The sequence below is a fragment of the Acinetobacter sp. GSS19 genome, from assembly GCF_028621895.1.
In the GTDB taxonomy this organism is placed as follows: Bacteria; Pseudomonadota; Gammaproteobacteria; order Pseudomonadales; family Moraxellaceae; genus Acinetobacter.
Map to the genome: position 1 here is coordinate 980,416 of NZ_CP117520.1, position 57,399 is coordinate 1,037,814.

A 57,399-nucleotide genomic window follows, 5' to 3' on the forward strand; every position below is an offset into this window, starting at 1 on the left:
ATCAACCTTACGTTTCTTGCTTTCGCCACGTTCTGCGTATGTATCTGGACAGGTGATTCGGGTGACAGTAGCAGAAGCTGTAGAACTGGACTGGGCCAAACCGCTCGCAGGTAAAACGGCTATTGTAACAGGTGCGAGCCGGGGGATTGGCGAAGCGATTGCCCATGTGCTGGCACGCGATGGCGCGCATGTGATCTGCCTGGATGTTCCGGTACAGCAGGCTGACCTGGACCGGGTGGCGAATGAGATTGGTGGATCGACCTTGGCACTGGACATTACTGCAGGCGATGCAGGTGAAAAAATTCAGGCGGCTGCTGCAAGTCATGGTGGGCTGGACATTCTGGTACACAATGCCGGTATTACTCGAGATAAACTGTTGGCCAATATGCAGTCTGAACAATGGGATCTGGTGTTAAACATCAATCTCGCTGCAGCTGAGCGGATTAATGATTATTTGCTAAATCATACCGGATTCAACGCCAATGCTCGGATTGTCTGTGTGTCTTCCATTTCTGGGATTGCTGGCAATATTGGTCAAACCAATTATGCCACGTCAAAAGCCGGCGTCATTGGGTTGGTTAAATATACTGCGCCTGTGTTGACCAATGGCATCACCATTAACGCTGTTGCACCTGGATTTATTGAAACCCAGATGACCGCCGCCATTCCATTTGCTACGCGTGAAATTGGACGTCGCATGAATTCGATGAACCAAGGGGGATTGCCGGTGGATGTGGCCGAAACTATCGCCTGGCTTGCCTGTCCGGCCTCAGGTGGCGTGAACGGTAACATTGTCCGGGTATGTGGGCAAAGTCTGCTGGGTGCATAAGCCTGAAAAAAACAGACAGAAAAGACAGCGAGGCATTGAGGTTTCGCTGCTATCACTTTGAAAATTAAAAAACAGGACAAGTATGAATATTCGCCATTTTGACCAATTGCCTAAACCTTATCTGGCCTATCCAAAAATTATCCAAGGCTTGATCCGTAAAAAAAAGTCAGCACAGCTGGCACTGCCTGAGCTGCAATATGTGGTCGAAAGTTTGCAGATTGATCCGCAACACTTGCAGGATTACCAGGAAATTTGTGGTTTTGCTCAGGATGAATCCGTGCCAGCGATTTACCTGGCGGTTTTGGCGCAAAGCTTGCAGATGCACATGATGACCCAGGAAGATTTTCCATTTGCGGTGTTAGGTCTGGTGCACATTCGCAATCAGGTCAGCCAGAAGCGTAAAATCAATGTGCATGAAAGCTTGAGTTTGTCCTGCGAATTTGCCGAATCCCGTCTGCATGAAAAAGGCATCGAGTTTGACTTTAAAATTACAGCGAAAGTGGCAGATGAAATTGTGATGCAGGGTGTAAGTACCTATTTGTCACGACAAAAACAGCATGCTACAGGGGCAATGCAAAAGAAAGCCGATGCTGTGCAACTCGATTATGTGCTGCAAGAACAATGGTCAGTTGCGGAAAATACCGGACGCCGTTATGCGATGATCTCAGGAGATTTCAACCTGATTCATTTACATGCGTTTACCGCGAAAGCCTTTGGTTTTAAACGTGCCATTGCACATGGTATGTGGAGTAAAGCGCGTGCATTGGCCAGCCTTGCTTTACCGGATGCCTATCAGGTGGAAGTTACTTTTAAATTGCCGTTGTATTTACCGTCAACAGTTGAGTTTATGACCTGCCAGCAAGGGCAACAAACGGACTTTTTAATCCGTAATGCTCAATCGAAAAAGCCGCATATGACCGGTGTATTGCAAGCCTTGTGATCTGTATTGTACCGAATGCCCTGACAGCTGGTCGGGGCTTTTTTCATCCAACTCTAAAGCTTGATGGTCAATGCTTCGGGGTGAAAACGGGGAGGATTTAACATCTGTCTGCTCCCCATCACGGCCGGATCTGAGTAAATCCATCGGTGTGAGGCATCCTCATTCAATTTGCTGACAATAAAAGACAAAGCATTCACTCCACACCTAAAACACAGTATGCTTAGGCCTGTAAAAAGGAGCATCCATGTATCAGGTACTTGCGCGAAAATATCGCCCTCGCAATTTCAATGAACTTGTCGGACAAAATCACGTTTCACGTGCATTGACCAGTGCCTTGGAGCGAGGACGTTTGCATCATGCTTACCTGTTTACCGGGACGCGTGGCGTCGGAAAAACCACTATTGCCCGTATCTTGGCCAAATGCCTGAACTGCGAAACCGGAGTTACCTCAACGCCTTGTGAAGTCTGCTCGACCTGTCGGGCCGTGAACGAAGGCCGTTTTATTGACCTGATCGAGATTGACGCTGCCTCAAGAACCAAAGTCGAAGACACCCGCGAGCTGCTCGACAATGTGCCTTATGCCCCGACGCAAGGTCGTTTCAAAGTCTACTTGATCGACGAAGTGCACATGCTGTCTACGCATTCTTTTAATGCGTTACTGAAAACGCTGGAAGAACCGCCGGAACATGTAAAATTCCTCTTTGCGACGACAGATCCGCAAAAATTGCCGATTACCGTGATTTCGCGCTGTCTGCAATTTACTTTGCGTCCGTTGGCGGTGGATGAAATTACTGAGCACTTGACCCAGATTCTGGCCAAAGAGCAGATTGTGGCTGATCAAGATGCGATCTGGCAGATTGCCGAATCGGCGCAAGGTTCCTTGCGTGATGCGTTGTCGCTGACCGATCAGGCGATTGCCTATGGTCAGGGTGAAGTTCATCATCAGGACGTGAAAGAAATGCTCGGCCTGATTGATCGCAGCATTATTTATGACCTGATTTTGGCGATTCATCAGAACCAGCAGCAGCGGGTTAGCCAGTTGCTCATGCAATTCCGTCAACAAGCGCTCGATGTGTCACTGGTTTTGGATCAGCTGATTTCGACCTTGCATGAGCTGGCTCTTATGCAGTATTTGCCGGATCTCAGTCTGAAATACAGTGAAGAAATCAATAAAAAAATCCGTCAGTTGGCACAGCTGATCTCGGCACAGGATTTACAGCTTTACTACCAGATTGCCTGTAAGGGACGTAGCGAACTGCAACTCGCTGTAACCCAGGAACAGGGTTTTGAAATGTGTGTGCTGCGTTTGCTGGCATTCCGACCTTTGCAACCCAATGAAATGCTGGTGACTGAGCAGAGCACTCAAGCTCTAGTTCAAACCGAAACGGTAACTGCTGAGACAGCACCGGCCCCAGACTCAACAGGCGAAGTAGAGCAAATTGAAGCACCGATCAAGAGTGATGAAAATTTTGCTGATTCCATTCCGTCAACCGTTGCTGAGGAAGTATCCACTCCAGATCAAGCCTCGGCAAATGTGGTTAGTTTTGATCCGACGGCACCAGATGGCTTGATCGATTTTGATTCACTGCCATCAGTTCAGAATCATGCGCCACTGTCAGAAAGTCCTGCAGCAGATGAGGATTTCTGGTTGGCTCCGGAAGCCTTGCAGCCGATTGGACATTCTGAGTCTGCACCTTTGGAGCAGCAAGTACCGCAAGATTTTTCCCTTGTTCAATCTCTAGAAGATCAATATTCGGCTGTTGAACCTGTCGCTGATTTATTTGCTGCCACACCGATTGTCGTTGAAGCAGAGTTGCCGAATATTCATCAGGTAGATCAGCAGCCAAAAACACAGACACAGATTTTAGCTCCAGAAGATGTTGCAGAAGCTGGTGGTTTACTACCACAACAGATCCTGCAACTCCCTCCGCAAGAACTTTCGGGTGAATGGACGGTGGAGAAGTGGGAATACTGGTTTAGAAACAGTGACCTGTCACCGGCCTTGCAAGAACTGGCACAACAGGGTGTAATGAGCGGTGAAATTAATGGAGTATCAGTGTTTCATATCCCACAGGAATATGAAAACCTGTTGTCACAGCAGCAGCAAAGTCTGCAAGATGCCTTAGCCAGCGAATGGCCGGAAACCCGTTTCAATGTGCAGTACGGTACTTTGGAACAAACGACGCCGTATATGATGCAAAATGTGCGTAAAGAGAAAGCCTACCAACGTGCCGCCGAACTATTGCAACAGGAACCTGCAGTACAGAAGTTGATCGAACTTTTTGATGCTGAAATCCAGAATATTCAACTCAAACCATAAACGCGTGATCCGCTAAGTTTATAGGTAATCAAATCCGTTATGCCCAGCATGCACAAAGGCAGTAATATTGGGTTTGCAAGGGTTTCTGGTGATTTACATAATCTTTACAGATGTTGATTGTGCAGGATAAATTGAAGATTATTCTATGAGCGGTCTATAGGATTCATGTTCTAAATCACTTAACATACAGATCTTTCATCATAAACACGTGCTGAGGTTGTTATGTCATCCGCAACGCCCTACAAGGTGTTATGTGTCTGTTTAGGCAATATTTGCCGTTCTCCCACGGCAGAAGTGATCTTGCGACACTACTGCGATGTACATCAACTGAATGTGTTGGTCGATTCAGCCGGAACCAGTAATTACCATCCGAATAAAGCTCCTGATCCACGCAGTCAGCATCATGCACAAAAACGTGGCTATGATCTCTCCGCCTTGCGAGCACGCCAAATCCAGCTCAACGATTTTGTCGAATTTGACCTGATTTTAGCGATGGATGAACAAAACTTGCTGGATATACAAGCCTTGTTGCAACGTGCCTTGGTGGAATTTGGACATGCACAGGTGCGTGCCCAGATTGCCTTGATGAGCGAACATGATCCGTACTATCCACAACATGCCTTACCCGATCCGTATTATGGTGGGGAAGACGGCTTTGAGCGGGTACTCGACCAGTGTGAGTCGAGTAGTCTGGCTTGGGTCAATGTTTTAAAATTACACATGCAGCAGCGTAGCTAAAGGTTTTTCACGTGATAAAAATCCAACAAAACGTCCAACTTCAAGCATTTAATACCTTAAATCTGCCTGCTCTCGCATCACACTATTGTCAAATTCACCAGCCTGAAGAGCTGATTCCAGCCCTTACATTCGCCCAGCAACATGATCTGAATGTGTTGGTGCTCTCTGGCGGCAGCAATATGCTGTTGCCAGAAAAAATTCAGGCATTGGTCTTGCATATGGCGATTCATGGCATTGAAGTGACGGCTGAAGATGCACAGACCAAAACCTTGACAGTAGGAGCGGGTGAGGTCTGGCATGATTTCGTCTTGTTTACGACCACACAGCAGTTGTATGGTCTGCAAAATCTGGCCCTGATTCCCGGATTAGTCGGAGCTTCTCCGGTACAAAATATTGGCGCCTATGGCGTAGAAGCGGGCGAATTTATTGAGCATGTTTCGGTGTATGATCGAAATGAGCAGTGTTTTAAACAGATTGCTGCCGCAGATTGTCATTTCAGCTATCGGCATAGTATTTTTAAAGATGAACCGAACCGTTATATCATCACCCAGGTTAGCTTTAAATTATTAAAAAACCCAAGCTTTAAACTGAATTATGGCGATTTAAAACAGGCCGTTGGAGAAAATCTCAGCGCAGAGAATCTGCAACAGCAGGTGATCCAAATTCGTCAAAGCAAATTGCCGGATCCTAAAGAATATCCGAATGTCGGCAGTTTCTTTAAAAATCCGGTAATTACTGCGGTAGCGTATGAACGTTTGGCTTGCCAATTTCCGAATCTGCCTCATTATCCACAGCCGAATGGCGATGTGAAAATTGCAGCAGGCTGGTTGATTGATCAGGCGGGCTGGAAAGGAAAACGTTTAGGAGCAGTGGGCATGTTCCATAAACAGGCCTTGGTTTTAGTCAATTATGCGCAGGCTACCTTGGTGGATGTACAAGCGACCTATCATGCGGTTCAGCAGGACGTGCTACAGAAATTTAACATTCACCTCGAGCCTGAGCCCGTACTCTTTAATCAGATGGGTTTAATTCAGTCGCATACGGGATAAACGCAATGTCAAAAGCGCCGAGAATGGTTCGATTGGTCCGAATGGTTGCCGTATTGTTCGGGCTCTTGGGCGTATTGATGCTGTTTATCTATTCTCCGTTTTATTCGCAACTTGTGGTAAAACTGCTCAATAGTTTTGTACCCGTTGAAGTCGACCAAGTGGCCGCAAAAAGCCAACAGATGGCCGCTCTAAGCGAGCATGATACGCTGGAACCTGGTTCAAATTTATGGATTGCCCGACAAGCTTATCTGGAGCTGATGGAGCAAGCCATGCAGAGCGAAAAAGCGGAAGATCTGATGGTGCTACAGCAGCGTTACAAAGCCTTGCAACAGATCATTCAGGAACAGCAAGCCGAACGTAACGATGAAGATGAGCCCAATATTCCGCTGTTGCAAGACAAGAACCAAGAAGAGGCTTCGTCAGCAGAAAATGATCCTGCACAGGCTATGCGTGAACTGATGCAGCTCGACAGTCGTGAAAATCAGGCCTTGATGAAACGTTACCTGAAATTTTTACGTACGCATCCTGTTGAAGCTGCTTCTGAACCGGTCGTCGATCCGGAACTGCAACAGGAAATTGCACTGCTACAGAATCAGAATAGTCAGAAGCAGGAAAAACCGGTTCTGTCACAACCTTATGCAATTGTGGTTTTGGGTGGTGGCTTAACACTGGCAGCAAACCAGAAAGATATCGTGGTGAATAACTATACCCGCTTACGTCTGGAAAAAACCCTGGAAGTGGAACGGCAAAACCAGCTGCCGATAGTATTGAGTGGTGTGGAAGCACCTTTTATGCAGGCCTGGCTGAAAGAGCGTCATGTGGATGCCAAACTGCTGGAAAACCGCAGCATGAACACCTGTGAAAATAGCCGGTTTAGTTCGCTATTGTTACAAAAAAAAGGTGGAGCACCGACAGTCATCTTAATTACTGATCGCTATCATATGCCACGTACACGCCGTTTGTTTGCCTTGAATGGCATTGAAACAATTCCTGTGGAAGCACCAATGCCAACTCAATTGACACGCTGGCGTCCAAGTGAGCAGAATTATGATCATAGCCGTCGTGCCAATTATGAATTACTGGCCACGATTCGGGATGTGCTGTTTGGCTCAAGTGATTGCCGGGAGGTACCTTAAATGTCGGATATTCCATTTTTAAATCCGAGTGTCCTCAAACAGCTCGATTTACCTATTCCAAGCCGTGAAATTACCTCCCAGCTTTTGGAGCCGCTAAATTTGAACCGGCCTTATCAGCCTTCGGTGGAAATTCAGGCCTATCGCCATCTGTATGGTTTGCAGTTGCTGGACTGCGAACATTGGCAAGGTTATGTGCAAATGCCGTTGTTTCGGTTGCACGTACAAGTATTTCAGCCGAAAATAGAAAAAATTTCAGGTACAGTTTGTTTATTGCATGGCTATTTGGAGCATAGTGGTATCTATCAGCCGATGATTCAGGAGTTACTGGAGCAGGGCTTTAGTGTTCTTACCTATGATCTGCCTGGGCATGGTTTGAGTGACGGTTCACCTGCCAGTATCCAAAGCTTTGATCACTATCAGCAGGTGCTACAGGCAGTTCATCATTATGTGAAACATGCCGATCAGTTACCTCAACCTTGGCTGGGCATCGGACAGAGTACCGGCGGAGCGATCTGGATGCATCATTTGCTGGAGTATGCCGAGAAACGCCAGAATCCAATTGTCGGACGTGTGTTGCTGCTTTCACCATTGATTCGTCCGGCCAAAACTGCCTGGTGGCATAACTCGATTGGTTTGGGCATTATCCGTCGTATCCGGCGTCAGGTACCACGGCATTTTCGCCGTAATAATCACAATCCGGAATTTTTACGTTTTATTCGTCTGAAAGATCCATTACAGCCGCGCATGATGGGCATGGATTGGATTTTGGCCATGTCAAAATGGATGTTGGAAATGGAGCGCCGGCCCGCGTGCCGCATCCCGGTCTGGATGGCACAAGGCGCCTTGGATGAAACGGTGGATTGGCGTTACAACATTGAATTTATCCGCACCAAGTTCCGTCTGCAGACCTTATTGATGCTCGAAGAAGGCTCGCACCAGCTTATCAATGAACGTGCTGATATTCGTGCGGCACTGACGGGACTGATTCCGGCATTTTTACATGCCAAACAGTATGGCAATTATTATTAATTAAGGCCGGGTTGATCGGGCTTCAAAAAATCCCGAAGCTTGCTTCGGGATTTTTTGATTGAGAAAAATTATTCTTCGTCAGGTGGTAATAGCATCAAGATCGAATCACTGAGTAGCTGGGCCACATCTTCTAGTTCGGTTTCACTGAAACTTGCATCGAGGCTTAAGGTTTCACCATCTGCCAGACGTTTTAGGCGTTCTTCAAACTCGACATCAATACAAATGCCTTCACCATTTGCCCAAAACAGTAACTGTTCGTCTTCAAAGCTGTAAAGTAGTCTTGAAGCTGGCTCTAGCATAAGCTTGTAGCCTTGATCCAGAATTTCCGCCAGATCACCTGCAGCAATCTCATCCGCTTCCGGAATATTATCCGGATACTTCGGTTCAGACATCAGGCTCATGATGGCGTCATCAATTTCCGGCGCATTGTTCAGATAGTTAAGTAGGGTGGTTTTTAAATAATCCAGTTCTGTACGGGTCATTTCACCGATCGGTGTGGCCTGATTGCGCAGAATATCGCTCAGCGGATTTTTCAGTAGGGCATTGTCGGCAAATTTATCGCTGACCCGATCCATCATCGTCGCGACATTCGGCATGCGGAAACCAAAAGAGAAGGTTAGACAGTCATTTTCTGCGACACCATAGTGTGCCAGACCTGGAGGTACATACAGTAAATCACCTGGATTCAGTACTTCATCAAAATGAACGTCCATCTCGGGCAGCAGCTTCAATGGCTGTTTTGGTACAAAGTCGGTGTCTGCATCGCACATCTGGCCGAGCTGCCAGCGACGTTGGCCATAGCCTTGTACCAGAAAAACATCATAAAAGTCGAAATGCTTGCCGACTGAACCGCCTTTTGGTGCATAAGACACCATGATGTCATCGCGGCGCCATTGTGGAATAAACGGGAATTTTTTCCATAATTCAGCAAGGTCTAAAGAATAATGATCTACCGCTTGAACCAACAGGGTCCACAGTTTTGGCAGTTTCTGGAAATCGCCTTTGATCAGAGGAGAGGATTTTACCGACCACTGGTTTGGATCTTTGTCTTTTTGTCTGATTAAACGTGCGCTGACATGTTCTTCAAGTGCCAGTTCCATCACATCGGCCGGTTCAAGAATTCCAGCGATTTCAGGCATGGCATTACGGACCAGTAACGGTTTTTTCTGCCAATATTCAGCCAGAAACTGTTCAGCTGTGACACCGCCCAGAACATCAAGAGGTTGTGACATGGATATTCCCTATAGAGTTTATGAATTACGGAATTTGGAGGTCAAGCTGGCGCAAAATGTTGCACAGTTGAATCATCGGCAGACCCATCAATGTGGTCTGATCGGCTCCGTTCATCTGTTGAAACAAGCTGATGCCGAGACTTTCACATTTAAAACTTCCCGCACAGTGTAACGGTTGATCCAGTGCTACATATCGTTCAATTTCAGCTCGTGAAAGAGCACGGAATTGTACTGAAAAATGTTCGACCAGAGTTTGTGTAAATCCACTGGACTGTTGCTGCACACTTAGTGCCGTACTGAAATACACCGTCTTGCCAGAATTGGCCTCTAGCTGCGCAATTGCGTTGGCAACGCTCAGTGGTTTGCCAATAAATACATCGGGTTGATGTTCACGCCAAGCCACCTGATCAGATCCGATGACAATCGCCTCAGGATGAGTATGAGCAATCACTTGCGCCTTTTGAAAGGCCAGACGTTTAGCCAGATCATCCGCATGATTTTCACCCTGAGCAGACTCATCAATTTCGGGAGCAACGCAACGGTAAGGCAATTGCAAACGATCCATCAATGCCCGGCGTGTGCTGCTACTGGAGGCCAGAATAATTTCGTGCATCAGACAGCAAAATCCATCAGGACATCGAGCGGAACATAGCTTAGGACCGTCTGATGGCAGGCCTGGATTTTAACGGGGGGGGCAACACCGGCCTGATAGGCTTCAACCCAGCGTTTGACGCAGATGCACCAGAAATCTCCAGGAGCTAGACCCGGAAAATCAATCTCCGGTAATGGCGTAATCAGATCATTGCCGGCCTTTTGCGAGAAGTTCAGGAATTCAGACGTCATCTGCGCACAAACGGTGTGCTGGCCGAGATCGGTCGGTGCAGTATGGCAAAAACCGTTGCGGAAATAGCCGGTAATCGGGTCAAAACAACAGCTTGCGAGAGGTTCACCAAGTACGTTGAGACGGTTCAATTCTGGTTTTGGATGAATAGACATAAATTCGTATACAAGTCTTTTTGGCTATCATAATCAAATCTTCTACTTTAGGCAGCTTTTTGCAAAAGAAACTAACCTTTTTTAGGAGAATCATTTAAAATCGGGCCGTTTTCAAATCTATAAAGAGAGCATTACATGAACTTTCAGCGTATGACTGACCTTGATTTGGCTGGTAAGCGTGTCCTTATTCGTGAAGACCTTAACGTGCCAGTTAAAAATGGTGTGATTACCAGTGATGCACGTTTACGTGCCGCTTTACCCACCATCAAAGCAGCATTGGCACAAGGCGCTGCAGTGATGGTGTTCTCACACTTGGGTCGTCCAGTTGAAGGTGAACCAAAACCTGAACAATCACTTGCACCTGTTGCTGCTTACTTGACTGAAGCCTTGGGTCAGGACGTGAAATTGTTTACAGACTATCTTAATGGTGTAGACGTTCAGCCGGGTCAAGTCGTGTTGTTGGAAAACGTGCGTTTCAACCCAGGTGAAAAGAAAAACAACCCTGAATTGGCACAAAAATATGCAGCACTGTGCGACGTGTTTGTGATGGATGCGTTTGGTACTGCTCACCGTGCTGAAGCGTCAACTGAAGGCGTGGCTCGTTTTGCCAAAGTCGCAGCAGCAGGTCCATTGCTTGCAGCTGAGCTAGATGCCCTCGGCCGTGCTTTGAAAACACCAGAAAAACCAATGGTGGCGATTGTGGCGGGTTCTAAAGTGTCGACCAAACTCGATGTTTTGACCTCACTTTCAACTATTTGTGACCAGCTGATTGTGGGTGGTGGTATCGCCAATACCTTCCTTGCAGCGGCGGGTTACAATGTCGGTAAATCTTTATACGAAGCTGATCTGGTCGACACAGCAAAACAAATTGCAGCGAAAGTTTCTGTACCATTACCAACAGATGTTGTGGTTGCAGATGCCGCTGAAATCAATTTTGAAGATTTCTTGGGCTCATTGGCGAATGCCAAAGCCGTTATCAAAAACGTGGCCGATGTGTCTGAAAATGACATGATTCTGGATGTAGGTCCAGAAACTGCACAAGCTTTTGCAGAAATTTTGAAAACTTCAAAAACTATTTTGTGGAATGGCCCAGTAGGTGTCTTTGAAGTGGATCAATTCGGTGACGGAACCAAAGCACTTTCTCTCGCGATTGCTGAATCAGAAGGTTTCTCAATAGCAGGGGGTGGCGATACTTTAGCTGCGATTGATAAATATGACGTGGCTAACAAGATTGGCTATATCTCTACCGGTGGTGGAGCTTTCCTTGAGTTTGTCGAAGGTAAAACTCTTCCGGCTGTAGCCGTTTTGCTTGAACGCGCTTAATTGCTCTAAGCGATTGAAAATAGGCTGATTTGAATCAGCCTATTTTTTTATGATCTGGTCACAAAACTGTCATATGTATGAAATACAATTGTCATCAATAAATCACCTGTTGTGGGAAAATGTGATGAAGTTAAAACTTACACTAGCAGCTTTATTGATCGCGCCATTGGCTTTAACTGCTTGTTCTAAGAAAGAAGAAGCGCCTGCGGCTGAACAAACTCAAACAGCTGCACCAGCTGATGAAAAAGTGACCCCAGAGCAACAAGCGGCAATCGATGCGATCGATAAGCCAGTGATGGATGAAAAAAATACTGACTTGACTGCTGAAGAAGCCAATGCACCAGCAGAAGTTGCGACTCCAGCTGATGAAAAAGATGCTGCTGCAATTAGCGCCATCAAATAAACCTCAATAATTGTTTGAGTTTTATTAAAAAACCCCGCAACTGCGGGGTTTTTTAATAAATCCTGTGATTTGTTGCTGAATTGAAATAAATGACAAGGTAGAATATGCCGCATTACCTGGGAGGATATTATGGCTCTTATCTCAATGCGCCAGCTCTTGGATCACGCTGCAGAACATCACTACGGCGTACCAGCTTTTAACGTAAACAACTTAGAACAAATGCGCGCAATCATGTTAGCTGCGGATGCAACTAACTCACCTGTTATTGTTCAAGCATCAGCAGGTGCCCGTAAATACGCAGGTGCTCCATTCTTACGCCACTTGATTGAAGCGGCAATTGAAGAATGGCCACATATTCCAGTGGTGATGCATCAAGACCACGGTACTAGCCCTGACGTATGTCAACGTTCGATCCAGTTGGGCTTTAGCTCAGTCATGATGGATGGTTCTTTGGGTGAAGATGGTAAGACACCAACCTCTTATGAATACAATGTCGATGTGACTCGCCGTGTCGTACAAATGGCACATGCGTGTGGCGTATCTGTAGAAGGTGAGATCGGTTGCCTAGGTTCTCTTGAAACAGGTATGGCCGGTGAAGAAGATGGTGTGGGTGCAGAAGGCGTACTTGACCATTCTCAACTTTTGACTTCTGTTGAAGAAGCACGTAGCTTCGTGGCAGATACCAATGTCGATGCTTTGGCGATTGCGGTAGGCACTTCACACGGTGCGTACAAGTTTACTCGTCCACCTACAGGCGATATCTTGGCGATTGACCGCATTAAAGAAATTCACGCAGCACTCCCAAATACCCATCTTGTGATGCACGGTTCAAGCTCAGTGCCACAAGAATGGCTGGCTGTGATTAACCAGTACGGTGGCGAAATCAAGGAAACTTATGGTGTTCCGGTTGAGCAACTGGTCGAAGCGATCAAGCACGGTGTACGTAAAATCAATATCGACACTGACTTGCGTTTAGCTTCTACAGGTGCAATGCGCCGCTTTATGGCAGAGAATCCAAGCGAATTTGATCCACGTAAATTCTTTGCGAAAACTGTCGATGCAATGAAGCAAATCTGTATTGACCGTTATGAAGCATTTGGTACAGCCGGCAATGCCGACAAGATTCGTCCAATCTCTCTTGAGAAAATGGTCGAACGCTACAAGTAATGTACTTGTAAGCCATTGCGAAAAATGTGAAAGCCCACCCTGAGTGGGCTTTTTCTATGTTTTTGATTTAAAAGAAGCACATCGTTTTATGGAACTCATCTTTGCTGCTGCACTGTGTAGTGTACTGGTCTCAATTTTGCTCAAAGTCTGTAAAACACGGGGTTTCGATACCCTACAGATGATTGCCTGTAACTATATCTCCGCCAGTCTATTGGCTTATTTCTGGTTTGAACCCGACTTCCAGCATTTATCCGTCATCGAGACACCATGGTGGTTGATTGTGGCTTTGGGTTTATTATTGCCAGGTGTTTTTGTGGCCTTATCACAAGCATTGCAGAACGCGGGGATTCTGAAGACCGAAATTGCCCAGCGCTTATCAGTCGTGTGGTCATTGTTGGCGGCTTTCCTGATTTTTCAGGAGCAGTTCAACCTGTTCAAACTACTCGGTATTGCTTTAGGAATCGCAGGTGTCTTATTGATTCTGTTGGGTAAAACGACACAAGTCATAGATCATGAGGCGAAATATGCAGCGATCCGGCCGTTATTAGTGGTCTGGTTGGGATATGCACTGATTGATGTTCTATTGAAATATACCACCAGTTTAGGACTGCAATTTAGTTTGGCATTGAACTTGATTTTTATCTGTGCCTGGCTGTTTGCGAGCACTTATATTAGCCTAAGCAAAAAGCATCAATGGAACCATCAAAGTATTCTGGCCGGGTTGGGTTTAGGTATCGTGAATTTTGCCAATATCGCCTTGTATGTCAAAGCCCATATGTTGTTTAAAGCCACTCCTGCACTGGTCTTTGCCGGGATGAATCTACTGGTGGTTTTATTAGGTGTTGGTGCGGGACTGGTATTTTTTAAAGAACGTTTAAGTCTGACGAGTACATTTGGCTTGATCCTGGGGGTGGCAGCGATATTTTGCCTAACCTTTGCCATGTCATTGCCTGCCTGACTACAGATTTACACCAAGTAGGTTTTTAAAAACGCTTTGGGATAGCGAAACAGATCAAGTCGGCTAGATAATCCTAAAAGTTTGCCCGGTTTGGTACATAAAGGACAGGCAGGGTAGAACACCACATCATTTTTAAATCTAAATAGATAAATACGCTGACACAGTGGACAGATAAATTTCATTGGGAATTTTGTGTTTAATGCCATTTTAAAATGCTCCTTATTTTTAGAGTTACGATAGAGCAGTATTATGAAAATAATAAGTCAGCACAAAGGGCGATCCGCCCTTTGCGGTAAGGACATGTTACAGGTGTGTAAAAATTTGTTCTGCAGGCAAACGTGATTTAGGCAGCTGGGCATTAAAATCATTGTCACTGCGATAGCCTAAGGTCATGATGACAGAGCTTTTTAAGCCCTTGCTGGCCAGATCAAACTCAGTATTCAGGATGTTTTCATCAAAGCCACCAATCGGCGTTGCATCAATCCCTTCAATCCCTGCCGCCAGGAGCAGATGACCAAGGGCAATAAAGGTTTGGTTTTCCATCCAGCCTTGCAAATCGCCTTTTTCGTCACGGTAGAAATTCACATAACCGATACGGCTGTCTTTTTGTCCTTGCTTGGCTTTTTCATCTTTAAAACGACCGCTCTGCTCATCATTTTGTAACAGGGTATCGAGATAGTCTTCGCTGATATCTGTACGAGTACAGAACACAATGGTATGTGATGAATCTAGTACTTTAGGTGCATTGTAGGCATAACGGCCTACCAGTGATTTTGCAATACGCTGTTTCGCGGCATCATTGTCTGCCACTAAAAAATGCCACGGCTGGATATTGATAGACGACGGCGTAAAACGGAGGACTTCGAGTAAAGCTTCAAATTGTTGTTGAGGAATTTTTTTCTCTGGATTGTACGCTTTAGTCGTATAACGGGTTTGTGCGATATTGAGTAGATCCATGATTTTTTACCTAATCATCAGGAGAATAATAAAACATGTGTGATAACCAGCCGTGTGTCAGCTGATTTCGATGAACAGTCTTTCACTTGGAGGATGATAATGCGAATATCGAGTAAAGTTGAACAATTTCTTGTGTTTTGAAACGACGTGCTTATCAATAAAATCGCTTAAGTCATTGAATCTATCTATTGGTGTTTGGCCTTAAAAAGACGTATAGATAAATCATGCTACGACCGACCCGAAAAGACGATATTTGAGAGGGATTTTTGCTTGGATCATACCAATTATTTTAAGAAAAAATTAAAAACCCAACAGCAGATTGGCTTGTGGGTGGGATTGGCGGATGCCTATGGCACCGAAATCGCCGCGAATGCGGGATTTGACTGGCTATTGATCGATGGTGAACATGCACCTAGTGATCTTAGAACCACCTTGTCACAATTGCAAAGTATTGCAGCGTATCCGTCTCAAGCAGTGGTACGTCCACCGATTGGCAGCGTACAGTTGATCAAGCAGCTTTTAGATATTGGTGCACAAACACTGTTGATTCCGATGGTGGAAACCGTGGAACAGGCCGAATTAATGGTCAAAGCAGTGCGTTACCCGCCAGAAGGTATCCGTGGTGTTGGAGCTGCATTGGCACGTGCAACCCGTTGGAACAGTATTCCGGACTATTATGCCATTGCGCATGAAAATATCTGTTTGCTGATTCAGATTGAATCGGTCACCGGATTGCAAAATCTGGATGATATTTTAAAAGTTGATGGCATCGATGGTGTTTTTATTGGTGCAGTGGATTTGTCGGCAACGATGGGTTTTCAGGGTGATCCTAACCATCCGGAAGTACAAAAAGCAGTCGTGGATGCCATTCAACGGATTCGTGCAGCGGGTAAGGCGGCAGGAATTCTGTCTACCTCGCATGAGATCACACAAAAATATATTGAACTCGGCACAGAATTTGTCGCGGTGGGTGTTGATACCAGTGTGCTGATGCAATCCTTACGTCAGTTATTGGCCAAATACAAAGAAAATGAGCAAGTTCCACAGCCACAAGGTGGTTATTAATTCTGCTGGATATCATCAGTTTTTAGCTAAGGTCATACTGATATTAGTATGACCATTTTTTTAACTGTAATGCTGCGGGTTGTTCTGGACTGATCTCCAGAATTTGTGCGTCATGCTCGCGCCAATCTCCGAGCACAATACGCTGTTTGTTGCCCAGGGTATGAATCGCGGGACGATGGGTATGGCCGTGAATCAGGATATCCACATTGGCCAAGGCCTGTTCAACCGCTTGTGGATTGACATCCATCACCTCATAACTTTTGAATTGTTGTGCTGCATGGCTTTTTTTGCGGAAACCGCTGGCCAGTTGGAGACGGAAGCTTAACGGAGTTTTGCGTAACAGGGCAAGTAACAGGGGATTACGGATAATTTTACGAAAGCGCTGATAGGACACATCATCGGTACAGAGTAAATCACCGTGTTCAAGACGTATCGTTTGACCAGCAATGTTTAAGGTGGTGATTTCGGGCAACAGTTGCCCCTGAAATTTGTTTAAAAACACGTGATGTAAAGCGAAATCACGGTTACCGACCAAGAAAAATACCTGATTACCCGCTTGAGTAAATCGTTGTAAAGCCACAATGATTTCATCGAGCCAGGGTGCAGAATAGTCATCGCCAATCCAGGCATTAAACCAGTCACCCAGAATATACAGATTGGTTTGTTGGTGCTGATAGTGTGTCAATAAATCTAAAAACCCTCGAACAAGTCGAGGGTGTTCAGGTGACAAATGTAGATCTGAGATAAACAGATAGGTCACAAAATCACTCGGTATGGATTACTCAGAGATGATTTTAGCAGATTCGATCACCACATTTTCTAGTGGAACATCTGCGTGGTAGCCACGGTTACCAGTACGCACGCCTTTGATTTCATTCACGACGTCCATACCTTCAACGACTTTACCAAATACGGCATAGCCCCAACCTTGAGCAGTTTTGCCTGTATGGTTCAAGAAGCTGTTGTTTTTCACGTTAATGAAGAACTGAGCAGAAGCTGAGTGTGGTGCTTGGGTACGTGCCATTGCGATCGTGCCGACATCGTTGCTCAAACCGTTATCCGCTTCGTTTTCGATTGAATCGCGGGTTGCTTTTTCTTTAAAGTTTTCGTCCATGCCACCGCCTTGGATCATGAAGCCATCAATCACACGGTGGAAAATGACGCCGTCATAAAAACCATCACGCACGTATTGCAGGAAGTTCTCAGCAGTTTTTGGTGCTTTTTCAGTGTTCAGTTCAAGAACAATACGACCTTTATTGGTGTTTAATTCGACTTGAGGAAAACTCATTAGACAATCTCCTAAACATGGACAGTAAAGCCATGGGTTTTTTGGTTGAGAGAAGCATAAGCAAACTGTAAACTACAAGGCAAGTAGAAACGTGAATTTCTTTGTGAAAAATCAAAGTTTGCGTTTTAATTATTCCAAATTTTATTGAAGAAGTGATCAATCGATTATGAAGCCGAATGATGTTGTTTCATCCCTGCCAACGAACCCGACACTAGATAACAATGCCTCTGTCGATGCTGCGCAGCAAGAACAACAGGCTGGCTTAGACTTTATTCGTCAGGTGATTACCGATGATTTGGCTGCGGGCCGTACTGAAAAAGTCATTACCCGTTTCCCGCCAGAGCCGAATGGCTATTTGCACATTGGTCACGTCAAAGCGATTTGTTTGAACTTCGGTATTGCTGAAGAATTCAAGGGCTTATGCAACCTGCGTTTTGATGATACCAACCCGGATGCAGAAGAACAGGAATATGTTGATGGTATTGCCAATGATGTAAAATGGCTGGGTTTTCAGTGGGATGGCGAGCCACGTTACGCCTCCAGCTATTTTGACCAGTTGTATGCCTGGGCGATCCAGTTGATTGAACAGGGGGATGCTTATGTGGATTTGCAAAGCCCGGAAGACATCAAACTGAACCGTGGTAACTTTGTAGAGCCGGGTAAAAACTCACCGTACCGTGACACAAGCGTTGAGGAAAACCTCGCGCGTTTTGAACAAATGCGTAACGGTGAGCTAGGTGAAGGTAAAGCCGTCTTGCGTGCCAAGATTGATATGGCATCACCAAATGTGCACATGCGTGATCCGATTCTGTATCGTGTCTTACATTCGACTCACCATCAGACAGGCGACAAGTGGAAAATCTACCCGATGTACGATTATGCCCATCCATTGTCGGATGCGATTGAAGGCATTACTCACTCTTTATGTACGCTGGAATTCCAGGATCACCGTCCATTCTATGACTGGGTGGTGGCAAAGGTAAAATCAGCAGCAGTACCACACCAGTACGAATCTAGCCGTCTCAATGTCGACTACACCATTACCTCGAAGCGTAAATTACGTAAGCTGGTTGAAGGTGGTCATGTGCAAGGTTGGGATGACCCACGTATGCCAACCGTGGTGGGTATGCGCCGTCGCGGTTTTACCCCGGAAGGTCTGCGTGATTTCTGTAAGCGTGTAGGCGTGTCGAAAACCGATGGTATTGTCGATGTCGCGATGCTGGAGTTCTGTATCCGTCAATCACTGGAAAATACCGCGTCGCGTGGTATGGCCGTATTGAATCCGTTAAAAGTGACTCTGACCAATTTACCGGAAGAGATGGACTTGACCCATGCCCGTCATCCAAACGTGGAGATGGGTGAACGTTTGATTCCGCTGACACGTGAAATTTACATCGACCGTAAAGACTTTGAAGAAGAGCCACCAAAAGGCTTTAAACGCCTGATTCCGGGTGGGGAAGTGCGTTTGCGTCATGCCTACGTGATCAAGTGCGATGAAATTCTGAAGGATGAAAATGGTGAAATTGTTGAGCTGAAATGTTCAATCGACCCAGAAACTTTAGGTAAAAATCCGGAAGGCCGTAAGGTCAAAGGCGTGATTCACTGGGTATCGGCAAGCAAAGGCATTCCTGCTGAAGTCCGCATTTATGACCGTCTGTTTAATGAAGCAGATCCAGAAACAGGGGATGACTTCCTGGCGAATCTAAACCCTGATTCATTAAAGATCGTTCAGGCAGTGGTTGAGCCAGCCTTGGCTGAAGCAGTCCCAGAACAGCGCTTCCAATTTGAACGTGAAGGTTATTTTGTTGCAGACCGTTATGATCACAGCATAGAAAAACCAGTGTTTAACCGTATTCTGGACTTAAAAGACAGCTTTAAACCGGGCAAGTAATTGCTTGGATTCTTTATAAAAAAACCCAACTGCTGTTGGGTTTTTTTATGGTTGATTCAGTTGATCAGTAGATCAATCCATGCAGGGCTTTTGGCTCAAAATTTCCTGTTTGGCATCTGCAGCCCATTGCTGCATTTCTGGCAAGGCGATCATGCGCTCCATCCATTGTTGGCTAGCTTGGGAAAAGGGTAAGTGATAGCTTTTTGCCCGAAAAGCCACTGGCGCAAAGTAGGCATCTACCGCGGTAAAATCTGGCCCAGCCAGATAAGGACCGCCAAAACGCTCCAGACCTTGTTGCCACAAAGCATCCATACGTTCTAGGTCATTTTTCAGTGCAGATGAAAGTTCAGTGAAGGGTTGATCCAGGGTGCAGTTCATTGGGCAGTCTTGGCGTAAATGGGGAAATCCGGCGTGCATCTCGGCGATGGCACAACGAGACCAGCAACGCGCCTGTGCAGAGGCTGGAAATACATGTGGATAGTGCTCAGCCAGAGTTTCGATAATCGCCAAAGATTCCCAGATCACCGTATTGCCGTCATGCAAGCATGGGACTTTGCCCGTTGGGGAAAAGCTGAGGTAACGTTGTGTACGGGTATCCAGCGGGCTAAAAGTACACATCTGTTCCTGAAAAGGAATTTGTTTGACCCGCATCAGCAGCCAGACACGTAACGACCAGGAAGAAAAATTTTTATCACCAATCCAGAGTTGATACATTGGCTGCTCCTGAGTTTATTTTTTCGGATGTTGTTCTTTTAACAAGAGGTGTGTTGGTATTTGCATCTTGGCTTTATCGCGCAATTTTTTCTTGATATAGAGCACCAAGGCAAAACAGGTGGTGGTCACGGTGAGTATCGCGCTGTTCATAAAGGACATCAGTGAACTGACATAACCAATCGTTGTTAACCTGTGCATCATTTTGACCACCTGAGTGCTACTTTCTACTCCGGTAATGGCCCAAGAACACAAGTGTTCACAGTTGTTGATGATTAGATGATAGTTGTTTTCATGCATGCGAGAACGCATACGCCGAATGACTGTACGACCTTTATATTTCGGCTGATCATAGTTACGTACCAGAATTTTTTTGCCGTGGGAAAATTTTTGCAGACTGGTGATTTCAATCGGATGCTTTTTGAAGAGATGGGCAAAACCGGAATAATGGATGACACGGCCACGCCCAGCATAAATGCCATGATGTGAATAGCCCAAATGTTTGACGATGAGATGAGCTCCGAGAGGAAAGCGTTTTGCTCGCTGTTGCATATTCCGGCTGATCCAATAAAGTCTACATGTGTATTTTATTGACGTTGAAATTATAACGAAGAACTTGGTTTTTGGATGGTCACAAAGAGAGAAATAGTCGAAATATTTGCCCATAATTGCGTATTTATTATGGTGTTTTTCAATAGGTCACTCTCAAGGTCTATAGAAAATCATGAAAGCAAAAGTAAAAAAGCAAAGCTTGAATATCTGGAAAAAGCAAGATGGAGAATTATGAGGGTTAATTATCCATCTCAGTCTATTGTCATTCATGAGCTAATTTGAGGAGCACAAAGTAGCGAGCTGATTGTAACAAGAGTGAACGGACTGTTCTGTTGCAAAAAGTAAAACAACTCGGTGCACATGTTGTTCAATAAGATTTGAAAAACGTGTGCAAGAGTTGGATGATCAAGTTATTGTTTTATTTGGTTATGCACTTGCGCGACGGCGTTCAACTTCAGTAGAAGGAGCACCTTCTTTATCTTTCTGAAGAACGATGTCGAACTGGATGTGTTTGAAAGGACCTTTCAAACCACGGCGTGCGATTTCAGCTTCGTCAGTTACGTCAACAGCAGTTGCAACTAGACCTTCACGCGTACCGAATGCAAAGTCGTCCCAAAGGTATTTGTCGCCTTCGATGTTGAACTGAGTGGTTAATTTACGGTGACCTGGCGCAGAGATGAAGTAGTGCACGTGCGCAGGACGTTGACCGTGACGAGAAAGTTTGTTCAACATTTGTTGTAACGGACCTTCTGGGTTCAAACCGTAACCTACAGGCATAGTGGTTTGTGCTGTGTAGTTACCGTTTTCATCAGTGAAAATGGTACGACGCAGGTTGAAGTGTGATTGAGACTTGTCGAAGAACGAGTAGTTACCATGGCTGTTTGCATGCCACATTTCAACTTTAGCACCAGAAAGCACTTCACCATCAGTATCAGTCACTTTACCTTCGATGATAAGCGTTGCAATTTTACCTTCTTCAGAACCGTCGTCCATACGAGCGAAACCTACAGATTCAGGCGCACCAGCGACATATAATGGACCTTCGATTGTACGTGGAGTACCACCTGTTAAGCCTGCTTTAGCATCAGCTTCATCAGCACGAAGGTCAAGGTAGTGTTCTAGGCCGATTGCAGAACCTAAAAGAGCAAATTCATCAGCTTTCGCCATATCGATGATTGCTTCAACACCTTTCCAAACTTCAGATTGGCTAAGATCAAGATCTTCGATTGCTTGGTAGAAGTCAGTCACTAGGCGAACAACAACTTGTTGTAAACGCGCGTCTACTGGACCTTCAGAAGTGTCTACGTTACATGCTTTAACTAAATTTTCAATCGCTTGACGATCCATGGTTATTTTCCTTCCTATGGTAAGTAGAGGTGCCAGCACTGGCACCCGGTATTGTTGTTAGATATGTTTGAATAATGCTGAACGGCTATTGCCACTGGCACCATCCGCTGCACTGAGGAAACGTTCCGTATGGATGTCCCGCTCAAACAGGCGGCTTTGCATCAGGGTTGAAATGGCAGAGTCGATCATCACCGGTGGGCCACATAAATAGGCTTTATGTCCTGCACAACGGTTCTCAAAGTAATCTGCCACAGCTTCATGTACAAAGCCAGTGAAACCGTTCCATTCCTCTTCAGCTTTTGGTGCGTTGAGTGCAGGGATATAACGGAAGTTTGGATAGTCTTTAACAAGTTGTTCAAATAAATCACGGTTATACAACTCCGCTAGATCACGCGCACCCTGGAACAGGTAAATCGTGCGTGTATCACCAGATTCCAACAAATCTAGAATCATCGATTGCGGGCTGGACAGGCCAGAGCCACCAGCGATGAAAATGACATCCTGAGCATCGGATTTGCGTACAAAGAACTGACCGTATGGACCAGAAATGGCCAGTTCATCACCAACAGCCAGTTGCTCATGCACATATGTGGTTGCTGCCCCACCGTGTACCTGACGGATATGGAGTTCAACAATGCCGATCTCGCTTGGGGCATTGGCAATCGAAAATGCACGTGTACCTTCAATGCCTGGGAATTGCACGTTGACATATTGACCGGCCTGAAATTCGATCGGACGGTCCAGTTTTAAACGGACCCCTTTAATGGTCGGAGACAGGTCTTTGATCTCGATCACTTCTGCCTGATAGTCCTGAACCAAATAGCCTAAGAAATCTTCATCTTCATCGACATCGGCTTCAATCACCATGTCAGATTCCGGTTTGCAGCAGCAAGCTAGGACTTTGTTTTCTTCACGTTCAATATCCATTAACGCGAAAGGTGACGCTTCACCGACATCATAGAAGCCATCGGTTACCTGAACTTTACAGGTTCCACAGGTGCCATGACCGCAGGCAAAAGGTAACCATACGCCTTGGCGCAATGCCGCATCGAGAATCGTTTGATCTTCTTCGACTTCAATGGTGGTGCCAATCGGCTCAATTGTTACTTGATAGCTCATCCTCAATCTCCTGTATGCGGCCTGTCAGACGTGTGAACCGTTATAGCCATTCAGGCCTGGGGTCACGAAACGTAACAGAGATTTTTGTCCAAAACCGAGTTCGGCCAAGGTCTGTTGTGATTGCGGCTGAATCTGTTGATGATCGAGGGTAAATGTCACTTGATCCCATTGGATTTGTGCAAAATCAGGATGCTGGGCAAAACCGGTAACCATTTGTTGATCCAATAGTTGCTGGAAAGTTTGTTGAGGTGAAACCAGCATGGCGTGGGCTGCACAGAACAGCGTGTGGTGATCCCAACCGATATAGATCAGAATATTGTCACCATAATTTTTTTGCAGGTCTCGTGGCTCGAAATCGTAATTTGAATGAATTGCGCGTACTGACATGACTATTTTCCTTAATTTGGTGGAGATAGCTACAATCGCAGCGATCTCCTGATTCATCCTGACGGGTTATGCGGCCTTGCCTTTCCATTTTCTCCAGCGTTGCTGGTCTGGCGAGCCTTCAATATCCAGGTTGTCGGCGCCGACATTGAACTTGTAGTATTCACGCAGCATGACTTCGAGATCTGGGCCACCACAGTTGCCTTGCAAAATCTGGTTGACCGGTAACCATGCCTGGACATATTTTTCCGGCTCACGTTCAAAGATGTCATGACAGCCATCGGAACAGGTGTGATAGCGCTCGCCTTTAAAGATACTGTCACGATAGGTAAACTCGGTCGGATCACCGCCCATATCCGTGAAAGTCATTGGAATCTGGCAGACCTGACACAGTTGTGGTAAACCTGCGCTATAGAAACGTTTGCCTTCGGCTTCCATCTTGCGCGCTAGTTCCCATTTTGGACGGTAGTATTTGTCGAAAGTGTCTGGATATTTCGCTGATAACCAGTCCATTTCTTCATCGGTTGGAATCCAGGTATGGAAACCGGCTGCATGACCGAAGTTATAGAAAATCCACCATGCCTGATGTGACACGTGCTCTTTTTCTTTGGTAATCACTTCAGAGTATTTCGGCATACGGATACCGTAACGGCTCAAGTCTTTAAACAAAGCACCACCGGCTTCTTCAAAATAGGTTTCCCAGGCTTCTTTCCATGACATCACTTTGTTTGGCAGCATGTAGTCCATCATCATGCCCACAATGGAGAGCAGACGGGTACCGCGCCAGAACCATTTATCGATCCATTCCTGTACGATTGGCACGTTGTCTTCATGTTGTTCCAGCAAGAATTTCACAATTTCCAAACCGAGCGTCATGTGACGTGCTTCATCTGACTGTGCACTGAAACCGAAGGTCACGGTGGCCATATCGCCGTTGTATGCTGCGCCTGACATGAAAGGAACGAACAACAGGTTGGTCAAGACATATTCAAAGGCAAAGCTGATGGACAGCAAGAATTCGAATGGACCCGCTGAACGTGCATCCTCAAAGAACGATTTTGGTACAGAGAGATACCAGACGCGGTCGTGCATGTGTGACCAGTCTTGGAAGCCATCAAAAAACTTGTTGTAATGGCTCATCGCATGAATTTGGGTCTGCACGTGACGTAATTCATCGATTGACTGCATTTGTGAGGCAATACGTGCCCCAATCCCGCCAAATTGACGGCCAACATGGGCATAGCCTTGATAGGCCTGATATTCTAGTGGGGTAACAGCGGTCAGGAATAACTTGATCGCATTCAGGTAGCGTTCATTGGTCACATTCATCTGACCGTTGTTTTGTGCAAAAGCATCAAAAATCGCGTAGAGTTTTTTCTCTTTTTCCGCCTGGTATTTCCAGTAGGCATCCATGGTTAAGCGGAATGGATCTTCCCATTTTGACCAGTCGGTGATTTTGATGCCTTCAAATTCTTCATACGGGAAGGCTTCTTTGCGATCAGCGTAAGAGAAGTCCCAGTCCAGATCACGTGTCAGTGCACGATAACGGTCTTTGGCATTCAGTTTTTTAGAAGTATTTTTTACTTGTGAATTCATGGCAGATCATCCTTAAATCTTGAGGCTTAGGGCTTAGTTCCAATGTAAGCGGAAAGTATCGTCATCTTCTTCAACGTTACCGCCCAGCGTGATCATGTTCAGTTGCAGGGCTTGAATATCCCAATCCTGTCCGAGTTTTTCTGAAACAGTTTCTGCCTTGATCAGCAGGTCAGTTTCGCTTTCGACACGGATCATGGCTGGCAAGTACTGAACGGTGGCTTGTGGATTGTCTTCTTCAATCGCCTCAATGATGTAGCGTGAGGTGTCGTTGTCCTGTAATGCCAGATAAACTTTAGACATGTGCTTCTCCTTAAGCGTTTGCCGCGAATTCAATGTTTAAACCTAATTTTTTGGCACGTTCTAATGTTGCTTGTACCGCTGCAGTGATTGCCTCTGCACCCAACGCTGCATCGCACCAAGGCTTGAATGCAGCTGTTACTTCTAGCAGATATTGCTCTAACCAGCTTTGTAGCAATTGGGTGTTATGTTCAGATTCTTTTAATGCGGTTTTAAATACGCTATCTGACCATTTACGCAAATCACTCAGACATTCCTGCATGAATTCGGTCAACATCGCCAGATCACGCGCACCGTGTTCATTGAACCATTGATCTAGCTGTGTATAGACCAGTTCGCTCAAGAACGAATCAATAACTAAGTTCTGTAAGGTGAACAGTTTAAAGTAGTCCTGTTCGGTCAAACTGACTTCACACAGGCGACGTAGACCTTGCCAAGCTGTATCATTCATCCAGAAGTCTTTGGCTTCATTCAATGAATCCGCCGTGTTGCCATCCAAAGCCAAGCCAATCCGTGACAGATATTGCGCCATACCTAGACGGTCCATAGCAGCAAAAATGCAGGCCTGAGTTAATACAGTACCGTAACCATAAGCACTGCCCGACATCATGTGCAGGTTGGCGGTTTGCTCAACATGACGAAATGGCAATAGAAATTTGATTACTTTGGCTTTGACTTCATCACTTAAATGCTCAGCCAGCCCACGTTTCTCAAAGAAAGCAAAATTACTTTCCGCAATATCCTGTAAGCGGGCACGATGTTGTACATAAGTGCCATAATAGAATTGGCGAGGGTCTTTAAACGCATACCAGTCCTGCATCTGCAGAGCTGTGTGGGTTTTATCGTTTAAGGTCTTTTCCGGTTTCCACAAAGGACGGTAGTGGAAGTTGGTTTCAGCCTGAATATCAAAGCTGACTTCCTGATAACGAGTGGCCGGTTTATTACCAAAGCGGCGCTCGATATAGGCATAACTCTGACGGATCGGTTCTATACCGGAAGTTTTGATTTCTAAGGTCATGGCTTAGCTCCTTAAGCGATTAATACTGATCTTCATGATCAAAAGAGTTGCGTTGCTGTCCGACCAGGGTTGTCTCACTGCCATAACGCCATTTTTCTTCATTGGCATCGTTGCAGGCTTGCTGTTCAGCGGTCATTTCGATGACCTGATTTACCTGGCAAAATTCTTGAAACGCTTGTTGCGGCAGGACTAATTCCACATACAGCGTTGGATCATTAATGGCGAAGTCGAACTCGACAAATTTGCCATCACGGTCACTGGTAACCCGAATATATTTGGTCAAAGTAGGTAACGCGTTTTGCGGTTTTTTAAGATCCTTCATGCCTCTCTCCAACAAGATCAATGCAATCTTGTTTCTGTTAACGCAACCTTGCGTGTCTGGGGTTGTTATTTCAAAAGGCGTGCCAACTTTTAAAAATTAATAAAAATCAAAACATTATGTTTTGTTTTTTGGTCGATAGAGGAGAGTGGATACTTTGATTTTCATGAGCTGATGAAGCCATCAGGCGATCTATTTCATCAAATGATGAAATTAGTCTAAAAACAGCAGAAAATTGCAGAAATTCTCTTGATGATTTCGATGCAAAGTGGAAAAAATGTCTTAGGTTGAATTTTTTATACCTAAAAAGTATCTAATTATGTATTTAAGGTAATAGGGGAAAGCTGAGCGATTTCGTAAGATATAGAAGTTGCTGCCACGGAATGGACGATGCACTTATGACGAAAGTCAGGCTGAACAGTGCCCAGCGTTATGCTGAACACCCAAAAAATATTCATGATTTACTTTCAAAACTGACTTTTGATACGAAAAAAGGCCAAATCTGGTTTGATGAGTACCGCATGCTGCTGTTGCATACCAGCATCATGGGGTATTTACGCAAAGATTTATGCGAAATCATGGGCGTTGAGCGTACCAAACGTTTCTTTATCCGCCTGGGTTATAAAGCCGGGATGAAAGATGCAGAGGTCACCACCAAACTTCGTCCGGATTTAAGCGGCTATGATGCCTTTATGGCGGGTCCACAGATGCATGGGATTCGGGGCATGGTGCAGGTGGAAGTCAACAAGCTCAACCTCAACTTGGAAAACCATCAGTTTTTTGCCGATCTCAACTGGTACCATTCTTTTGAAGCGGAAGTGCACCTGAGCGAGTTTGGCCCAAGCGATGAACCGGCTTGCTGGATGCTGCTTGGTTATGCTTGCGGATATAGCAGTTATGTGATGGGTACCACCATCATTTATCAGGAAACCCATTGTGTGGCCTGTGGGGATGAGCACTGCCGTATTATTGGTAAGCCTTTGCAGGAATGGGAAAATGCAGATGAACTAATCAGTTTCATGTCGCCTGATTCACTGGAAGATGAAATGATCGCATTACAGTCGGAGCTGCGAGAACTGAAAAAATCCATTTACCAAAATGCTGAAGCTGACTATAGCATGTTTAGCTCGGTTGGAGAGTCGACCGCCTATCGCCGGGTGTGTGATTTATTAAAAAAGGCCGCAGCCAGTAAAGTCACGGTCATGCTGCAAGGCGAAACTGGAGTGGGTAAGGAAGCTTTTGCCCGCGGCGTGCATGAAAACAGCCAGCGCCGTGACAAACCCTTTGTCGCGGTGAACTGTGCCGCGATTCCTGCAGAGTTGATCGAATCAGAACTGTTTGGTGTGGAAAAAGGCGCTTTTACCGGAGCAACCCAAAGCCGGATGGGCAAATTTGAACGTGCGAATGGCGGAACCATTTTTCTCGATGAAGTGATAGAACTGTCTCCGCGTGCTCAGGCAGCCTTGTTGCGTATCTTGCAGGAGGGAGAATTTGAGCGGGTCGGTGACCATCAAACCCGAAAAATTGATGTGCGGGTGGTTACGGCAACCAATGAGGATTTGTTGGAAGCCGTGAAAGCCGGGCGCTTCCGGGCTGACTTATACTATCGTCTAAATATTTTTCCGGTCTATATACCACCGTTGCGCGAGCGCCGTGAGGATATTCCGCTTTTGGTGAATCATTTCCTGAAACGCTTTGAAACGATGTATGGTAAACGTCTGCAAGGGATTAGTGACAAAACTAAAAACTACCTGATGAGTTATGACTGGCCGGGCAATATCCGTGAGTTGGAAAATTTACTCGAGCGAGCTGTGTTGCTTACAGATGACCAGCAGATGATCAAACTGTCAGCTTTGCTGCCACAATTGACCGAAAATGATGCTTCGGAAAGCAATACCACATCTCAAGATTTGGATGATTTGCTGGTTCAGGGCTTCAAGCTGGAAGACTATGAGCGGAAAATACTGCAGCATGCGCTGCAGAAGAGCCGCAATAACGTTTCCGAGGCTGCACGTCTGTTAGGTATCAGTCGTGCTACGCTGGATTACCGTTTAAAAAAGTTTAATTTGTAGCTCTGAAATAACAAAAAACCGCCGTATACAGGCGGTTTTTTGTTTAAACAGGTTTTTGCAGGAATTCGGTTAATTCTTTGCGGCTATAGCCACGTGCAATCAATACTTTTTTGATGCCTTGAATGACTTCAGCATCGGTGCTCTTGCGCAATGCTTCAAGCAGTTGTTCATTGCTTTTACAAGAACAGTCATTTTCAATACAAACGATCTGGTTCTTGTGTTCGTTATGCTGATCTGGTTTTAACAGCTTTTGCCAAAAACTCATAGAGCCTTCATTTACGACCTAACATAGCTCGAAATATAGCCAAATCTGTTAAAAAAGCAATAATGCTTGAGTCAGAAAAGCAGCAGTTGAACATGCCATTTTTCACAGAAAATTTATCGTTTTTGCTATTTTTGTGACAGTGATAAGCTTTGTCATTGTTTATGTTTTGGAAAAACTTCATAAAAAACGGAGAGCCGAAGCTCTCCAGTCGATTTTATGCATTTACATCGTCATAAATTGTTTAAATTTTTTCCAGTAGTACACCAGACTCCACATGATGAGTATAAGGGAACTGGTCAAATAGGGCGAAGCGCGTCACTTTGTGGGTGGTACACAAAGTTTTTAAATTATCGTGCAGGGTATCCGGATTACAGGAAATATAAATAATCCGTTCGAAGCCTGACAATAATTTTAGGGTGGCATCATCAATCCCGGCACGTGGTGGATCAACAAAAACTGTACTGAACTGGTAGCTCTGGATATCAATCTCGGCTTCCTGTAGGCGGCGGAATTCGCGTGTCCCGTGATAGGCTTCGGTAAACTCTTCTGCGGACAGACGGGCTACCTGAATATTGTCAATCGCGTTCTGTTCAATATTCCACTGTGCAGCATATACCGAGCTTTTTGCCAGTTCGGTAGCCAGAACACGGTTAAATTTTAGTGATAGAGGTAAGGTAAAGTTGCCATTGCCGCAGTACAATTCGAGTAGATCACCCGATGCCCCTTCAGCAGACGTGCAGGCCCATTGCAGCATGTGTTGGCAGACCTGGGCGTTCGGCTGGGTAAAGCTGCTTTCAATTTGTTTGTACTTAAATGCACGATCGAAGACCTGTAATTCCTCGACCACATAATCATCACTCAATACCAGCTTCTGACCGCGACTACGTCCAATAATCTTGATGTTGAGTTCATCCGCCAGCGCTTTGGCGGCTTGTTCCCAATCGGCATCCAGTTTACGGTGGTAGATCAGCGTCACCAGCATTTCACCACTCAAGGTTGCTAGAAAATCAATTTCAAACAGACGCTGTTCAAGAAGCGGCTGAGCTTTGATTTTCTGCAACAGGACGGGCATTAGATCATTGATGCTTTGAGCGGCGATCGGGAACTGGTCTACACGAACCACCGTTTTTTGTTTGCCATCTTCACCACGTTCAAACATGGCATAAAACAAGTCATTGTCGGTATGCCAAACTCGAAATTCCGCACGCATACGAAAATGCTGTTCAGGAGAGGCAAATACCTCCAAAGCAGGCGGATTAAATTCAGAGAACTGCGCCGTGATACGCTGAACTTTTTCATCGAGTTGAGTTTGGTAGGCAGAGGTCATAAACAATCAAAAAACAAAGGCCAAAATAATGCTGCATCTTAGCAAAAAATTCCGGGTATGCGGCTGTTTCGCAGTAAATAAGCTTTAAGCAGGATCAATCAAGTCGGCAAGGATCTGCTGTAACTGCTGCATGCCCTGAGTGGCTGAGTGCTTTAGCAGGTGATAGCGTTGCGGCACACGCTGATAATCAGCTTGTGGATCAATATAATAAGCCAGACAATTTGCCGGAATCTGATGGATTAAGCCCGCTACGGGATAGACACTCAGGGTTGAGCCGATCACCACAAAGATTTCAGCATCTTGCACCAGCTCGACAGCCTGTTCATAGGCCGGGACGGCTTCACCAAACCACACCACATGTGGGCGTAGGAGATAACCTTCAGGACAACGGTCTTTTTCCAGATCGAGTTGCCAGCCTGTGATCGGATAGAGGATGTCACTATATTGTGCACCAGGACCTGAACTCTTGGCGAAACGAATATTGCCATGTAAGTGTAGGACTTTGAGGCTACCGGCACGTTCATGTAAGTCATCAATATTCTGGGTAATCACCTGGACATCAAAATTCTGTTGGAGATCCGCAATAATCTGGTGAGCCTGATTGGGTTGAGCTGCCAGAATATTTTTACGGCGGTCATTGTAAAAGCGTTGCACGAGTGCCGGATTTTTGGCCCAGGCTTCAGGCGTAGCCACCTCATGAATGTCGTGCTGTTCCCATAAGCCGTTGCTATCGCGGAAAGTATTGATACCACTTTCGGCACTCATGCCTGCACCTGAAAAGATCACCAGTTTACGCATGTGTCCCTCAATTGATTTTATAGGCATTTCAACATGCCGTATTTGAGAGCAATCTGCAAATTGAGGCAATCTGCTTTCTTTATGCAAAACTGCTGAAAGCTCCAGCATGAGATCGGTTGAGGATAAAACTGCTTGCAAGATTTCGCTTTTGGCATATACATTGCTGTTATCAAACAACAAATAAAAAAGATCATTGCAGGAGAGACAGGTATTCCCTGCGCCGAAGGAGCAACGACCCCAGAAACTCTCAGGTAAAAGGACTGCATTGATTGCACAACTCTGGAGAGAGGCGTTAACACGCACACCCAAGGGGAAAGTTGATTGCACTATACGCGCAATCGATCGAAGCTCTCAGGTACCCTGACAGATGGGGCATATCATCAAGGCTCGGCTTTGATAAGGAGCAGTCTATGTCACATGTTGCTGTGATTGGCGCCGGTATTACCGGCATCACCTCCGCATATATTCTCAATAGTCTGGGCTATCAGGTCACAGTACTCGACCAGCACCTCTATGCGGCCATGGAAACTTCCTATGCCAATGGTGGACAGCTTTCAGCTTGTAATGCGGAAGTCTGGAACACACAGGCCACGGTCAAAAAAGGTCTGAAATGGATGAGTAAAAAGGATGCGCCATTATTACTCAATCCTTCGTTTAGCCTGCAGAAATATAGTTGGCTATTTGAATTTTTACGGCATATCCCAGCTTATGAAACCAATACTGTAGAGACTGTACGTTTAGCCCTGCTGGCACGGGAAAAAATGTTTGAGATTGCGGAAACTGAGGGTTTTGAGTTTGATCTGGTCAAGAAAGGGATTTTACATATTTTTCATAACGAGACAGATTTTCATCATGCCCATTTGGTTAACCAGTTACTGAACAGAGCTCAGTTAGAGCGTTATGCGGTAACTCCTGAAGAAATGCGTCAGATCGAGCCAGCCCTGACGGGAACATATGCAGGTGGATTTTATACACCGGGTGATGCAACAGGAGATATTCATAAATTTTGTCGTGGTCTGTCGCAAGTCTGTGCACAGAAAGGTGTGAAATTTTTATATGGAGTTGAAGTTGTAGATTTTGTCCATCCGCAACAAGGTATTGAGCTGATTTATCAGGCGAGTGCAGAGAACATGCATGCTGAACCTCAGGATCGTGTTCACTTGCAAACGGATGCGATCGTGGTCTGTGGTGGTGTGAGTAGTTATGCCATTTCAAGAATGCTCGGTGATCATATTCAGGTTTATCCGGTCAAGGGCTATTCAATTACTGTGCAGTTGAATGATACAGAAAGCCAGCAGCAGGCACCTTGGGTCAGCCTGTTAGATGAAAGTGCCAAAATTGTCAGCAGTCGTTTGGGCTTGATGCGTCTACGTGTGGCGGGTACAGCGGAGTTTAATGGTTACAATCGGGATATCCGTGCGGATCGGATTCAACCGCTGATTAATTGGGTCAATCAGAATTTTCAGCTTTCCACGGCTCAGGTGGTGCCTTGGGCGGGATTAAGACCAATGATGCCGAATATGATGCCAGTGGTGTCGCGAGGTAAACGACGTGGGGTGTATTATCATACCGGACATGGTCATTTGGGCTGGACGCTTTCTGCTGCAACCGCCGTGATGTTGGGGGCCTTGATTGAGCAGGATTTGCCTGTTTAGTATTTTTATTGGTTTGGATACTCACTTGACAAACTTTGCAAGCAATACAGATAAACTGCAAGATAAAACCCGCACATGGCGGGTTTTACTATGATTGATTCTAATTAATGGTCATGATGCAGGTATTCAGGTTCCTTTGGTAATGCAAAGCTGCATAAGAAACAGATCATTAACATCACGATGACATAAATAAAGAAGGTGTTTTCAATACCCGCCTGTTTAAATTGTAAAGCCACCGCAGGTGCTGATCCACCAAATAGGGCATTACCAACCGCATAAGAGAAACCTACACCTAAGGCACGTACATGCGGTGGGAACATTTCTGCTTTGACCAGACCACTGATGGAGGTATAAAAGCTCAAAATCATCATTAAAAAGATCAGTAATAAAGTCACGATCACCGGTGAATAGCTGAAATGATTCATGCCAATCACCATCACCGGATAGATGAAAATGGCGCTCAGCGCACTAAAAGCCAGCATGGAAGCTCGACGACCAATCCGATCGGAAATAAGGCCAAACACCGGTTGTGCCAGCATGTAGACAAATAGGGCAAAGGTCATCATATAGCCGACCGTTTTGCTATCAATGCCCATATTGGTCAGATAGGTTTTGGAATAAACAGTCAGGACATAAAAGGTCAATGAACCTGCTGAAGTGTAACCCACCACCAGTAAAAAGGTTTTCCAATGATTTTTAAAGAGTGCTCTTAAACTGCCGGACTCCTCGCGTTCACGATCTGCATGTGAGAGGGTTTCTTCCAGACGGCTACGCGCAAGGAGGGAAATAATTGCTGTGATTCCGCCAATGATAAACGGAATACGCCAACCGCCATTCATCAACTGTTCTTCACTTAAAAAAGCCAGCAGAATGACACCCAGCAGACTGGCCAGAAGTTGACCACCAGACAGGGTCACATACTGAAATGAGGCATAAAAGCCACGTCGGCCTTTTAAGGCAATTTCACTCATGTAGGTGGCAACCGCACCATATTCACCCCCGACAGACAGGCCCTGTAATAAACGTACCATCAATAACAGGAAGGGTGCCCACATGCCGACTTGTTCATAGGTAGGCAGAAATGCAAATAGGAAAGAACTGATAGCCATCAGGCTAATCGAAATCACCATGGACTGTTTGCGACCATGTTTGTCCGCGATGCGGCCAAAAATCCAGCTACCGATCGGGCGCATAAAAAAGCTGGCAGCAAATACGCCCCAGACATAAATGGCCTGAGCCGTTGAACTCATGTTGGGAGCAGTCAGCACATGCTGAAAATACATGGCAAAGACGGCATAGATATAAAAGTCAAACCATTCCACCAGGTTGCCTGAAGAGGCTCCGACAATCCCTAGAACGCGTTTACGTTTTTCTTCTTTGCTATAGATCACTTCACTCATCGGTAGATCCTTATCAATTTTTCTCATCTAAATACAGGAGGTTTTTTAAAATTATAAATATTGTAATATTCACATAATTTGTATCATTAATAGCATGAAAATTGACAAAATTTCAGTATTTTTATCTTTATTTTATTCTTCTATAATATTGATTTGTAACGGAAAATAAAAAAGCCCATCGGTTGATAGGCTTTTTTTAAAATTCATATTTAAGCTGAGATGAATGCGTTCACAGCCTGATTAAAGTCTTCAGGTTTTTCCACATTCGAGATGTGAGATGCATCGATTTCAAACAATTTTGCATTTGGAATACGATCCACCATAAACTGGCCATCGGCAACCGTTGTTACAGGATCTTGTTTACCTGCAATGACCAATACCGGAACGGTAATGTCTTTCAACTGTTCACGAACATCCGCTTTAGCCAAAGCTTCACAGCAGCTTGCGTAACCTTCTGCGCTGCCAGCTGCAAGGTCGTTACTCAGATTTTCCACAACTGCCGCTTGGCTCTGGATAAAGGGATCGGTAAACCAGCGTGATGCTGCGGTTGAGGCAATTGGTTGCAAGCCTTGTTCACGTACCAGTTTGGCACGATCCAGCCATGCAGCTTCTTGACCAATTTTCGCTGCCGTGTTGCAGACAATCACGTGATTAAAACGTTCAGGTTTGTTAATGGCTAACCATTGGCCGGTCAAACCACCCATCGAAATACCACAGAAACTTGCTTTAGCAACATTGAGGTGATCAAGCAAATTTACGACGTCCTGACCCAATTGTTCTAGGGTATAAGGACCTTGTGGTGCAGAAGATGAACCGTGACCACGGGTATCGTAACAGATGACAAAGAAGTTCTCTTTAAATACATTGAACTGTTTCTGCCACATGCCGTAGTTGGTGCCTAAAGAGTTAGAAAACACCAAAGCCGGTTTGCTCGCATCACCAAAAGTCTGGTAATTGATGACAGCATCATTCGATTGAAAAGTTGGCATTGCGATTCTCCAATCCTTATACGCGTTCGATAATCAAGGCAATGCCTTGACCCACACCGATACACATTGAGCACAGACCGTATTTACCACCAGTTTCTTCCAAATGGTTCAATGCCGTGGTGACCAGACGTGCACCTGAAGCACCCAATGGGTGACCCAAGGCAATCGCACCACCGTTCGGGTTCACATGTGCAGCATCATCTGCAAGACCCAAGTCACGGGTACAAGACAAGGCTTGAGCCGAGAATGCTTCGTTTAGCTCAATCACATCCATTTGCTCAAGGGTTAAACCGGTTTGAGCCAACAGTTTCTTGATTGCAGGCGCTGGACCAAAGCCCATGATGCGTGGTTCTACACCGACCACGGTTGCACCAATGATTTTGGCACGTGGTTTCAGGTTGTATTGTGCAACTGCTTCATCAGATGCAATCAGTAGCGCTGCTGCACCATCATTAATGCCTGAAGCATTACCGGCAGTGACCGTACCGTCTGCTTTCACCACAGGTTTAAGTTTTGCCAAGCCTTCAGCAGTCGTTGATGCACGTGGATGCTCATCGGTATCTACAACCACTGGATCGCCTTTGCGCTGTGGGATTACCACTGGCACGATTTCTTTAGCGAAGTAACCACGTGCTTGTGCAGCTGCGCAACGTTGTTGGCTTTGCAGGGCAAATTTGTCTTGGTCTTCACGCGAAATGTTGAATTGTTCTGCCAGGTTTTCTGCAGTTTGTGGCATGGTTTCCACGCCATACATTTCTTTAAGCTTTGGATTGATAAAACGCCAGCCCATGGTAGTGTCTTCAATCTTCTGGCTACGGCCGAACGCGCTGTCTGATTTACCCATGACAAATGGGGCACGAGACATCGATTCAACACCACCGGCAATGATCAGATTCGCTTCACCTGATTTGATTGCACGTGCAGCAGTCGCGATCGCATCCAATGATGAACCACAAAGACGGTTTAATGTGGTTGCTGGAACCTGGTGTGGCAAACCAGACAATAGGCCAGACATACGGCCCACGTTACGGTTGTCTTCACCGGCTTGGTTGGCACAGCCGTAGATCAGGTCATCCACCTGTTCCCAGTTCACCGATGGATTACGCTCCATTAAGGCTTTGATCGGTAATGCACCCAGATCATCTGCACGTACAGGGGCTAAACCACCCGCATAACGGCCAAATGGGGTACGGATCGCATCGATAATATATGCATTTTTCATGTTGTTATTCCTTTCCCCTTAAGCCTGAGTGGCATCAATCAGTTTGGCACCGGTCATCGCTTGTAATTCTTCAAAGCTTAAACCGTCAACCTTCTCAATTACTTTCATGCCTTCTGGTGTTACATCAATCACGCACAGGTCGGTATAGATGCGATCCACGCATTTCAAGCCAGTTGCTGGATAGCTGAGCTCTGCAACGATTTTAGGTTCGCCTTTTTTGGTCACGTGATCTGTGGTGATGAAGACTTTCTTCGCACCAACAGCCAGGTCCATCGCGCCACCTACGGCAGGAATCGCGTCCGGTGCACCAGTGTGCCAGTTCGCTAGGTCACCATTTTCAGCCACCTGGAAAGCACCCAGTACTGCGATATCGAGGTGACCACCACGCATCATGGCGAAAGAGTCACCATGATGGAAGAAACAGCCGCCAGTCAACATCGTCACGAATTCTTTACCGGCATTGATCAGTTCCGGATCACGGTCTTCTTCTGCCGGCGGTGGACCAAATGCCAACAGGCCATTTTCAGAGTGTAGAAACACATCTTTGTCTGATGGTAGGTAGTTTGAAATCTTGGTTGGTAGGCCAATACCCAAATTCACATAGGCACCGTCTGGAATGTCTTGCGCAACACGTTCAGCAATTTGGTCGCGAGTAAGTTTGCTATAGCTCATGAAGTTCTCCTTAGTCGCCAATTACTGTGCTGGGGTTACTTGAACCACGTGTTTTACGAAAATGCCCGGGGTGATGATGTGTTCCGGATCAAGCTCACCGAGTTCTACTACTTCAGACACTTGGGCAATCGTTACGTCTGCCGCCATCGCCATGATTGGGCCGAAGTTACGTGCAGATTTGCGGTACACCAGGTTGCCCCAACGGTCGCCTTTATGGGCTTTGATCAAGGCAAAATCTGCTTTGATCGGATTTTCCAGCACGTAGTCTTTACCATCGTAGTTTAGGGTTGGTTTGCCTTCAGCAAGCAAAGTACCAAAACCGGTTGGGGTGTAGATTGGGCCCAAGCCCATACCTGCAGCCTGGATGCGGCAAGCGAGGTTACCTTGTGGCACTAATTCAAGCTCGATTTTGCCAGCACGGTACAGCTCGTCGAATACCCAAGAGTCAGACTGACGTGGGAACGAGCAGATGATTTTACGTACGGCACCGGCTTTTAAAAGCTTCGCCAAACCGTAGTCACCGTTACCGGCGTTGTTGTTGACGATCACCAGATCTTTCACGCCCAGTTCAATCAAGCCATCAATCAGTTCAGCGGGCTGACCTGCGGTGCCGAAGCCACCAATCATAATGGTTGAATCATCTTTAATTTGTGAAAGCACTTCTGTTAAGGAAGCTTTGCTTTTGTCGATCATAATATTTCCTAATCAAACTTCATCTGCAGACGCGTTAAGCGCGTGAAGATGTTGGAGGCGTTGTATTGGTCAACGGTGTATTTTTGGAGAGGATCAGATGGGCAATAAAGCCGATGCAAATCCCCCAAAATACGGAACTTAAACCTAAAAAACTTATTCCCGACACGGTGGCAAGGAATGTGATTAAAGCAGCATCTCTCTGGGTTTCTTCTTTCATCGCCACTGTAACGTTGGTGGCTATTGCACCGAGAAGGGCAAGACCCGCCAGGGCAGCGACCAGCTCTTTCGGAAGCAGGCTGAATAGCATGACAATACTGCCTGCGAACAACCCGCCTAAAATGTAAAAAATACCGTTGGCAATACCAGCGATATATCGTTTTTCTTTCAGTTCATGTGCATCTTTACCGGTACAGAGTGCTGCGGTAATCGAGGCCAACACGATGGTAATACCACCCACGCAGGCTACTGCAAGCGAAGCAATGCTTGAGGCTGCGATAATTGGCTTGGCTGGCGTCTCATAATCACTGAGTCGCAAGATCGCCATACCCGGCAAAAACTGTCCTGTCAGACTGACCAGAATCAGCGGAATAGCAAGGTTAAAGGTTGCATTCCATGACCACTCTGGCGTGATGAACTGGGGGAGGGCGAGCGAAAAATTGATGTCGACTGGATTCATCCGACCGAGCAATAAAGCCAAGCTCACACCGGCCAGTAATACCCATACCATGGTGTAGCGTGGGGAAAAGCGTTTTGCGAGCAGATAACACGCCAACATGCCAAATACCACATAAGGCATAGAGCTGGTCGCTTTGAATAAACCCAGGCCAAACTGGAACAAAATTCCCGCCATCATGCCTGCTGCCAGTCCCTGTGGAATCCATTTCAACAATTTGTCGAAATAGCCACTAATCCCGATCAGAAAAATCGCGACGGCAGCAATCAGGTAAGCGCCAACGGCTTCATTTAAACTGATACTTGGAAACAGGGTCACCAGCAGGGCAGTTCCGGGTGCTGACCAAGCTGTAATCACAGGGGTTTTAAACCGGATTGACAGGTAGATCCCGGTAAGCGCTGCACCAATAGAAATGCCCCAGATCCAGGACATCATCATCTCGGGGCTAACATTGGCTTTTTGTGCGGCCTGAAAGAAAATAATCAGGGGACCAGAGTAGGAAATCAGTACCGCTAAGAATCCTGCAACGGTGGCTGAAATCGACCAGTCCTCTTTTAATGTTTGGATCAGATTAGACATCGCATGCCTCCATGCTCACGATTCTGTCAGTTCTGCCGGTTAACCTAAGTCACCACCACCTACAGGTACAACACTACCTGTGATGTAAGAGGCTTCATCAGAGGCCAGGAAGGTAATGGCATTCACTTGTTCATCAATCGTGCCATAGCGTTTGAAGAAGGTACGGTCAATGGTTTGATCCACGACTTCTTGCATCCACGCTTTGTCTTGTTCAGACATTGGTGCACTGTTACGTGGCACTTTACGTGGTGGAGCTTCGGTACCGCCTGTTGCAACAGCATTGACACGAATACCGTCTTTGGCATGTTCAAAAGCCAGTGAGGCAGTTAAACCGTTTACACCACCTTTTGCAGCAGAGTAAGGGATACGGTTAATCCCACGGGTTGCAATCGATGAAACGTTCACGATGGCACCGGCTTGTTGGGCAATCATGGTTGGCAACACAGCACGGCAGCACCACATGGTCGGGAACAATGAGCGGCGAACTTCTTTTTCCACTTCTTCAGGTTGGAATTCCTGAAAAGGTTTCATCCAGATCGCACCGCCCACGTTGTTGATGAGTACATCAACACGGCCATATTTTTCTAAAGCCGCATTGACAACTTTTTCAGCACCTTCAAAGTGTTCAAGGTCGGCGCGTACAGTGATTGCCTCACCGCCGGCCTCAACGATTTCCTTCAGTACATCTTCAACATACTCAGAGAAATCGGCCATGATTACTTTGCCGCCTTCACGGGCAACACGTAGCGCGACACCGCGACCGATGCCTTGTGCGGCACCTGTAACAATCACTACTTTATTGCTGAAACGTTGTTGACTCATCTTTGTTTCCTTTATCTTGACTGTATAACCGAACTCAAACTTAGTTTGCAGAGAATTTCTCAAACAGGAAGTTTGCTGGCTTCACGCCTTCTGCATCTAACCAGCCACGTACCGCTTCAACCATTGGTACTGGGCCACAGAGGTAAACATCAACATCACCACCGTTTAACCATTCAGTGTCAATATGACCAGTAACATAACCTTTACGCTCATGCGCAGATTCTGGGTTAGCTACAACAGTACGGTATTCGAACCATGGTAATTTTGCTTGAAGTTCATTGAGGCGATCCAATGCAACCAGGTCAAAGTCGTTGGTCACACCAAATACAAGACGTACAGGTTGTTCAGAACCTTTTTCTTCAAGAACAGACAACATAGACAAGAACGGTGCAATACCAGTACCACCAGCAAGCATTAATACTGGACGAGTAACGCTACGTAAATAGAAGCTACCAAATGGACCAGTAAAGGTCATTTTGTCACCAACTTTAGCAGTTTGGCTGAGGAAACTACTCATTTTGCCATTTGGCACGTTACGTACTACGAAACCAGTTTTGCGGTCGCCTGGTTTAGAGCTGAATGAGTAAGAACGGGTTTCTTCAGTACCCGGAATACCTACATTGACATATTGGCCTGCCAAGAAATTGATTTCTGGCTCAGCAGCGTCAAGTTCGATTTCAAAAGTAATCGTTGATTCAGAAAGGTTCTCAACAGAAGTGAGGGTACCTTGATAAGTATGAATTTCAGTTTTGCAAACATCAGAGGTTGCTTGAATCTGGAATACTGCATCAGAAGTCGGGTGGCATTGGCATGCCAATACATAGCCTTCAGCCGCTTCTTCAGGAGTTAAAGCATCTTCGATATAGCTATCTTCAGGCATATCATAAGTGCCTGATTCACAAAATGCACGACACGTACCACATGCACCATCACGGCAATCTAGCGGAATATTGATCTTTTGGCGGTATGCTGCGTCCGAAAGGGTTTCGCCATTAACAACAGTGATAAAACGCGTTACGCCATCTTCAAATTGAAGTGCAACATTATGGTTTGACATGGCAAGTATCCTACAAATGAGTTAAAACATCAGATGGCCCGGGCCAACATTCCATTGGGCCAGGGCCGGGGTTTCTTTACAATAATCTAATAAGCTTAGATGTGGTAGATATCAATCACTTGGTTGATATAGTCGTTTTTCAATACGACATACTTGCTTACGATTTTTGGCTGTTCACCAGAGAAATCGATCACATAACGAGACATACCGAAGTAGCTGTAGTTTTTCTTGTAACGGAAGCTCAAAGTATTCCAGTTAAAACGTACAGTCACTTGGTCACCGTTCTGTTCCACAATCTCAATGTTGTTGATGTTGTGGCTAGTACGGGTGTCCGGCATAGTTGCAGAAGAGCGTTCAGTTTTGATACGGAACACACGGTCTTCTAAACCTTGACGATCTGGATAGAAAATCAAAGAAATTTCAGACTGAGGATCTTCGGTCAACGTATCGTTGTCATCCCAAGCTGGCATCCAGAATTGTGCATTCGGAGCGTAGCACTCTAACCAGTTATCCCATTGCTCGTCATCAAGGAAACGTGCTTCACGATAAAGGAATTGAGCAATGTTTTCTAAAGTAATCGCGCTCATGCTTGTTCTCCTTCAGCAGCAATCTCTTTTTCAGTCGCAATCGCTTTCTTCATAAGTTTCAACCAGTACTCGTGTTGAGCCAGGTATAAACCTTCGTCTTCAGTCTTGACACCAGAAAGTTTTGGTTTCAAACCGATTTCATTTGCAGCATCATCTGGGCCTTGGATCCAGTGTTTAGAACCACGGCTCATGTCGTTCCACTCAAGCGCGATACCTTGGTAGCCTGCTTGACATGCACGGAACTCTTCCAAGTCATCCGGAGTAGCCATACCAGAAGCGTTGAAGAAGTCTTCGTACTGACGGATACGGCGTGCACGTGCTTCAGGTGCTTCACCTTTAGGCGCGATACAGTAGATCGTTACTTCAGTCTTATCGACAGACAATGGACGAAGAACACGGATTTGTGAACCGAACTGATCCATAAAGTAAACGTTTGGATAGATACAAAGGTTACGAGAACGCTCGATCATCCATTTCGCCATAGCTGCACCGTATTTCTCGGTGTATTCGTCTTTTTTCGGGAAGTTTGGACGGTCTTCCGGGTTAGCCCATTGAGTCCAAAGCAGCATGTGGCCATTTTCGAAACCGTAAGAACCACCGCCTTGTTTACCCCAAGAACCAGCGCTCATCGCACGGATGTTGTCGCCGCCTTGTTTTTCTTTACGTTGCTGAGTTGTCGCAGCATAGTTCCAGTGAACAGCAGAAACGTGGTAACCATCGGCACCGTTTTCAGCAGTCAGTTTCCAGTTACCTTCATAAGTATAGGTAGAAGCACCACGAAGAACTTCAAGACCATCTTCAGACTGACCAACGATCATGTCGATGATTTTAGTTGCTTCACCAAGATATTCTTCAAGAGAAGGAACGTCTGGGTTCAAGCTACCAAACAAGAAACCTTTGTAGTTTTCAAAACGTGCAACTTTCTTCAGGTCGTGTGAACCTTCTTTGTTGAAGCAGTCAGAATAACCCGCATCAGTAGGATCTTTAACTTTTAACAACTTACCAGAGTTGTTGAATGTCCAGCCGTGGAATGGGCAGGTATAAGTTGCTTTGTTACCACGTTTGTAACGGCAAAGCTCTGCACCACGGTGTGAACACGCATTGATCATTGCATTTAGTTCACCGTTACGGTTACGTGCAATGATGATTGGCTGACGACCGATGTTAGTCGTGTAGTAATCGTTGATATTTGGAATTTGGCTTTCATGTGCCAAGTATACCCAGTTGCCCTCGAAGATATATTTCATTTCAAGGTCAAAAATGTCCTGGTCCGTGAAGACAGAACGATGAAGTTTGAATTCACCTGTTTCGTAGTTTTCAACAAGTAATTCATCAATGCGATCTAGATGGCTAGTATTGATTACAGGAATACGTGGCATGTCCGCTCTCCGACTTTCCAAATGTTAGGAAGTCACCGAAATGCTTAACAGAATAGGGAGGTTAAACATTTCGGTTCCTTGGGTTTCAGCTAATTAAGCGCTTGCGCGACGACGTTCAACTTCAGTAGAAGGCGCACCTTCTTTGTCTTTCTGAAGAACGATGTCGAACTGGATGTGTTTGAAAGAACCTTTCAAACCGCGGCGTGCGATTTCAGCTTCGTCAGTTACGTCAACAGCAGTTGCAACTAGACCTTCACGCGTACCGAATGCAAAGTCGTCCCAAAGGTATTTGTCGCCTTCGATGTTGAACTGAGTGGTTAATTTACGGTGACCAGGCGCAGAGATGAAGTAGTGCACGTGCGCAGGACGTTGACCGTGACGAGAAAGTTTGTTCAACATTTGTTGTAACGGACCTTCTGGGTTCAAACCGTAACCTACAGGCATAGTGGTTTGTGCTGTGTAGTTACCGTTTTCATCAGTGAAAATGGTACGACGCAGGTTGAAGTGTGATTGAGACTTATCGAAGAACGAGTAGTTACCGTGGCTGTTGGCATGCCACATTTCAACTTTAGCACCAGAAAGCACTTCACCATCAGTATCAGTCACTTTACCTTCGATGATAAGCGTTGCAATTTTGCCTTCTTCAGAACCGTCGTCCATACGAGCGAAACCTACAGATTCAGGCGCACCAGCGACATATAATGGACCTTCGATTGTACGTGGAGTACCACCTGTTAAGCCTGCTTTAGCATCAGCTTCATCAGCACGAAGGTCAAGGTAGTGTTCTAGGCCGATAGCAGAACCTAAAAGAGCAAATTCATCAGCTTTCGCCATGTCGATGATCGCTTCAACACCTTTCCAAACTTCAGATTGAGTAAGATCAAGATCTTCGATTGCTTGGTAGAAGTCAGTCACTAGGCGAACAACAACTTGTTGTAGGCGTGCGTCAACTGGACCTTCAGAAGTGTCTACGTTACATGCTTTAACTAAATTTTCAATCGCTTGACGATCCATACAATTGCTCCTTGAATGTATGCTTTTTTCATTGAGTGGTCAGCTAAGCTTGCATAAATGCTGGCAAATTTCCCGCTAACCACGATTTTAATAACCGGCCGGATGACCGGAGTTTTTGTGATGATGAAGAGCCCTCACAATTCATCACCACGATTCAATCAGGTGTCATCTTCACGGATTGAAGATGGATGGCGGTTGAGTGCCATCACCTCGATATCCATATATGGATAAAGCGGTAAACCTTGCAGAATATTGTGTAACTCTTCATTACTTTCCACATCAAAAATACTGATGTTTGAGTATTGGCCAGTAATACGCCAGATGTGACGCCATTTACCCTGACGTTGTAAGTCTTGTGAGTAAGCTTTCTCAACAGCTTTAATCTCAGCCGCTTTCTCAGCCGGCATATCTAATGGAATGTTTACATCCATGCGTACTTGAAACAGCATGTGTTTACTCCTTACTTACGACGTAGTTGGTCAAGTTTGTCTTCATCTAGCTCAATCCCCAGACCTGGGCCTTGTGGAATTGCAAGTTCAAAATTTTCGTAACGAAGCGGTGTTTTTAAAATTTCTTCGGTGAGTAAGAGGGGGCCAAACAGTTCAGTGCCGTAGGCCAAATTATCGAAAGTTGAGAAGGCATGCGCAGATGCGATAGTGCCTACAGAACCTTCTAGCATTGTTCCACCATAAAGGTCAATGCCTGCCAATTTGGCGATTTTTGCAACTTCACAACCTTCAATCAGACCACCCGATTGTGCTACTTTCACCGCAAATACTGATGCGCCATTGCGTTTCGCGATTTGGTACGCTGTTGCAGGACCCATCAAGGATTCATCCGCCATAATCGCAACATCGAAACGACGAGTTAAACGCTCCATGGCATCTAAATTTTCAATTGCACATGGTTGTTCAATCAGGTCTACACCACCGTCTTGTAACAACTGGATACCTTTGATCGCTTCAAGCTCAGACCAGGCACGGTTCACATCAACGCGGATAGAAACGTCTGCACCTAGAGCTTGTTTGATCGCCAATACGTGCTCAACATCTTCTTGGACTTTGCGTGAACCAATTTTCAATTTAAAGATGTTGTGACGTTTCAGCTCAATCATCTTTTTCGCTTCAGCGATATCTTTTTCAGTGTTACCAGAAGCCAATACCCAAAGCACCGGCACGCTGTTGCGCAGACGACCGCCGAGCAACTCGCTCACTGGCAAACCTAAACGCTTGGCTTGGATATCAAGCAGGGCAGTTTGGATTGCACATTTTGCAAAACGGTTGCCATTAATGTTGCGTTTAATCAAACTTAGTGTTTGAGCAACATTTAAATCTTTAATCGACGTCAAGAGTGGTGCAAAATAAGTGTCAATATTTGTCTTAACACTTTCCGGGCTTTCTTCACCGTAGCCTAAGCCACCAATTGTTGTCGCTTCACCCCAACCAATGATGCCGTCTTCAGTAGTGATTTTGATCAAAACCAAAGTTTGAGTTTGCATCGTCGCCACCGCCATTTTGTGCGGGCGGATCGTTGGGATCTCTACAAGCAAGGTTTCTACTGATTTATACATCTTCGTTATCTGGGTTGGTTATCTCTTGTGTATACCTTAAAAGAATGATTAAACTGTGTCTAAGATCAAATATGCATTTTAATATACCTTAATGGTATGAGGTGAGCATGGAACTCAGACATTTACGTTACTTTGTAGCCGTTGTAGAGGAACAAAGCTTTACAAAGGCAGCAGAAAAGCTGTTTATTGCCCAACCGCCACTGAGTCGCCAGATCCAAAATCTGGAAAATGAGTTGGGAATTCAATTATTTGAGCGTGGAAGTCGCCCTTTGCAGACCACTCCAGCAGGCCAGTTTTTCTATCAGCATGCGGTCAAATTGCTGTCGAATGCTGAAGAAATCAAATCGATGACCAAGCGTGTCGGGATGGTTGAACGTGTAGTAACCATGGGATTCGTAGGATCACTGCTTTATGGATTATTACCGAGAATTGTCTACTTATATCGCCAGCAGCAACCACATCTGCAAATTCAGCTCATTGAGATGAGCACCAAAGAACAGATCCAAGCCCTGAAAGAAGGCAAGATCGATGTAGGCTTTGGTCGTTTACGTATTTCTGATCCAGCGATTCGACGTGTGTTGCTGCGTGAAGAACGTTTGATGGTGGCTGTTCATGTCAGTCATCCTTTATCTCGTTATGAAAAAGGTGTTCATCTATCTGATATTGTTGATGAAAATATTTTTCTTTATCCGGCAAATCCAAAACCAAATTTCTCGACACAAATGCGGTCAATCTTTTCTGAATATGGTTTAGAACCCAAAAACTTTAAAGAAGTACGTGAAATTCAGCTGGCTTTAGGTTTGGTGGCTGCTGGAGAAGGGATCAGTGTAGTGCCGGAAAGTGCCAATACTATTCGCTTCCCACACTTAAATTACATCCCGTTATTAGATGATGCTGCGGTGAGTCCGATCTTTCTGGCGATTCGTAATATGGATGAAAGTGAAGATATCCGTTCACTGTTTGACTGTATCTATCAGGTCTACGACCTGGAGGCGATTAAATACGACCGTACGGTTCTTTGACTACGCCTTTAGTCTAATCTAGCCCTTCAACTTACAGAGAAATGATTAAAAAAAGATGAAAAAAATATTCGTTTTTCTGTTGTTTGAAGGGTGATTCTTTTCCTGTGGTCGTTAAAACCTTCTTGTTGATTACTTTTTGCTCAAATATCTTTTATCTTCTTTTATTCTTTACTACAAGCTTAACGGTGGCTTTTATCTTATTTTCATAATGCCAAGCTCTAGTACAAGTGCCGTAAAGACTGTAGAGCAATAAGATTGTTATCGTGCTGTTGCCTTTGAAATTGCAAGCCAAGTCTAAGCAGGTATTTGAGTAATAGTGAAATAAGGATATGGAAAATAATTAAGTGATGTTCTACATAATTAAAAAAATAGAGCTGCTTGTTTGATTTATATTTGTATAGGTCTATGTTTTTTAAGCTCTATTTAAATCTCACTACTTTTTCTCCTAGCTAATTTAAATGGTCTTTTTTAATTATCATTCAGCATCATGAATGGAAATTTTCCATTTCATGTAAATTTCTGATGAAAGTCTGTCGATACCTGATTCGGTATTTCTTGCTTATTACAAAGTGTGCTTGGGTATAGCTAATGTAACTTTTATCTCTAGCTTGAAAGTCGGCTCCGCATACTACTTTCGGTAGGGTGAAATTTGCTCAAATACCCAATAAGTATCAACTTCGCTAATGAGGGGAATCCAAAACAGGTCAAATTAGGTGGGTTTTATGCCTGAACCAAGCTCTATGTGGATGTAGTTTTTGTTTAATTAATGATCGTTTGTGTGGGGTGATAAAAATATTAAGAAAAATCGGATGTACTTCAGTAGATTGATTTATTGTTTCTGAAGGGTTGCTTAATCTATTTATTCATATTTAAGCCGGTAGATATTACTGAGTGGCTTTTTATTGAGATTCTTCTTAACCAGTAGTGGGGATCAATATATTGCTAGAAAGTGACTGTTGAGGTCGATTTCTGCTGCTTGTCTCAGCTTGAACCATCACTTATAAATGAAACATTCAACTTATCCATATGTTGAAGACGGCGTTATCGTGACCTAGCAAGGAGCTTGTATGTCCACTTTCCCTCATTTATTGGCCCCATTGGATTTAGGTTTTACGACATTAAAGAACCGGGTTGTAATGGGTTCTATGCATGTGGGACTTGAGGAGGCACCTCAGGGTTTTGAGCGAATGGCAGCCTTTTATGCTGAACGGGCACGAGGTGGTGTGGGTTTGATTATTACTGGTGGAGTAGCGCCTAACGAAGCAGGGGTGACGTTTCCCGGTAGCAGCATACTCAACCAAGTCGCAGATGTTGAAAAACATAAAATTATTACCCAGGCGGTACATGCAGAAGGCGGTAAAATGGCCCTGCAGATTTTACATACGGGGCGTTATTCTTATCAGCCAAATCTGGTTGCGCCTTCAGCGATTCAAGCCCCCATTAATCCAGTCAAACCCAAAGCGCTAACCATTGCGGAGATTCAGCAAACCATCCGTGATTTTGTTTATACCGCTCAACTTGCTCAACAGGCAGGTTATGATGGGGTCGAAATCATGGGATCAGAGGGTTATCTGATTAATGAATTTATTGCAGCGCGTACTAATCACCGTGATGATGAGTGGGGCGGTTGTTACGAAAACCGGATTCGTTTCCCTTTAGAAATTGTCAGACGTACCCGTCAGGCGGTTGGTGAGAACTTTATCATTATTTACCGCTTATCCATGCTGGATCTGGTTGAAGGCGGCTCTACGCTCGAAGAAGTGATTGAATTAGCCAAAAAGATTGAACAGGCGGGAGCAACCATTATTAATAGTGGGATTGGCTGGCATGAAGCACGTATCCCTACAATTGCAACAAAAGTACCGCGTGCGGCATTCACCTGGGTCACTGAAAAGCTAAAAGGTGCAGTTAGTATTCCTCTTATTACTTCGAACCGGATTAACACCCCACAAATGGCAGAGCATGTGCTTGCTTCAGAACAAGCCGATCTCATTTCGATGGCACGCCCGATGTTGGCTGACCCCGAATTTGTACTGAAGGCCAGTGAAGGTCGAAGTGATGAAATCAACACCTGTATTGCGTGCAATCAGGCCTGTCTAGATCATATTTTTTCTAAACGAATAGCCACTTGTCTGGTCAATCCGCGTGCATGCCATGAAACAGAATTACAATTTATCCCTGCGGTTAAAACAAAATCTATCGCTGTTGTGGGTGCGGGGCCAGCGGGATTAAGTTTTGCGATTTATGCGGCATCGCGTGGGCATCAGATTACGATTTATGAATCTGAAAATCAGATCGGTGGGCAGTTTAATATCGCGAAGACTATTCCGGGTAAAGAAGAATTTCACGAAACGCTGCGTTATTTTAAACGCCAAATCGAAATACAACCGAATATTAAACTGCAACTGAATCATACCGTGACCTTTGAGGAATTGAGCCAGTCAAATTTTGATGACATTGTGGTGGCAACAGGCGTGATGCCAAGGCGGTTGCAGATCGAGGGAATTGACCACCCTAAGGTTTTGTCATATCTGCAAGTGTTGAAGCAGCGAGTACCTGTTGGTCGTCGCGTTGTGATTATTGGTGCTGGTGGGATCGGTTTTGATACGGCTGAATATCTAGTTCATTCAGGTGAAAGTGCTAGTATGAATCCAGAAAAATTTTATGCAGAGTGGGGGATTGATCCTCATTATCAGCATGCCGGAGGCGTACAGGCACCACATATATCAATGGCAGAACGGGAAATTTATTTGCTGCAACGCAAAAATACGGCAGTTGGATCCAGTTTGGGGAAAACGACAGGTTGGATTCATCGTATGAGTTTGAAACTGCGTCATGTCAAAATGCTGGCGGGTGTGCAGTATGAAAAGATTGATGATGACGGACTGCATATCCGTATCAATGAACAGTCGCAGTTACTAGCTGTAGATCATGTGGTGATTTGTGCTGGACAGGAATCTTATACGGCGATGTATGAGTCATTAGCAGCCGCCGGAAAACAGGTTCATTTGATTGGTGGCGCAAAAGAAGCCGGCGAGCTGGATGCGAAACGGGCGATCCGTCAAGGGGCTGAACTGGCTGCTCTGATATGAAAGAATAAATTGGATGAATTGCGCCATCTTATAATTTAAAAAACCCAGTTGTTTCACTGGGCTTTTTAACAGGAACAGAAGACTGGACTTACTTTTCCAATGCAGGTGAAGCAGCAGCAATAGCAGCAGCAACTGCATCTTCTTCAGTTTGCGGTTCATCTTTCGATTTAGGTGTACTGCTTTGGGCAGTATCATTCTCAGTTTTATTCGTGTTTTTACTCTCGGCTGGCTGTTCGCGAACCTCGCGGCGAATTTCAGTCGTGGTGTTTTTGGTTTCTTCACGAATGATGGTGACAGTTTTGGCTTCAGATGCGGCTTGTGTATTGTCTAGAGGTTTAAACTCAACTTCAGAGGTGACTTGCTGCTCAGTTTCGCTCTGAGTTTTTTCATCTTCCTGAGGAGTTTCTTTTTTTACACATGCGCTGAGTGCCAGACCAGTCGCGATTAAGCCACAGATTAAAAGTTTCTTGTTCATCGTCACACAAAATTCAGCTGTATATAGAAGTGGCACCATTATAACAATAAAACGCCCGATAAAAATCATCATATGAGGCGCTAAATTTTTATAAAAAATGCTGATAGAATAGCCAATTGTTTATTGTTCCATGAATTGATGCGGATTGACTTTGCTTTATAGGTGCAGAGTAAAGTAAAATTGCCCAGCATTGCATGCCGATTTAGGCTCGATTGTACGAGAAACTCAATGACCCATTTTATTTTCGTGACTGGTGGTGTGGTTTCATCACTAGGTAAAGGTATTTCAGCTGCTTCAGTTGCTGCACTTTTAGAAGCTCGTGGTTTAAAAGTGACCATGGTGAAAATGGATCCATATATTAATGTCGATCCAGGCACGATGAGCCCATTCCAACATGGTGAAGTTTTTGTCACAGAGGATGGTGCTGAAACTGACCTAGATTTGGGTTATTACGAGCGTTTCTTGCGTCGCGCAAAAATGACCAAGCTCAACAACTTCACTTCTGGTCGTGTTTACCAGGATGTACTGAACAAAGAGCGTCGTGGTGACTATCTTGGTGGTACTGTTCAGGTTATTCCACACATCACAGACAATATTAAAGAACGTGTACTACGTGCCGGCGAAGGTTACGATGTTGCGATCGTTGAAATTGGCGGAACAGTAGGTGATATCGAATCTCTGCCTTTCATGGAGTCTGTACGCCAACTTTTAGTTGAATTGGGCCACAAGCGTTCAATGCTCATGCATTTAACCTTGTTACCATATATTAAGTCTGCTGCTGAACTCAAAACCAAGCCAACACAGCATTCGGTGAAAGAATTGCTGTCGATTGGTATTCAGCCAGACATTCTGATCTGCCGTACCGAGCATGATGTTGATGCCGATACCACCCGCAAGATTGCACTCTTTACTAACGTAGAAGCACGTGCAGTTGTGGTATGTAAAGATGCCAAAACCATTTATCAAATTCCACGTACATTCTATGAACAGGATGTCGATGACTTTATCTGCGAGCGTTTTGGTTATACGGATTTGCCAGAAGCGGATCTAACCGATTGGGATAATGTGGTTGAAGCGTTGCTGAACCCTGAATTTACCGTTCGTGTCGCAATGGTGGGTAAATATGTTGAACTGCCAGATGCCTATAAATCTGTCAATGAAGCCTTGTTACACGCAGGTATTAAAAACCGTGTAAAAGTCCAGATTGATTATGTAGATGCGGAACGTTTGGAATCTGAAGATGTCAATCAGGTTCTTGCTGAAGCAGATGCGATTCTAGTTCCAGGTGGATTCGGTGAGCGTGGTACTGAAGGTAAGATGACTGCGATTCGCTATGCTCGCGAAAATAAAATTCCATTCTTTGGTATTTGCTTAGGGATGCAGCTTGCTGTAATCGAATACGCACGCAATGTAGCGGGTATGCCAGAAGCGACTTCAACCGAATTTAATCGCTCTACAAAATTCCCATTGATTGGTTTGATTACTGAATGGTTAGATGAGCGCGGTGAATTACAGCATCGTAGTGTTGATTCAGATTTGGGTGGAACCATGCGTTTAGGTGCACAAAAATCAGAATTGGTTGCAGGTACCAAGATTCGTGAAATTTATGGTGCAGCAGAAATTACCGAACGTCATCGCCATCGTTATGAAATGAACGATCGCTTTATTGCACCAATTGAACAAGCAGGAATGAAAATCTCGGGTTATTCAACTGCACAACATTTGGTAGAAACGGTTGAGATTGCTGATCATCCTTGGTTTATCGCGGTACAATTCCACCCGGAATTCACCAGTTCGCCACGTGAAGGTCATCCGTTATTTGCTAGCTTTATTGCGGCAGCTAAACAGCAGCATCAGAAGTAATTAAAAAACTAGGGATAAACTAGGAAAGTTTAAATGTCACAATTAAAACCACAAGAAATTGTACGTTTAGGCGATATACAAATGGCAAATCATTTGCCATTTGTACTATTCGGCGGCATGAACGTATTGGAGTCGAAAGACTTAGCTTTTGAAATTGCAGAAACTTATGTGGAGATCTGTAAGCGTTTAGAGATCCCGTATGTATTCAAGGCAAGCTTTGATAAAGCCAATCGTTCAAGCCTGTATTCTTTCCGGGGGCCAGGTCTGGAAAAAGGCATCGAGTGGTTAGCTGACATTAAAAAACATTTTAATGTGCCGATCATCACGGATGTACATGAGCCGTATCAAGCGGCACCCGTGGCTGAAGTTGCCGATATTATCCAGTTACCAGCGTTTTTAAGTCGTCAGACCGATCTGGTTGAAGCGATGGCGAAAACTGATGCGATCATCAATATCAAGAAAGCCCAATTTCTTGCACCCCATGAAATGCGCCATATTCTGAACAAATGTTTAGAAGCGGGTAATGATAAGCTGATTTTGTGTGAGCGCGGTTCAGCATTCGGTTATAACAACCTGGTCGTTGACATGTTGGGTTTCGACATCATGAAGGAAATGAATGTTCCGGTGTTCTTTGATGTCACCCATTCACTACAGACACCAGGTGGCCGTGCGGATTCAGCGGGCGGTCGTCGTGCGCAGATCACGACTTTGGCACGTGCGGGTATGGCGACTGGCTTGGCGGGTTTATTCCTAGAAGCGCACCCAGATCCAGATCAGGCAAAGTGTGATGGTCCATGTGCTTTACGTTTATCACAGCTTGAGCCATTCTTGGCACAATTAAAAGAATTGGATACTTTAGTCAAAGGATTCAAAAAGTTAGATACTCATTGATACGGGTGTTCGTATCTTGTTATTCATTCAACTGAGGAATTGTTCATGAGCCAAATCGTTGACATTCGTGCACGTGAAATTTTGGACTCTCGTGGTAACCCAACCATCGAAGCAGATGTAATTTTGGAATCTGGCGTTGTTGGCCGTGCATGTGCACCATCTGGTGCTTCAACTGGTTCTCGTGAAGCTTTAGAACTTCGTGACGGTGACAAATCACGTTACTTAGGTAAAGGCGTTCGCACTGCGGTACAAAACGTCAATAGCCAAATCCATGAGTTGCTTGTGGGTCAAAATGTTTTTGAACAAAAAGCACTTGACGACAAAATGATCGCACTTGATGGTACTGAAAACAAAGCGAAGTTGGGTGCAAACGCAACTTTAGCAGTGTCTTTGGCTGCTGCACGCGCTGCTGCAACTGAACAAAAACTTCCTCTATTCCAGTACATCGCCAACTTGCGTGGTCAACAGACTTTGTCTATGCCAGTACCAATGATGAACATCTTGAATGGTGGTTCACACGCAGACAACAATGTTGATATTCAAGAGTTTATGATTGAGCCAGTGGGCTTCACTTCATTCTCTGAAGCGTTACGTGCGGGTGCTGAAATTTTCCACTCACTAAAATCTGTACTTAACCAAAAAGGTTTAAACACTGCCGTAGGTGATGAAGGTGGTTTTGCGCCAAACCTTCGCTCTAATGAAGAAGCGATCACTGTGATTCTTCAAGCCATTGAACAGACTGGCTATAAAGCGGGTTCTGACATCATGCTTGCACTTGACTGTGCATCTTCAGAATTCTACAAAAATGGTCAGTACATTCTGGAAGGTGAAGGCAACAAAGCATTTACCAGCAATCAGTTTGCCGACTACCTTGCAGGTCTGGTCAAACAATATCCAATCATTTCGATTGAAGATGGTCTGGATGAGTCTGATTGGGAAGGCTGGTCTTACCTGACTTCAATCTTAGGTGACAAAATCCAGTTGGTAGGCGACGATTTATTCGTAACCAATCCTAAGATTTTGCAACGTGGTATTGATGAGAAAGTTGCAAACTCGATTCTGATCAAATACAACCAGATTGGCACTTTGACTGAGACTTTGGATGCAATCTATCTTGCTAAAGCAAATGGTTACACCACTGTCATTTCTCACCGTTCTGGTGAAACTGAAGATTCAACCATTGCGGATCTTGCAGTAGGTACAGCAGCAGGTCAAATCAAAACCGGTTCACTTTGCCGTTCAGACCGCGTATCGAAGTATAACCAATTGCTTCGTATTGAAGAGTTGACCAAAGCGGTTTACCGTGGTCGTGCTGAATTCAAAGGTTTGAATTAATCTTTGTTATTTATGAAAGAAGTTTTTCGATCAACTTCGAGTAAAGCAGTACTGATCCTTGCTATCGTTTTGATAGCAGGGTTTCAGTATTTGTTCTGGTTTGGTGAGGGTGGCTATCACGATCACCAAACACTTACTCAACAGATTCAACAGCAAGTTGAAGTAAATAAAGAATTAAAAGAACGTAACCGTATTCTGGCGGCAGAAGTGTATGACTTGAAAAATGGCATTGAAGCGATTGAAGAACATGCACGTTTAGACCTCGGTCTGATCAAGCCTCATGAAACATTTATTCAAATGAGTACCATTAGTACCCATTACAAACCGATTTATATCAATCCAAACGCAAAAGTAGATTTAACCACCAATGAAACACCTGCAGACCCTCGAATCCCTTAAGTTATGGGCGATTGTTCCCGCTGCAGGTTCTGGTAGTCGGTTTTCTCAAACTGAATTAAAACAATATCAAATCATTGAAGAAAAAACTGTTCTTGAGCATACAATCCAGCGTTTAAATGATTTACCTCTCACGGGTTATGTTCTGGCGATTGGTGCACAGGACGATATTGCACAGAAATTGCCTTTTCGAGCAATTGAAAAAGCCCATTTTTGTCAGGGTGGTGTGGAACGTGTGAACTCCGTGCTTAATGCGCTGAACTATCTGTCACAAATCGCCCATCCCGAAGATTGGGTATTGGTTCATGATGCTGCCCGTCCATGTGTAGCTGTAGAGAACCTTCTGGCTTTACTTGAGTATGCTATAACCCATAAAACCAGTGCAATTCTTGCGATTCCGGTGCGAGACACCCTGAAATATGTAGATCAGACACAAAAGGTTAAAACAACGGTCAGTCGTGAGCAGCTCTGGCAGGCACAAACACCGCAAATTGCTCAGCTAGGTATGCTAAAGCATGCCATAGAGCAGGCTTTGCATGATCATGTGATGATTACGGATGAAGCGAGTGCACTCGAGTACATTGGTGCAACAGTACACGTGGTGACTGGACGTTCGGATAATATCAAGATTACTTATCCTGAAGATCTGGAACTGGCAAGATTAATTCTGCAATCTCAACAAAAATCAGTTTGAAGGTGCTGTGTTTTATAGTATTTCTAGAAAATAAAAATGCCGATTTGTGATGTGTCAATCATATAAACGATACAGGCCGGTAAAGCGTTCGCAACCTTTTTGTTGCGTTGTGATTTTTAATAAAGCTTTTTGATAATCAAACTGATAGCTGCAATTGTGCTCATTATCAGTAATATGTTGTTTTTGTTCAGGTGTGGTATAGGCCAAAAAAGGATAAATCTGGCGTTCTGTACGATTATTCGGATTCCGGTAAGCAATCCCTTCAATTTTAATTCGGTCTTTACTGAGTTGATGAATTTTAAAATGCACGGGTTGTGTTGCTATTTTCCCATTTTCAAACTTAATGTAATGTTGGGTTAAACTTTGCTTCATTGAAGTATAGAGATCTAAATCAAAGAAACGCTGTTCGAACTGTTGTTCTATACAGTTTCTACTTTTGCATTCGGTAAGACGTTGTAGCCACAACTGTTGTGTGTCCTGTAATAATTGCATCGGTGCATCACTGATCAGGTATGCACTGAGGGTCTTATTGTTCAGTTCGTTACGTTGTTGATCAAAGTGTGTGGAACATATTTTTTTGATCCCTGCAGAAAGCTGGTCGTGATGACAGGCAATGATACGATCCGCATGAGCCGCTGAAGTGATCAGACCGCTTGCTAGTAGTAATAATTTCAAAATGTTACCATGATGAAGTTCTGTATTTGATCGCATGATCGCTTATACTTTCATTGATATAACGCTGCTGTAACTATAGCGAAAGTGAAAGCGTGAATACAACATTTTGCAAGTTTATTTCTAAAGGTCTGGAGGCGGCAAATGATGCTACAAATGCGTATTGGTCAGGGAATGGATGTGCATGCCTTTGAACAGGGAGAATTTGTCACATTGGCAGGGGTGCAGATTCCACATACCTATGGTTTAAAAGCTCATTCGGATGGAGATGTGGTGTTACATGCCTTATGTGATGCTTTGTTGGGTGCATTGGCCTTAGGGGATATTGGACAACATTTTCCGGACACAGATCCCGAATTTAAAGGCGCAGACAGCAGAGTACTATTAAAAAAGGTATATCAACTGGTTTTAGATCGGGGCTATGTACTCAATAATGCGGATATCACCGTTGCCTGTGAGCGACCTAAGCTGGCGAAATATAATTTACAGATGCGTCAAAGCATCGCGGATGTGTTGGATGTCGATGTAACACAAATCAGTATTAAAGCCACCACCACCGAGAAATTAGGTTTTACCGGCCGTCAGGAAGGTATTTTAGCAACAGCAACGGTACTCATTAGTCATCAAGCAAAATGATGCTCAGTGACTAAAGCTTGTTGTAACTCTAGTGTGGCTTTACGCCCCTGGAGTTGCATGCTGACAGCATGAATCAAGCCAGTCCAGGTATCGTTAGGTTCCCAGATTTTATGCAGATGGTCTTGAGCAGTCGCCATATCCATATTCATATAGTATAGGCGATATAAATAGATTAGGCTGCTGCATTGCTGATTGTTACCACAGTGTAGCCAGACAGTTTGTTGCTGTACTAAATGATCAAGCAGTTCCAAGACTAAAATAGCTTGATCAGCAGAAGGACGCTCAAGATTTAGCGGGATATGAATGTAATTTAAATCAAGTTCTAAGCAGATCTGATCTTCATGTGCAAGGCTGGTTGGGGCATTACTCAATGCAAGGTTAATAATGGTAGAACAGCCATATTCCTTGATAAGCTGCAGCTGTTCGGCAGAAGGTTGTCCTGAACAAAATAAATGTTCATGGACATAATCAAAGTGCGGAATCTGGCTTAAGGTATATTCAAGGTCAGTCATGGCTGGTTCCTTTAGGTTATTAAAAAACGCCATCTAAAAGATGGCGTTTTCTTGATTAACGGTTTGGTAACACGTCTTTCAATGCTTCATGCATTTCGAGCAGGGTCTGTTCTGTAGTTTCCCAGTCGATACAGCCATCTGTCACTGATTTTCCATATTCAAGATCGCATAAGTTTGCGGGAATATCCTGACGTCCACCTTTCAAATGACTTTCTACCATCAAACCAACAATTGATTTGTTACCCTCTAGAATCTGTTGCGTTACATTACGTAACACCAACGGCTGTAAGAATGGATCTTTGTTGGAATTGGCATGGCTGGCATCAATCATGATCTTGTTACTAACTTTTGCTTTGGCTAATGCATTTTCAGC

59 protein-coding genes and 1 riboswitch (2 of these 60 cut by a window edge) are annotated in these 57,399 nt (G+C 44.9%); of the genes, 23 read left to right on the forward strand and 36 right to left on the reverse strand.

What is annotated here, in order from left to right:
• From PGW99_RS04705 to PGW99_RS04735, 7 genes are all read left to right on the forward strand, one after another.
• Positions 1–829, forward strand: the 3' portion of a protein-coding gene (locus PGW99_RS04705) for a 3-oxoacyl-ACP reductase (RefSeq protein ID WP_273779009.1). Its footprint begins 563 nt before the window's first position; 829 of the gene's 1,392 nt are visible here — the last part of the coding sequence; its start codon lies beyond the left edge, outside the window; it ends in the stop codon at positions 827–829.
• Positions 830–911: 82 nt separating this feature from the next.
• The gene (locus tag PGW99_RS04710; RefSeq protein WP_273779010.1) at positions 912–1,769 is read left to right on the forward strand and encodes a MaoC family dehydratase; all 858 of its coding nucleotides are present in this window, start codon (positions 912–914) and stop codon (positions 1,767–1,769) included.
• A 244-nt stretch (positions 1,770–2,013) separates the two neighbouring features.
• Entirely contained in the window at positions 2,014–4,089 is a 2,076-nt protein-coding gene (gene dnaX, locus PGW99_RS04715) for a DNA polymerase III subunit gamma/tau (protein WP_273779011.1), read from the forward strand.
• Between the two features lie 222 nt (positions 4,090–4,311).
• Positions 4,312–4,827, forward strand: a complete 516-nt coding sequence (locus tag PGW99_RS04720; RefSeq protein WP_273779013.1) for a low molecular weight protein-tyrosine-phosphatase — start codon at positions 4,312–4,314, stop codon at positions 4,825–4,827.
• A 14-nt stretch (positions 4,828–4,841) separates the two neighbouring features.
• Positions 4,842–5,876, forward strand: a complete 1,035-nt coding sequence (gene murB / locus PGW99_RS04725) for a UDP-N-acetylmuramate dehydrogenase (RefSeq protein WP_273779432.1) — start codon at positions 4,842–4,844, stop codon at positions 5,874–5,876.
• A 5-nt stretch (positions 5,877–5,881) separates the two neighbouring features.
• Positions 5,882–7,012, forward strand: coding sequence for a YdcF family protein (locus PGW99_RS04730; RefSeq protein ID WP_273779015.1), 1,131 nt, complete (start codon positions 5,882–5,884; stop codon positions 7,010–7,012).
• Positions 7,013–8,041, forward strand: coding sequence for an alpha/beta hydrolase (locus tag PGW99_RS04735; RefSeq protein WP_273779017.1), 1,029 nt, complete (start codon positions 7,013–7,015; stop codon positions 8,039–8,041). It begins immediately after the preceding gene.
• Between the two features lie 68 nt (positions 8,042–8,109).
• On the opposite strand, the gene PGW99_RS04740 is transcribed toward PGW99_RS04735, so the two are convergent.
• The 3 genes from PGW99_RS04740 to PGW99_RS04750 are packed head-to-tail and all read right to left on the reverse strand — an operon-like array spanning position 8,110 to position 10,269.
• Positions 8,110–9,273 carry a ribosomal protein uL16 3-hydroxylase gene (locus PGW99_RS04740; RefSeq protein ID WP_273779019.1) on the reverse strand — a complete coding sequence of 388 codons (1,164 nt, stop codon included), beginning with the start codon at positions 9,271–9,273 and terminating at the stop codon, positions 8,110–8,112.
• Between the two features lie 25 nt (positions 9,274–9,298).
• Complete coding sequence (locus tag PGW99_RS04745; protein WP_273779020.1) at positions 9,299–9,886, reverse strand: Maf family protein; 588 nt, start codon at positions 9,884–9,886, stop codon at positions 9,299–9,301.
• Positions 9,886–10,269: a DUF2237 family protein gene (locus tag PGW99_RS04750; RefSeq protein ID WP_273779022.1), complete on the reverse strand. Its 384-nt coding sequence runs from the start codon at positions 10,267–10,269 to the stop codon at positions 9,886–9,888. Before PGW99_RS04750 ends, PGW99_RS04745 begins: the two co-directional genes overlap by 1 nt.
• Positions 10,270–10,404: 135 nt before the next feature.
• Between PGW99_RS04750 and PGW99_RS04755 the strand changes: the two genes are divergently transcribed.
• The 4 genes from PGW99_RS04755 to PGW99_RS04770 all read left to right on the forward strand — a co-directional run bounded on the left by PGW99_RS04755 (position 10,405) and on the right by PGW99_RS04770 (position 14,120).
• Positions 10,405–11,592, forward strand: a complete 1,188-nt coding sequence (locus tag PGW99_RS04755) for a phosphoglycerate kinase (protein WP_273779024.1) — start codon at positions 10,405–10,407, stop codon at positions 11,590–11,592.
• Positions 11,593–11,716: 124 nt separating this feature from the next.
• Positions 11,717–11,995: a hypothetical protein gene (locus tag PGW99_RS04760; protein WP_273779027.1), complete on the forward strand. Its 279-nt coding sequence runs from the start codon at positions 11,717–11,719 to the stop codon at positions 11,993–11,995.
• Positions 11,996–12,124: 129 nt separating this feature from the next.
• Positions 12,125–13,162 carry a class II fructose-bisphosphate aldolase gene (fba, locus tag PGW99_RS04765; protein WP_273779029.1) on the forward strand — a complete coding sequence of 346 codons (1,038 nt, stop codon included), beginning with the start codon at positions 12,125–12,127 and terminating at the stop codon, positions 13,160–13,162.
• Between the two features lie 88 nt (positions 13,163–13,250).
• Positions 13,251–14,120 (forward strand): DMT family transporter, encoded by an 870-nt coding sequence (locus PGW99_RS04770; RefSeq protein ID WP_273779031.1) that lies wholly within the window; start codon positions 13,251–13,253, stop codon positions 14,118–14,120.
• An 8-nt stretch (positions 14,121–14,128) separates the two neighbouring features.
• Here the strand turns inward: PGW99_RS04770 and PGW99_RS04775 are convergent, their stop codons facing one another.
• Positions 14,129–14,326, reverse strand: coding sequence for a hypothetical protein (locus PGW99_RS04775; protein WP_273779033.1), 198 nt, complete (start codon positions 14,324–14,326; stop codon positions 14,129–14,131).
• Positions 14,327–14,423: 97 nt separating this feature from the next.
• Positions 14,424–15,077 (reverse strand): oxygen-insensitive NAD(P)H nitroreductase, encoded by a 654-nt coding sequence (nfsB, locus tag PGW99_RS04780; RefSeq protein WP_273779034.1) that lies wholly within the window; start codon positions 15,075–15,077, stop codon positions 14,424–14,426.
• Positions 15,078–15,347: 270 nt separating this feature from the next.
• On the opposite strand from nfsB, the gene hpaI reads away from it, so the two are divergent.
• Positions 15,348–16,142 carry a 4-hydroxy-2-oxoheptanedioate aldolase gene (gene hpaI, locus PGW99_RS04785; protein ID WP_273779035.1) on the forward strand — a complete coding sequence of 265 codons (795 nt, stop codon included), beginning with the start codon at positions 15,348–15,350 and terminating at the stop codon, positions 16,140–16,142.
• A gap of 43 nt (positions 16,143–16,185) precedes the next feature.
• Here the strand turns inward: hpaI and PGW99_RS04790 are convergent, their stop codons facing one another.
• Both PGW99_RS04790 and PGW99_RS04795 read right to left on the reverse strand, forming a co-directional pair.
• Positions 16,186–16,902: a UDP-2,3-diacylglucosamine diphosphatase gene (locus PGW99_RS04790; RefSeq protein ID WP_273779037.1), complete on the reverse strand. Its 717-nt coding sequence runs from the start codon at positions 16,900–16,902 to the stop codon at positions 16,186–16,188.
• A gap of 18 nt (positions 16,903–16,920) precedes the next feature.
• Entirely contained in the window at positions 16,921–17,430 is a 510-nt protein-coding gene (locus PGW99_RS04795; RefSeq protein WP_273779038.1) for a peptidylprolyl isomerase, read from the reverse strand.
• A gap of 166 nt (positions 17,431–17,596) precedes the next feature.
• Here PGW99_RS04795 and PGW99_RS04800 point away from each other — a divergent pair, with 166 nt between their 5' ends.
• A complete protein-coding gene (locus PGW99_RS04800; RefSeq protein WP_273779039.1) occupies positions 17,597–19,321 on the forward strand; it encodes a glutamine--tRNA ligase/YqeY domain fusion protein in 1,725 nt (574 codons plus the stop codon).
• 72 nt (positions 19,322–19,393) lie between these two features.
• On the opposite strand, the gene PGW99_RS04805 is transcribed toward PGW99_RS04800, so the two are convergent.
• The 9 genes from PGW99_RS04805 to PGW99_RS04845 form a co-directional block, all read right to left on the reverse strand.
• The gene (locus PGW99_RS04805; RefSeq protein WP_273779040.1) at positions 19,394–20,035 is read right to left on the reverse strand and encodes a glutathione S-transferase family protein; all 642 of its coding nucleotides are present in this window, start codon (positions 20,033–20,035) and stop codon (positions 19,394–19,396) included.
• Between the two features lie 15 nt (positions 20,036–20,050).
• Entirely contained in the window at positions 20,051–20,584 is a 534-nt protein-coding gene (locus PGW99_RS04810) for a lecithin retinol acyltransferase family protein (RefSeq protein ID WP_273779041.1), read from the reverse strand.
• A gap of 426 nt (positions 20,585–21,010) precedes the next feature.
• On the reverse strand, positions 21,011–21,931 hold the full coding sequence (gene catA / locus PGW99_RS04815) for a catechol 1,2-dioxygenase (RefSeq protein ID WP_273779042.1): 921 nt from the start codon (positions 21,929–21,931) through the stop codon (positions 21,011–21,013).
• A gap of 57 nt (positions 21,932–21,988) precedes the next feature.
• On the reverse strand, positions 21,989–23,050 hold the full coding sequence (locus PGW99_RS04820; protein ID WP_273779043.1) for an NADH:ubiquinone reductase (Na(+)-transporting) subunit F: 1,062 nt from the start codon (positions 23,048–23,050) through the stop codon (positions 21,989–21,991).
• A gap of 24 nt (positions 23,051–23,074) precedes the next feature.
• Positions 23,075–23,437: a phenol hydroxylase subunit P4 gene (locus PGW99_RS04825; RefSeq protein ID WP_273779044.1), complete on the reverse strand. Its 363-nt coding sequence runs from the start codon at positions 23,435–23,437 to the stop codon at positions 23,075–23,077.
• 66 nt (positions 23,438–23,503) lie between these two features.
• Positions 23,504–25,030 (reverse strand): aromatic/alkene/methane monooxygenase hydroxylase/oxygenase subunit alpha, encoded by a 1,527-nt coding sequence (locus tag PGW99_RS04830; protein ID WP_273779045.1) that lies wholly within the window; start codon positions 25,028–25,030, stop codon positions 23,504–23,506.
• Positions 25,031–25,063: 33 nt separating this feature from the next.
• Entirely contained in the window at positions 25,064–25,330 is a 267-nt protein-coding gene (locus PGW99_RS04835; protein WP_273779046.1) for an MmoB/DmpM family protein, read from the reverse strand.
• 10 nt (positions 25,331–25,340) lie between these two features.
• The gene (locus PGW99_RS04840; RefSeq protein ID WP_273779048.1) at positions 25,341–26,345 is read right to left on the reverse strand and encodes an aromatic/alkene monooxygenase hydroxylase subunit beta; all 1,005 of its coding nucleotides are present in this window, start codon (positions 26,343–26,345) and stop codon (positions 25,341–25,343) included.
• 19 nt (positions 26,346–26,364) lie between these two features.
• Positions 26,365–26,667 carry a phenol hydroxylase subunit gene (locus PGW99_RS04845; RefSeq protein WP_273779049.1) on the reverse strand — a complete coding sequence of 101 codons (303 nt, stop codon included), beginning with the start codon at positions 26,665–26,667 and terminating at the stop codon, positions 26,365–26,367.
• 395 nt (positions 26,668–27,062) lie between these two features.
• Between PGW99_RS04845 and mobR the strand changes: the two genes are divergently transcribed.
• Entirely contained in the window at positions 27,063–28,736 is a 1,674-nt protein-coding gene (gene mobR, locus PGW99_RS04850) for a phenol degradation transcriptional regulator MobR (protein WP_273779050.1), read from the forward strand.
• Positions 28,737–28,779: 43 nt separating this feature from the next.
• On the opposite strand, the gene PGW99_RS04855 is transcribed toward mobR, so the two are convergent.
• From PGW99_RS04855 to PGW99_RS04865, 3 genes are all read right to left on the reverse strand, one after another.
• Entirely contained in the window at positions 28,780–29,001 is a 222-nt protein-coding gene (locus tag PGW99_RS04855; RefSeq protein WP_273779051.1) for a hypothetical protein, read from the reverse strand.
• Positions 29,002–29,242: 241 nt separating this feature from the next.
• A complete protein-coding gene (gene trmA, locus PGW99_RS04860) occupies positions 29,243–30,328 on the reverse strand; it encodes a tRNA (uridine(54)-C5)-methyltransferase TrmA (RefSeq protein WP_273779052.1) in 1,086 nt (361 codons plus the stop codon).
• Between the two features lie 84 nt (positions 30,329–30,412).
• On the reverse strand, positions 30,413–31,126 hold the full coding sequence (locus tag PGW99_RS04865; protein ID WP_273779053.1) for an SIR2 family NAD-dependent protein deacylase: 714 nt from the start codon (positions 31,124–31,126) through the stop codon (positions 30,413–30,415).
• Between the two features lie 186 nt (positions 31,127–31,312).
• Positions 31,313–31,399: riboswitch (glycine riboswitch) on the forward strand.
• Positions 31,400–31,536: 137 nt separating this feature from the next.
• Between PGW99_RS04865 and PGW99_RS04870 the strand changes: the two genes are divergently transcribed.
• Complete coding sequence (locus PGW99_RS04870) at positions 31,537–32,781, forward strand: D-amino acid dehydrogenase (RefSeq protein ID WP_273779054.1); 1,245 nt, start codon at positions 31,537–31,539, stop codon at positions 32,779–32,781.
• Positions 32,782–32,885: 104 nt separating this feature from the next.
• Here PGW99_RS04870 and PGW99_RS04875 read toward each other — a convergent pair whose 3' ends face one another.
• From PGW99_RS04875 to PGW99_RS04935, 13 genes are all read right to left on the reverse strand, one after another.
• Positions 32,886–34,172 carry an MFS transporter gene (locus tag PGW99_RS04875; protein ID WP_273779433.1) on the reverse strand — a complete coding sequence of 429 codons (1,287 nt, stop codon included), beginning with the start codon at positions 34,170–34,172 and terminating at the stop codon, positions 32,886–32,888.
• 218 nt (positions 34,173–34,390) lie between these two features.
• The gene (gene pcaD / locus PGW99_RS04880) at positions 34,391–35,170 is read right to left on the reverse strand and encodes a 3-oxoadipate enol-lactonase (protein ID WP_273779055.1); all 780 of its coding nucleotides are present in this window, start codon (positions 35,168–35,170) and stop codon (positions 34,391–34,393) included.
• A gap of 16 nt (positions 35,171–35,186) precedes the next feature.
• Entirely contained in the window at positions 35,187–36,392 is a 1,206-nt protein-coding gene (gene pcaF / locus PGW99_RS04885) for a 3-oxoadipyl-CoA thiolase (protein ID WP_273779056.1), read from the reverse strand.
• 18 nt (positions 36,393–36,410) lie between these two features.
• Positions 36,411–37,064 (reverse strand): 3-oxoacid CoA-transferase subunit B, encoded by a 654-nt coding sequence (locus tag PGW99_RS04890; RefSeq protein ID WP_273779058.1) that lies wholly within the window; start codon positions 37,062–37,064, stop codon positions 36,411–36,413.
• Between the two features lie 21 nt (positions 37,065–37,085).
• On the reverse strand, positions 37,086–37,757 hold the full coding sequence (locus tag PGW99_RS04895) for a 3-oxoacid CoA-transferase subunit A (protein WP_273779060.1): 672 nt from the start codon (positions 37,755–37,757) through the stop codon (positions 37,086–37,088).
• A gap of 34 nt (positions 37,758–37,791) precedes the next feature.
• Entirely contained in the window at positions 37,792–39,009 is a 1,218-nt protein-coding gene (benE, locus tag PGW99_RS04900) for a benzoate/H(+) symporter BenE (RefSeq protein ID WP_273779061.1), read from the reverse strand.
• A 39-nt stretch (positions 39,010–39,048) separates the two neighbouring features.
• Entirely contained in the window at positions 39,049–39,831 is a 783-nt protein-coding gene (locus PGW99_RS04905; protein WP_273779062.1) for a 1,6-dihydroxycyclohexa-2,4-diene-1-carboxylate dehydrogenase, read from the reverse strand.
• A gap of 40 nt (positions 39,832–39,871) precedes the next feature.
• Positions 39,872–40,888, reverse strand: coding sequence for a benzoate 1,2-dioxygenase electron transfer component BenC (gene benC, locus PGW99_RS04910; protein ID WP_273779063.1), 1,017 nt, complete (start codon positions 40,886–40,888; stop codon positions 39,872–39,874).
• Positions 40,889–40,983: 95 nt separating this feature from the next.
• On the reverse strand, positions 40,984–41,475 hold the full coding sequence (gene benB, locus PGW99_RS04915) for a benzoate 1,2-dioxygenase small subunit (RefSeq protein WP_273779064.1): 492 nt from the start codon (positions 41,473–41,475) through the stop codon (positions 40,984–40,986).
• Positions 41,472–42,854 carry a benzoate 1,2-dioxygenase large subunit gene (gene benA / locus PGW99_RS04920; RefSeq protein ID WP_273779066.1) on the reverse strand — a complete coding sequence of 461 codons (1,383 nt, stop codon included), beginning with the start codon at positions 42,852–42,854 and terminating at the stop codon, positions 41,472–41,474. The genes benB and benA overlap by 4 nt, the downstream gene beginning before the upstream one ends.
• Positions 42,855–42,947: 93 nt before the next feature.
• On the reverse strand, positions 42,948–43,868 hold the full coding sequence (gene catA, locus PGW99_RS04925) for a catechol 1,2-dioxygenase (protein WP_273779067.1): 921 nt from the start codon (positions 43,866–43,868) through the stop codon (positions 42,948–42,950).
• Between the two features lie 158 nt (positions 43,869–44,026).
• A complete protein-coding gene (gene catC / locus PGW99_RS04930) occupies positions 44,027–44,317 on the reverse strand; it encodes a muconolactone Delta-isomerase (protein WP_273779068.1) in 291 nt (96 codons plus the stop codon).
• An 11-nt stretch (positions 44,318–44,328) separates the two neighbouring features.
• Positions 44,329–45,438, reverse strand: a complete 1,110-nt coding sequence (locus PGW99_RS04935) for a muconate/chloromuconate family cycloisomerase (RefSeq protein WP_273779070.1) — start codon at positions 45,436–45,438, stop codon at positions 44,329–44,331.
• A gap of 107 nt (positions 45,439–45,545) precedes the next feature.
• On the opposite strand from PGW99_RS04935, the gene PGW99_RS04940 reads away from it, so the two are divergent.
• Together PGW99_RS04940 and PGW99_RS04945 are read left to right on the forward strand one after the other, a co-directional pair.
• A complete protein-coding gene (locus PGW99_RS04940) occupies positions 45,546–46,460 on the forward strand; it encodes a LysR family transcriptional regulator (RefSeq protein WP_273779071.1) in 915 nt (304 codons plus the stop codon).
• 1,067 nt (positions 46,461–47,527) lie between these two features.
• Positions 47,528–49,552: an NADPH-dependent 2,4-dienoyl-CoA reductase gene (locus PGW99_RS04945; protein ID WP_273779073.1), complete on the forward strand. Its 2,025-nt coding sequence runs from the start codon at positions 47,528–47,530 to the stop codon at positions 49,550–49,552.
• 88 nt (positions 49,553–49,640) lie between these two features.
• Here the strand turns inward: PGW99_RS04945 and PGW99_RS04950 are convergent, their stop codons facing one another.
• Positions 49,641–50,027, reverse strand: a complete 387-nt coding sequence (locus PGW99_RS04950) for an internalin (protein ID WP_273779074.1) — start codon at positions 50,025–50,027, stop codon at positions 49,641–49,643.
• A 228-nt stretch (positions 50,028–50,255) separates the two neighbouring features.
• On the opposite strand from PGW99_RS04950, the gene PGW99_RS04955 reads away from it, so the two are divergent.
• Genes PGW99_RS04955 through ispD form a run of 5 tightly spaced genes read left to right on the forward strand, consistent with a single transcriptional unit; the run spans position 50,256 to position 55,206 of the window.
• A complete protein-coding gene (locus tag PGW99_RS04955; protein ID WP_273779078.1) occupies positions 50,256–51,890 on the forward strand; it encodes a CTP synthase in 1,635 nt (544 codons plus the stop codon).
• 33 nt (positions 51,891–51,923) lie between these two features.
• The gene (kdsA, locus tag PGW99_RS04960; protein WP_273779079.1) at positions 51,924–52,781 is read left to right on the forward strand and encodes a 3-deoxy-8-phosphooctulonate synthase; all 858 of its coding nucleotides are present in this window, start codon (positions 51,924–51,926) and stop codon (positions 52,779–52,781) included.
• Positions 52,782–52,826: 45 nt separating this feature from the next.
• Positions 52,827–54,116, forward strand: a complete 1,290-nt coding sequence (gene eno / locus PGW99_RS04965) for a phosphopyruvate hydratase (RefSeq protein ID WP_273779081.1) — start codon at positions 52,827–52,829, stop codon at positions 54,114–54,116.
• Between the two features lie 12 nt (positions 54,117–54,128).
• Positions 54,129–54,515 carry a cell division protein FtsB gene (gene ftsB / locus PGW99_RS04970; RefSeq protein ID WP_273779083.1) on the forward strand — a complete coding sequence of 129 codons (387 nt, stop codon included), beginning with the start codon at positions 54,129–54,131 and terminating at the stop codon, positions 54,513–54,515.
• Positions 54,484–55,206, forward strand: coding sequence for a 2-C-methyl-D-erythritol 4-phosphate cytidylyltransferase (ispD, locus tag PGW99_RS04975; protein ID WP_273779084.1), 723 nt, complete (start codon positions 54,484–54,486; stop codon positions 55,204–55,206). The genes ftsB and ispD overlap by 32 nt, the downstream gene beginning before the upstream one ends.
• 54 nt (positions 55,207–55,260) lie before the next feature.
• Here ispD and PGW99_RS04980 read toward each other — a convergent pair whose 3' ends face one another.
• A complete protein-coding gene (locus PGW99_RS04980; protein WP_273779086.1) occupies positions 55,261–55,917 on the reverse strand; it encodes an A1S_1983 family putative colistin resistance protein in 657 nt (218 codons plus the stop codon).
• A 105-nt stretch (positions 55,918–56,022) separates the two neighbouring features.
• On the opposite strand from PGW99_RS04980, the gene ispF reads away from it, so the two are divergent.
• Entirely contained in the window at positions 56,023–56,514 is a 492-nt protein-coding gene (gene ispF / locus PGW99_RS04985; RefSeq protein WP_273779087.1) for a 2-C-methyl-D-erythritol 2,4-cyclodiphosphate synthase, read from the forward strand.
• Here the strand turns inward: ispF and PGW99_RS04990 are convergent.
• Together PGW99_RS04990 and PGW99_RS04995 are read right to left on the reverse strand one after the other, a co-directional pair.
• Entirely contained in the window at positions 56,502–57,026 is a 525-nt protein-coding gene (locus tag PGW99_RS04990; protein ID WP_273779089.1) for a hypothetical protein, read from the reverse strand. The genes ispF and PGW99_RS04990 overlap by 13 nt on opposite strands.
• Before the next feature lie 55 nt (positions 57,027–57,081).
• On the reverse strand, positions 57,082–57,399 hold the end of the coding sequence (locus PGW99_RS04995) for a 3-deoxy-7-phosphoheptulonate synthase (protein WP_273779091.1). It continues 774 nt past the right edge of the window; only the last 318 of its 1,092 coding nucleotides appear in the window; the start codon falls outside the window, past its right edge; it ends in the stop codon at positions 57,082–57,084.

Coding starts and splice junctions, on each gene's coding strand:
- PGW99_RS04710 (WP_273779010.1), top strand. CDS start 912: ATGAATATTCGCCATTTTGACCAATTGCCTAAACCTTATCTGGCCTAT.
- dnaX (WP_273779011.1), top strand. CDS start 2,014: ATGTATCAGGTACTTGCGCGAAAATATCGCCCTCGCAATTTCAATGAA.
- PGW99_RS04720 (WP_273779013.1), top strand. CDS start 4,312: ATGTCATCCGCAACGCCCTACAAGGTGTTATGTGTCTGTTTAGGCAAT.
- PGW99_RS04730 (WP_273779015.1), top strand. CDS start 5,882: ATGTCAAAAGCGCCGAGAATGGTTCGATTGGTCCGAATGGTTGCCGTA.
- PGW99_RS04735 (WP_273779017.1), top strand. CDS start 7,013: ATGTCGGATATTCCATTTTTAAATCCGAGTGTCCTCAAACAGCTCGAT.
- PGW99_RS04740 (WP_273779019.1), bottom strand. CDS start 9,273: ATGTCACAACCTCTTGATGTTCTGGGCGGTGTCACAGCTGAACAGTTT.
- PGW99_RS04745 (WP_273779020.1), bottom strand. CDS start 9,886: ATGCACGAAATTATTCTGGCCTCCAGTAGCAGCACACGCCGGGCATTG.
- PGW99_RS04750 (WP_273779022.1), bottom strand. CDS start 10,269: ATGTCTATTCATCCAAAACCAGAATTGAACCGTCTCAACGTACTTGGT.
- PGW99_RS04755 (WP_273779024.1), top strand. CDS start 10,405: ATGAACTTTCAGCGTATGACTGACCTTGATTTGGCTGGTAAGCGTGTC.
- PGW99_RS04760 (WP_273779027.1), top strand. CDS start 11,717: ATGAAGTTAAAACTTACACTAGCAGCTTTATTGATCGCGCCATTGGCT.
- fba (WP_273779029.1), top strand. CDS start 12,125: ATGGCTCTTATCTCAATGCGCCAGCTCTTGGATCACGCTGCAGAACAT.
- PGW99_RS04770 (WP_273779031.1), top strand. CDS start 13,251: ATGGAACTCATCTTTGCTGCTGCACTGTGTAGTGTACTGGTCTCAATT.
- PGW99_RS04775 (WP_273779033.1), bottom strand. CDS start 14,326: ATGGCATTAAACACAAAATTCCCAATGAAATTTATCTGTCCACTGTGT.
- nfsB (WP_273779034.1), bottom strand. CDS start 15,077: ATGGATCTACTCAATATCGCACAAACCCGTTATACGACTAAAGCGTAC.
- PGW99_RS04795 (WP_273779038.1), bottom strand. CDS start 17,430: ATGAGTTTTCCTCAAGTCGAATTAAACACCAATAAAGGTCGTATTGTT.
- PGW99_RS04800 (WP_273779039.1), top strand. CDS start 17,597: ATGAAGCCGAATGATGTTGTTTCATCCCTGCCAACGAACCCGACACTA.
- PGW99_RS04805 (WP_273779040.1), bottom strand. CDS start 20,035: ATGTATCAACTCTGGATTGGTGATAAAAATTTTTCTTCCTGGTCGTTA.
- PGW99_RS04810 (WP_273779041.1), bottom strand. CDS start 20,584: ATGCAACAGCGAGCAAAACGCTTTCCTCTCGGAGCTCATCTCATCGTC.
- catA (WP_273779042.1), bottom strand. CDS start 21,931: ATGGATCGTCAAGCGATTGAAAATTTAGTTAAAGCATGTAACGTAGAC.
- PGW99_RS04820 (WP_273779043.1), bottom strand. CDS start 23,050: ATGAGCTATCAAGTAACAATTGAGCCGATTGGCACCACCATTGAAGTC.
- PGW99_RS04825 (WP_273779044.1), bottom strand. CDS start 23,437: ATGTCAGTACGCGCAATTCATTCAAATTACGATTTCGAGCCACGAGAC.
- PGW99_RS04830 (WP_273779045.1), bottom strand. CDS start 25,030: ATGAATTCACAAGTAAAAAATACTTCTAAAAAACTGAATGCCAAAGAC.
- PGW99_RS04835 (WP_273779046.1), bottom strand. CDS start 25,330: ATGTCTAAAGTTTATCTGGCATTACAGGACAACGACACCTCACGCTAC.
- PGW99_RS04840 (WP_273779048.1), bottom strand. CDS start 26,345: ATGACCTTAGAAATCAAAACTTCCGGTATAGAACCGATCCGTCAGAGT.
- PGW99_RS04845 (WP_273779049.1), bottom strand. CDS start 26,667: ATGAAGGATCTTAAAAAACCGCAAAACGCGTTACCTACTTTGACCAAA.
- mobR (WP_273779050.1), top strand. CDS start 27,063: ATGACGAAAGTCAGGCTGAACAGTGCCCAGCGTTATGCTGAACACCCA.
- PGW99_RS04855 (WP_273779051.1), bottom strand. CDS start 29,001: ATGAGTTTTTGGCAAAAGCTGTTAAAACCAGATCAGCATAACGAACAC.
- trmA (WP_273779052.1), bottom strand. CDS start 30,328: ATGACCTCTGCCTACCAAACTCAACTCGATGAAAAAGTTCAGCGTATC.
- PGW99_RS04865 (WP_273779053.1), bottom strand. CDS start 31,126: ATGCGTAAACTGGTGATCTTTTCAGGTGCAGGCATGAGTGCCGAAAGT.
- PGW99_RS04870 (WP_273779054.1), top strand. CDS start 31,537: ATGTCACATGTTGCTGTGATTGGCGCCGGTATTACCGGCATCACCTCC.
- pcaD (WP_273779055.1), bottom strand. CDS start 35,170: ATGCCAACTTTTCAATCGAATGATGCTGTCATCAATTACCAGACTTTT.
- pcaF (WP_273779056.1), bottom strand. CDS start 36,392: ATGAAAAATGCATATATTATCGATGCGATCCGTACCCCATTTGGCCGT.
- PGW99_RS04890 (WP_273779058.1), bottom strand. CDS start 37,064: ATGAGCTATAGCAAACTTACTCGCGACCAAATTGCTGAACGTGTTGCG.
- PGW99_RS04895 (WP_273779060.1), bottom strand. CDS start 37,757: ATGATCGACAAAAGCAAAGCTTCCTTAACAGAAGTGCTTTCACAAATT.
- benE (WP_273779061.1), bottom strand. CDS start 39,009: ATGTCTAATCTGATCCAAACATTAAAAGAGGACTGGTCGATTTCAGCC.
- PGW99_RS04905 (WP_273779062.1), bottom strand. CDS start 39,831: ATGAGTCAACAACGTTTCAGCAATAAAGTAGTGATTGTTACAGGTGCC.
- benC (WP_273779063.1), bottom strand. CDS start 40,888: ATGTCAAACCATAATGTTGCACTTCAATTTGAAGATGGCGTAACGCGT.
- benB (WP_273779064.1), bottom strand. CDS start 41,475: ATGAGCGCGATTACTTTAGAAAACATTGCTCAATTCCTTTATCGTGAA.
- benA (WP_273779066.1), bottom strand. CDS start 42,854: ATGCCACGTATTCCTGTAATCAATACTAGCCATCTAGATCGCATTGAT.
- catA (WP_273779067.1), bottom strand. CDS start 43,868: ATGGATCGTCAAGCGATTGAAAATTTAGTTAAAGCATGTAACGTAGAC.
- catC (WP_273779068.1), bottom strand. CDS start 44,317: ATGCTGTTTCAAGTACGCATGGATGTAAACATTCCATTAGATATGCCG.
- PGW99_RS04935 (WP_273779070.1), bottom strand. CDS start 45,438: ATGTATAAATCAGTAGAAACCTTGCTTGTAGAGATCCCAACGATCCGC.
- PGW99_RS04940 (WP_273779071.1), top strand. CDS start 45,546: ATGGAACTCAGACATTTACGTTACTTTGTAGCCGTTGTAGAGGAACAA.
- PGW99_RS04945 (WP_273779073.1), top strand. CDS start 47,528: ATGTCCACTTTCCCTCATTTATTGGCCCCATTGGATTTAGGTTTTACG.
- PGW99_RS04950 (WP_273779074.1), bottom strand. CDS start 50,027: ATGAACAAGAAACTTTTAATCTGTGGCTTAATCGCGACTGGTCTGGCA.
- PGW99_RS04955 (WP_273779078.1), top strand. CDS start 50,256: ATGACCCATTTTATTTTCGTGACTGGTGGTGTGGTTTCATCACTAGGT.
- kdsA (WP_273779079.1), top strand. CDS start 51,924: ATGTCACAATTAAAACCACAAGAAATTGTACGTTTAGGCGATATACAA.
- eno (WP_273779081.1), top strand. CDS start 52,827: ATGAGCCAAATCGTTGACATTCGTGCACGTGAAATTTTGGACTCTCGT.
- ftsB (WP_273779083.1), top strand. CDS start 54,129: ATGAAAGAAGTTTTTCGATCAACTTCGAGTAAAGCAGTACTGATCCTT.
- ispD (WP_273779084.1), top strand. CDS start 54,484: ATGAAACACCTGCAGACCCTCGAATCCCTTAAGTTATGGGCGATTGTT.
- PGW99_RS04980 (WP_273779086.1), bottom strand. CDS start 55,917: ATGCGATCAAATACAGAACTTCATCATGGTAACATTTTGAAATTATTA.
- ispF (WP_273779087.1), top strand. CDS start 56,023: ATGATGCTACAAATGCGTATTGGTCAGGGAATGGATGTGCATGCCTTT.
- PGW99_RS04990 (WP_273779089.1), bottom strand. CDS start 57,026: ATGACTGACCTTGAATATACCTTAAGCCAGATTCCGCACTTTGATTAT.